The organism is Lapidilactobacillus gannanensis (assembly GCF_003946675.1).
In the GTDB taxonomy this organism is placed as follows: Bacteria; Bacillota; Bacilli; order Lactobacillales; family Lactobacillaceae; genus Lapidilactobacillus; species Lapidilactobacillus gannanensis.
Genome location: NZ_RHOT01000013.1, coordinates 1 through 55,940, shown reverse-complemented (window position 1 = coordinate 55,940; position 55,940 = coordinate 1). Strand labels below are relative to the sequence as shown.

At 40.9% G+C, this 55,940-nt stretch carries 51 protein-coding genes; 15 read left to right on the top strand and 36 right to left on the bottom strand.

The annotated features are described in order from the left end of the window. Window positions 1–280: 280 nt before the first annotated feature. Window positions 281–1,210, bottom strand: coding sequence for a Gfo/Idh/MocA family protein (locus tag EKM81_RS05190; protein WP_125649388.1), 930 nt, complete (start codon window positions 1,208–1,210; stop codon window positions 281–283). A gap of 191 nt (window positions 1,211–1,401) precedes the next feature. Here EKM81_RS05190 and EKM81_RS05185 point away from each other — a divergent pair, with 191 nt between their 5' ends. After that, window positions 1,402–3,942, top strand: a complete 2,541-nt coding sequence (locus EKM81_RS05185) for an excinuclease ABC subunit UvrA (protein ID WP_125649385.1) — start codon at window positions 1,402–1,404, stop codon at window positions 3,940–3,942. 300 nt (window positions 3,943–4,242) lie between these two features. Here the strand turns inward: EKM81_RS05185 and EKM81_RS05180 are convergent, their stop codons facing one another. After that, a complete protein-coding gene (locus EKM81_RS05180; RefSeq protein WP_125649383.1) occupies window positions 4,243–4,794 on the bottom strand; it encodes a TetR/AcrR family transcriptional regulator in 552 nt (183 codons plus the stop codon). 131 nt (window positions 4,795–4,925) lie between these two features. Then, window positions 4,926–5,693, bottom strand: coding sequence for an RlpA-like double-psi beta-barrel domain-containing protein (locus tag EKM81_RS11330; RefSeq protein ID WP_225420183.1), 768 nt, complete (start codon window positions 5,691–5,693; stop codon window positions 4,926–4,928). A gap of 1,099 nt (window positions 5,694–6,792) precedes the next feature. Here EKM81_RS11330 and EKM81_RS05170 point away from each other — a divergent pair. Then, window positions 6,793–8,337, top strand: coding sequence for an ABC-F family ATP-binding cassette domain-containing protein (locus EKM81_RS05170; RefSeq protein WP_125649380.1), 1,545 nt, complete (start codon window positions 6,793–6,795; stop codon window positions 8,335–8,337). 212 nt (window positions 8,338–8,549) lie between these two features. Here the strand turns inward: EKM81_RS05170 and EKM81_RS05165 are convergent, their stop codons facing one another. Continuing rightward, window positions 8,550–9,614 (bottom strand): LCP family glycopolymer transferase, encoded by a 1,065-nt coding sequence (locus EKM81_RS05165; RefSeq protein ID WP_125649391.1) that lies wholly within the window; start codon window positions 9,612–9,614, stop codon window positions 8,550–8,552. Between the two features lie 281 nt (window positions 9,615–9,895). Here EKM81_RS05165 and pepF point away from each other — a divergent pair, with 281 nt between their 5' ends. Next, window positions 9,896–11,707 carry an oligoendopeptidase F gene (gene pepF, locus EKM81_RS05160; RefSeq protein ID WP_125649377.1) on the top strand — a complete coding sequence of 604 codons (1,812 nt, stop codon included), beginning with the start codon at window positions 9,896–9,898 and terminating at the stop codon, window positions 11,705–11,707. Window positions 11,708–12,181: 474 nt separating this feature from the next. Here the strand turns inward: pepF and EKM81_RS05155 are convergent, their stop codons facing one another. From EKM81_RS05155 to EKM81_RS05120, 8 genes are all read right to left on the bottom strand, one after another. Next, the gene (locus EKM81_RS05155; protein WP_125649374.1) at window positions 12,182–12,841 is read right to left on the bottom strand and encodes an NAD(P)H-binding protein; all 660 of its coding nucleotides are present in this window, start codon (window positions 12,839–12,841) and stop codon (window positions 12,182–12,184) included. 12 nt (window positions 12,842–12,853) lie between these two features. After that, window positions 12,854–13,609, bottom strand: coding sequence for an SDR family NAD(P)-dependent oxidoreductase (locus EKM81_RS05150; protein WP_125649371.1), 756 nt, complete (start codon window positions 13,607–13,609; stop codon window positions 12,854–12,856). A 1-nt stretch (window position 13,610) separates the two neighbouring features. Then, entirely contained in the window at window positions 13,611–13,976 is a 366-nt protein-coding gene (locus tag EKM81_RS05145; RefSeq protein WP_125649368.1) for a cyclophilin-like fold protein, read from the bottom strand. Next, complete coding sequence (locus EKM81_RS05140; RefSeq protein WP_125649365.1) at window positions 13,969–14,400, bottom strand: cupin domain-containing protein; 432 nt, start codon at window positions 14,398–14,400, stop codon at window positions 13,969–13,971. The genes EKM81_RS05145 and EKM81_RS05140 overlap by 8 nt, the downstream gene beginning before the upstream one ends. A gap of 116 nt (window positions 14,401–14,516) precedes the next feature. Next, on the bottom strand, window positions 14,517–14,909 hold the full coding sequence (locus EKM81_RS05135) for a YbhB/YbcL family Raf kinase inhibitor-like protein (RefSeq protein ID WP_225420181.1): 393 nt from the start codon (window positions 14,907–14,909) through the stop codon (window positions 14,517–14,519). 15 nt (window positions 14,910–14,924) lie between these two features. Continuing rightward, window positions 14,925–15,563: an NAD(P)H-binding protein gene (locus tag EKM81_RS05130; protein WP_125649363.1), complete on the bottom strand. Its 639-nt coding sequence runs from the start codon at window positions 15,561–15,563 to the stop codon at window positions 14,925–14,927. Between the two features lie 9 nt (window positions 15,564–15,572). Then, window positions 15,573–16,316, bottom strand: coding sequence for an SDR family oxidoreductase (locus EKM81_RS05125; RefSeq protein ID WP_125649360.1), 744 nt, complete (start codon window positions 16,314–16,316; stop codon window positions 15,573–15,575). Window positions 16,317–16,328: 12 nt separating this feature from the next. Continuing rightward, window positions 16,329–16,724, bottom strand: a complete 396-nt coding sequence (locus tag EKM81_RS05120) for a hypothetical protein (protein WP_164509214.1) — start codon at window positions 16,722–16,724, stop codon at window positions 16,329–16,331. 129 nt (window positions 16,725–16,853) lie between these two features. On the opposite strand from EKM81_RS05120, the gene EKM81_RS05115 reads away from it, so the two are divergent. Beyond that, window positions 16,854–17,747: a LysR family transcriptional regulator gene (locus EKM81_RS05115; RefSeq protein WP_125649354.1), complete on the top strand. Its 894-nt coding sequence runs from the start codon at window positions 16,854–16,856 to the stop codon at window positions 17,745–17,747. 138 nt (window positions 17,748–17,885) lie between these two features. On the opposite strand, the gene EKM81_RS05110 is transcribed toward EKM81_RS05115, so the two are convergent. The 11 genes from EKM81_RS05110 to guaB all read right to left on the bottom strand — a co-directional run bounded on the left by EKM81_RS05110 (window position 17,886) and on the right by guaB (window position 30,487). After that, window positions 17,886–18,680: a metal ABC transporter permease gene (locus EKM81_RS05110; protein WP_125649351.1), complete on the bottom strand. Its 795-nt coding sequence runs from the start codon at window positions 18,678–18,680 to the stop codon at window positions 17,886–17,888. Next, the gene (locus EKM81_RS05105) at window positions 18,680–19,378 is read right to left on the bottom strand and encodes a metal ABC transporter ATP-binding protein (protein WP_125649348.1); all 699 of its coding nucleotides are present in this window, start codon (window positions 19,376–19,378) and stop codon (window positions 18,680–18,682) included. The genes EKM81_RS05110 and EKM81_RS05105 overlap by 1 nt, the downstream gene beginning before the upstream one ends. A gap of 8 nt (window positions 19,379–19,386) precedes the next feature. Beyond that, the gene (locus EKM81_RS05100; RefSeq protein ID WP_125649345.1) at window positions 19,387–20,286 is read right to left on the bottom strand and encodes a metal ABC transporter solute-binding protein, Zn/Mn family; all 900 of its coding nucleotides are present in this window, start codon (window positions 20,284–20,286) and stop codon (window positions 19,387–19,389) included. Between the two features lie 578 nt (window positions 20,287–20,864). Then, window positions 20,865–21,620, bottom strand: a complete 756-nt coding sequence (locus tag EKM81_RS05095; RefSeq protein WP_125649342.1) for an amino acid racemase — start codon at window positions 21,618–21,620, stop codon at window positions 20,865–20,867. A 3-nt stretch (window positions 21,621–21,623) separates the two neighbouring features. Then, window positions 21,624–23,171 (bottom strand): UDP-N-acetylmuramoyl-L-alanyl-D-glutamate--2,6-diaminopimelate ligase, encoded by a 1,548-nt coding sequence (locus EKM81_RS05090; RefSeq protein ID WP_125649339.1) that lies wholly within the window; start codon window positions 23,169–23,171, stop codon window positions 21,624–21,626. 129 nt (window positions 23,172–23,300) lie between these two features. Further along, a complete protein-coding gene (locus EKM81_RS05085; protein WP_125649336.1) occupies window positions 23,301–24,596 on the bottom strand; it encodes a serine hydrolase in 1,296 nt (431 codons plus the stop codon). Continuing rightward, window positions 24,593–25,783: a sensor histidine kinase gene (locus EKM81_RS05080; protein ID WP_125649333.1), complete on the bottom strand. Its 1,191-nt coding sequence runs from the start codon at window positions 25,781–25,783 to the stop codon at window positions 24,593–24,595. The genes EKM81_RS05085 and EKM81_RS05080 overlap by 4 nt, the downstream gene beginning before the upstream one ends. Further along, entirely contained in the window at window positions 25,783–26,469 is a 687-nt protein-coding gene (locus EKM81_RS05075) for a response regulator transcription factor (protein ID WP_125649329.1), read from the bottom strand. Before EKM81_RS05075 ends, EKM81_RS05080 begins: the two co-directional genes overlap by 1 nt. A 319-nt stretch (window positions 26,470–26,788) precedes the next feature. Then, window positions 26,789–27,241: a universal stress protein gene (locus EKM81_RS05070; RefSeq protein WP_125649326.1), complete on the bottom strand. Its 453-nt coding sequence runs from the start codon at window positions 27,239–27,241 to the stop codon at window positions 26,789–26,791. Between the two features lie 34 nt (window positions 27,242–27,275). Then, window positions 27,276–28,649 carry an Nramp family divalent metal transporter gene (locus tag EKM81_RS05065; protein WP_125649322.1) on the bottom strand — a complete coding sequence of 458 codons (1,374 nt, stop codon included), beginning with the start codon at window positions 28,647–28,649 and terminating at the stop codon, window positions 27,276–27,278. A gap of 353 nt (window positions 28,650–29,002) precedes the next feature. Then, complete coding sequence (guaB, locus tag EKM81_RS05060; protein WP_125649320.1) at window positions 29,003–30,487, bottom strand: IMP dehydrogenase; 1,485 nt, start codon at window positions 30,485–30,487, stop codon at window positions 29,003–29,005. A gap of 1,018 nt (window positions 30,488–31,505) precedes the next feature. On the opposite strand from guaB, the gene EKM81_RS11155 reads away from it, so the two are divergent. Then, a complete protein-coding gene (locus EKM81_RS11155) occupies window positions 31,506–31,679 on the top strand; it encodes a hypothetical protein (protein WP_164509213.1) in 174 nt (57 codons plus the stop codon). A gap of 236 nt (window positions 31,680–31,915) precedes the next feature. Here EKM81_RS11155 and EKM81_RS05055 read toward each other — a convergent pair whose 3' ends face one another. From EKM81_RS05055 to EKM81_RS05020, 8 genes are all read right to left on the bottom strand, one after another. Beyond that, window positions 31,916–32,824, bottom strand: a complete 909-nt coding sequence (locus EKM81_RS05055; RefSeq protein WP_125649316.1) for a DUF1129 family protein — start codon at window positions 32,822–32,824, stop codon at window positions 31,916–31,918. Between the two features lie 33 nt (window positions 32,825–32,857). Beyond that, window positions 32,858–33,958, bottom strand: a complete 1,101-nt coding sequence (gene ychF, locus EKM81_RS05050; protein WP_125649313.1) for a redox-regulated ATPase YchF — start codon at window positions 33,956–33,958, stop codon at window positions 32,858–32,860. A gap of 15 nt (window positions 33,959–33,973) precedes the next feature. After that, complete coding sequence (locus tag EKM81_RS05045) at window positions 33,974–34,219, bottom strand: DUF951 domain-containing protein (RefSeq protein ID WP_125649310.1); 246 nt, start codon at window positions 34,217–34,219, stop codon at window positions 33,974–33,976. Between the two features lie 14 nt (window positions 34,220–34,233). Beyond that, complete coding sequence (locus EKM81_RS05040; RefSeq protein WP_125649306.1) at window positions 34,234–35,106, bottom strand: ParB/RepB/Spo0J family partition protein; 873 nt, start codon at window positions 35,104–35,106, stop codon at window positions 34,234–34,236. Then, window positions 35,093–35,863, bottom strand: a complete 771-nt coding sequence (locus tag EKM81_RS05035; RefSeq protein WP_125649303.1) for a ParA family protein — start codon at window positions 35,861–35,863, stop codon at window positions 35,093–35,095. The genes EKM81_RS05040 and EKM81_RS05035 overlap by 14 nt, the downstream gene beginning before the upstream one ends. Further along, window positions 35,864–36,814 carry a nucleoid occlusion protein gene (gene noc, locus EKM81_RS05030; protein ID WP_125649300.1) on the bottom strand — a complete coding sequence of 317 codons (951 nt, stop codon included), beginning with the start codon at window positions 36,812–36,814 and terminating at the stop codon, window positions 35,864–35,866. 27 nt (window positions 36,815–36,841) lie between these two features. After that, window positions 36,842–37,576, bottom strand: a complete 735-nt coding sequence (gene rsmG / locus EKM81_RS05025) for a 16S rRNA (guanine(527)-N(7))-methyltransferase RsmG (protein ID WP_125649297.1) — start codon at window positions 37,574–37,576, stop codon at window positions 36,842–36,844. Window positions 37,577–38,315: 739 nt separating this feature from the next. Continuing rightward, window positions 38,316–39,128, bottom strand: coding sequence for a Cof-type HAD-IIB family hydrolase (locus EKM81_RS05020; protein ID WP_125649294.1), 813 nt, complete (start codon window positions 39,126–39,128; stop codon window positions 38,316–38,318). A 182-nt stretch (window positions 39,129–39,310) separates the two neighbouring features. Here EKM81_RS05020 and EKM81_RS05015 point away from each other — a divergent pair, with 182 nt between their 5' ends. The 4 genes from EKM81_RS05015 (at window position 39,311) to EKM81_RS05000 (ending at window position 43,403) form a co-directional block, all read left to right on the top strand. Continuing rightward, window positions 39,311–40,168 (top strand): helix-turn-helix domain-containing protein, encoded by an 858-nt coding sequence (locus EKM81_RS05015; RefSeq protein ID WP_125649289.1) that lies wholly within the window; start codon window positions 39,311–39,313, stop codon window positions 40,166–40,168. 97 nt (window positions 40,169–40,265) lie between these two features. Next, the gene (locus EKM81_RS05010; RefSeq protein WP_125649286.1) at window positions 40,266–41,435 is read left to right on the top strand and encodes an MFS transporter; all 1,170 of its coding nucleotides are present in this window, start codon (window positions 40,266–40,268) and stop codon (window positions 41,433–41,435) included. Window positions 41,436–41,457: 22 nt separating this feature from the next. Next, the gene (locus tag EKM81_RS05005) at window positions 41,458–42,075 is read left to right on the top strand and encodes a sugar O-acetyltransferase (protein ID WP_125649283.1); all 618 of its coding nucleotides are present in this window, start codon (window positions 41,458–41,460) and stop codon (window positions 42,073–42,075) included. A gap of 140 nt (window positions 42,076–42,215) precedes the next feature. Continuing rightward, window positions 42,216–43,403: a VanZ family protein gene (locus EKM81_RS05000; protein WP_125649280.1), complete on the top strand. Its 1,188-nt coding sequence runs from the start codon at window positions 42,216–42,218 to the stop codon at window positions 43,401–43,403. A gap of 167 nt (window positions 43,404–43,570) precedes the next feature. On the opposite strand, the gene EKM81_RS04995 is transcribed toward EKM81_RS05000, so the two are convergent. Then, window positions 43,571–43,951: a YxeA family protein gene (locus EKM81_RS04995; RefSeq protein WP_125649277.1), complete on the bottom strand. Its 381-nt coding sequence runs from the start codon at window positions 43,949–43,951 to the stop codon at window positions 43,571–43,573. Window positions 43,952–44,173: 222 nt separating this feature from the next. Here EKM81_RS04995 and EKM81_RS04990 point away from each other — a divergent pair, with 222 nt between their 5' ends. Beyond that, a complete protein-coding gene (locus EKM81_RS04990; RefSeq protein WP_125649274.1) occupies window positions 44,174–44,506 on the top strand; it encodes a hypothetical protein in 333 nt (110 codons plus the stop codon). Window positions 44,507–44,864: 358 nt separating this feature from the next. Here EKM81_RS04990 and EKM81_RS04985 read toward each other — a convergent pair whose 3' ends face one another. Next, on the bottom strand, window positions 44,865–45,263 hold the full coding sequence (locus EKM81_RS04985) for an iron-sulfur cluster biosynthesis family protein (RefSeq protein WP_125649271.1): 399 nt from the start codon (window positions 45,261–45,263) through the stop codon (window positions 44,865–44,867). Window positions 45,264–45,508: 245 nt separating this feature from the next. Next, window positions 45,509–45,877 (bottom strand): hypothetical protein, encoded by a 369-nt coding sequence (locus EKM81_RS04980; protein ID WP_125649268.1) that lies wholly within the window; start codon window positions 45,875–45,877, stop codon window positions 45,509–45,511. Window positions 45,878–46,164: 287 nt separating this feature from the next. Between EKM81_RS04980 and EKM81_RS04975 the strand changes: the two genes are divergently transcribed. From EKM81_RS04975 to EKM81_RS04965, 3 genes are all read left to right on the top strand, one after another. Next, window positions 46,165–46,806: an SDR family oxidoreductase gene (locus EKM81_RS04975; RefSeq protein ID WP_125649265.1), complete on the top strand. Its 642-nt coding sequence runs from the start codon at window positions 46,165–46,167 to the stop codon at window positions 46,804–46,806. 684 nt (window positions 46,807–47,490) lie between these two features. Beyond that, window positions 47,491–48,996: a ribosomal protection-like ABC-F family protein gene (abc-f, locus tag EKM81_RS04970; RefSeq protein ID WP_125649262.1), complete on the top strand. Its 1,506-nt coding sequence runs from the start codon at window positions 47,491–47,493 to the stop codon at window positions 48,994–48,996. 944 nt (window positions 48,997–49,940) lie between these two features. Beyond that, the gene (locus EKM81_RS04965) at window positions 49,941–51,359 is read left to right on the top strand and encodes an aldehyde dehydrogenase family protein (protein WP_125649259.1); all 1,419 of its coding nucleotides are present in this window, start codon (window positions 49,941–49,943) and stop codon (window positions 51,357–51,359) included. Between the two features lie 327 nt (window positions 51,360–51,686). Here the strand turns inward: EKM81_RS04965 and EKM81_RS04960 are convergent, their stop codons facing one another. Then, entirely contained in the window at window positions 51,687–53,387 is a 1,701-nt protein-coding gene (locus EKM81_RS04960) for an ATP-binding cassette domain-containing protein (protein WP_125649256.1), read from the bottom strand. Between the two features lie 108 nt (window positions 53,388–53,495). Between EKM81_RS04960 and EKM81_RS04955 the strand changes: the two genes are divergently transcribed. Then, window positions 53,496–54,335, top strand: coding sequence for a helix-turn-helix domain-containing protein (locus tag EKM81_RS04955; RefSeq protein ID WP_125649253.1), 840 nt, complete (start codon window positions 53,496–53,498; stop codon window positions 54,333–54,335). 246 nt (window positions 54,336–54,581) lie between these two features. Continuing rightward, window positions 54,582–55,301, top strand: coding sequence for an Rgg family transcriptional regulator (locus EKM81_RS04950; RefSeq protein ID WP_164509211.1), 720 nt, complete (start codon window positions 54,582–54,584; stop codon window positions 55,299–55,301). Window positions 55,302–55,568: 267 nt separating this feature from the next. On the opposite strand, the gene EKM81_RS04945 is transcribed toward EKM81_RS04950, so the two are convergent. Further along, window positions 55,569–55,940: IS30 family transposase (locus EKM81_RS04945; RefSeq protein ID WP_125649248.1), on the bottom strand; the 372-nt coding region annotated here is incomplete at its 5' end.

The window sequence follows — 55,940 nt, the reverse complement described above, 5'->3', positions numbered from 1 at the left end:
TACTTGATCACAACAACCGAAGTTGTCATGAGCCCTGCACATTTTCGAAACTTTGTTCAGTTTTCAAAGATCTACCAAATTGCTGTTGTTGTAACAGCAACTCAATTAGTATAACATGTTTAGCAATCATAAGTCAACAACTAATTTCAATATTTTTCAACCGAGTTAGCAGCGAAAAACTTAATAACTGAAAAACACAACTTTTATAGTTTAGCAAATTTACTGCCTACTGACAAGCATTATTTTAAAAAAATTGGAAATTAATTTCCAATGACTATTACTAGCGGCTTTCCCACCACTTTAATAATTCCGTACATAGCTGATGTGCGGCCAAACTGCTCTCAGGTGAGACAGGATTATCAATGGTTGCTTCAGCTTTAACCGCTGCGACAAATGATCTAATCAACGGGGCAAATCCGCGCTGTTCCAATGTCGGTGTCCAATCCGGCAATCGCGTCATCGTCGTTCCCGCTGCCGTCGCAATTTGAAACTGGCTAAGATCGATCACTTCAGCAATACCAGCAGGGCTTTGTATCTGAGTGACTTCGCGATTTACACCAGCATTCATATTCATCCCCATGCTAATTGTTTGCTGTGCGGTCGCCAACGTTATGCTACAAGTAGCCAGCATGCCTTGAGTAGTTGTCGTTACTGTAAAGTATTTCTTTGCAGTTGTTAAGTCAACTGGTCCGGCCAAGTACAACGCCGTATCCACAACATGAATCAACAGGTCAAAAATAGCAAATGACACTGATTGTGCTGTGGCTAACCGATTCTTTTGAGCCGAAACAACGCTTGGACGTGGTGTTTCAGCCAAGCGCTGGTTCGGCGGTGCAAACCGGCGATTAAAACCACAAGTCAATAATAGATGTTGTTGCGCAGCCAATTGGTATAAAGCCTGAACTTCAGCCCAATCAGTGCTTACTGGTTTATCAACATAAACATGCACCCCAGCTGTCAAAAACTGACGAATCAACTGGCCATGTGTCGCAGTCGGCGTATGTAAGAACACCGCATCAGGCTTTTCCATTAACAAATCAGCAACGCTATTGGCCGTCTGTTGAAAGCCGTATTGCTTTTGCAGGCGCTGCAATTTCTCTGAATCACGTGTACACAAAATCCAGTCAACTTGCTCCTGCATTGCTGCCATCACTGGCAAATAAGCTTTTTGGGCAATATTACCTAACCCAACGACGCCAATTTTTAACATAATTTACTCCGTTTCTTCTATAAATAAATATTTGGATTTGGTGTTTATCGGCCAACATTAACTAATTGACCCATGATAGTTAAGCTCCCATAGATAAAATGTTAGAATGGGCGTAACTTGATTGTTGCTAATATCTCGCCACAATAAATTAAAGTTATATTAATGATTATACCAGAAAGGTCGCCAAAACTATGCCCATTCGCCATCGACAGGACATCCCCGAAAATATTGAAATTCGTGGGGCCCGCGCCAATAATTTAAAAAATCTTGATTTAGATATCCCCTTAAACGCTTTTGTGGCCGTCACCGGAGTTTCTGGATCTGGTAAATCCTCCTTAGCAATGGATACGATTTACGCTGAAGGTACCCGTAAGTATTTAGCGGCGTTATCAACTTACACCCGTCGCCGCATTACTCAGGCCAAGCGTGCTGATGTGCGACAGATTGCCAATTTACCAGCAACAATTGCCTTAAGACAGCGGCCATCCATGCCGAGCGTTCGCTCAACTGTAGGTACGATGACAGAAAGTCTCAATATTCTTCGTTTAATGTTTTCACGATTGGCCTCAGTCGTTTGCCCCAATGGTCATCGCCTAGCTCCCAGCTTAAAAATTGCCCAAGTCATGGATTTACCAACTGACGACACCGCCATGGGCCAATTGACCTGTCCTACCTGCGGCGTTAAGTTCACTGCTTTTAGTGCTGAAGACTTCGCTTTTAACGCCGAAGGGGCCTGTCCAACTTGTCAAGGAACAGGTTTTCTAAAACAAATTGAGCTTCAGAAGATCATTCCCGATAAAAGTCTCAGTATTGATGATGGTGCAATTCGCTCATGGCGTTTACCTGGTCGCACGTTACAGCCAGCCGTTGCTCGCGAGCTAGGTATTCGCACGAACGTCCCTTTTCAAGATTTATCAGCTCACGAACAAGATTTATTAATTCACGGTCCTGGCGTAAAAAAAGGCGTTGTTATCCCCACCTCAACCGGCAAGTCCTTTACCCTTAATGCGCTTTACGAAAATGCCATTGCTGCAGTTGAACATAGTTTGCAAAGCACCAAGAACGAAAACACCTTACAACGACTGAGCCGCTTTTATAGTACTCAGCCTTGTCCTACTTGCCATGGCAGTCGCTTTAATCCAAAACTATTTAGCAATCACCTACTTGGTAAAAACATCGCCGAAGTTTGCCAGCTAACAATTGCTGATCTACAGGTCTTCTGCCAGAAACTGATTCAACAAACCGGCCCCGAAATGGCAGCATTAACTAAAACGCTAACTCAAGAACTTTTGGACTTACTGGCGCCAATTACCGACCTCGGGCTCAACTATCTAACGCTAACTCGTGCTGGCAACAGTCTATCAACTGGTGAACGTCAACGAATTCAACTAGCACGGACCATTCGTAACCAAATGACTGGTATCTTATACGTTCTTGACGAGCCTAGTGTTGGCTTGCATCCCGCCAACGTGACTGGCCTGATTAAAATTTTCCAACAACTGATTCAGCTTGGTAATTCCTTACTAGTTGTGGATCACGATACCCGAATTATTGCTGCCGCTGATGAAATTATCGAGATTGGTCCACAATCTGGGGCTCAAGGTGGGCAATTGCTTGATCAAGGAACACCAGCAACAATTGAACAGGCGCCACAGTCAGTTATTCGACCATATCTAACGGGCACTGCCCAAATCATTCAACATCAACGACAACCAGCATTTACTAAAGGCAAGATTACCATTGATATTAGCCAACATTATAATCTTCAGCACTTCCACGGTGAATTCGGGTTACAACGTCTAAATCTAGTAACTGGTATGTCAGGATCTGGCAAAACCACTTTGGTATTCGATAGTCTAATTCCTGCGCTGGAAGCCCAAGCAGCTAACGAACCCCTACCAAGCTATGTGACTAGTATTAACGCCGCCGGTATTAAAGAAGTGATTACAGTTGACGCCACGCCAATCGGCAAAAACGTTCGTTCAACTGTTGCTACCTATACTAAAATTCTTGACCACATTCGCCATATTTTCGCCGAATTACCAGCAGCCAAGGCGCAACATTTGACGGCTAGTGATTTCTCTTATAATAACGCTAGTGGTGCTTGTCCTAACTGCGGCGGCACTGGCACAATTACTTTAGACATCCAATACTTACCTGATATGGCAGCAGTTTGTCCAGTTTGTCATGGACAACGCTACCGGCCAGAAATTCTCAAGTTAACTTGGCGCGGTAAAAATTTAGCTGAAATTCTTAACTTATCCGTCAGTGAAGCTCGCGACTTCTTCAAGGGAGAAACTAAAATTACCCGAATTTTAAAGAATCTAACTGAAATGGGACTGGGCTACCTTGAACTAGGCGAAAGCACACCGACATTATCCGGTGGTGAAGCGCAACGTCTTAAGCTGGTCACTCAAATCAAACGTAAGCAGACTGGACGGCTGTTCATTTTTGATGAGCCTAGTGTTGGTTTACATCCGAAAGACGTCGCCGTGTTACTACAAGTTTTCCAAAAATTACTTGACCAACAAGCGACAATTATCGTCATTGAACATGATCTTGATATTATTGCCAACGCGGATTACATCAATGACCTTGGGCCTGAAGGCGGACGGTTAGGCGGGCAATTGGTTGCTGCCGGCACACCACAAGAAATTTGCCAAGTACCAGCCAGTCGTACTGGCCAATATTTAAAAACGCATCTCACTCAATTTGGATTACCAACTAAATAACCTTCGTCAGCCTGTGACAAAAATCAGAATCGGTTGCCCTTTGAGAACAGCTTTCAGTGGTTAACGTTCATTTTTATTTTTAGTCAAGGGACATCGGTTTCAGTCACCGGGTCGACTGGAAAGACAGCCTAAATAGTGACATTAAAAATACCAGCTCAATTTTTGGCGCAACGTCAAAATTGAGCTGGTATTTGTATTTTATCCTGGCCGATATTGCTCGTCACATTGCCCTGACATAATTAATTTGAGAACGACTTCCAGTAATCTAGCCCCAAAAGCTGCGTAATCGCAAAAGCCATTTTACAACGAAGGTGAATACTGTTTTAAATCGGCCACAAGTTTAGAAAGTTTTTGTGCAATCTCCTGTGGTGAACTAGTAAAGTTATTACTGATCCAATCGACTAAGACACCACCACAACCATACCCGAAAAACTCGGTATAAAATTGCCGATCATAATCCGACAGCCGATGTTCTGGATCCAATTCCGTTAACATATCCTGCAAACGTCCCTGCACCACCCGCGAGAATGTCAGCAGTAATGTATTTTGGTCACTGGCCGTTGTATTTAAGTAAAAAGACTGATGGTCGGCAATGGAAGTTAACATTTTTTCAACTTGGGTTTGCCAATTGGTGAAAGTCACTTTACCGCTATCTAGGTAATGAAAACTAATGGTTTGGTAGATATAGGCCAGCAATTCATATTTATCATGGAAATGGTAATAGAAGCTTTGGCGATGCATGCCCACTTGGCGAGTAAGCATTGAGACAGTGATTTGACTAAAGTCATGCTTTTCGGTTAATTCCAATAACGCTTGGACAAATGCTCGTTTAGTAATTTCAGTGGTACTCATTACATTGCTCCTTGCCTAATCGTATTTTTGTTAAGAATAGCACCATCAGAACTTGAAAAGCAAGTTGGTCATCAAAAAAAGCACCCTTGATTTGACTTAGCCATCAAGGGTGCTTCGCATTAAATTTAATTTTATAAAACTTCAACTGAAGCTGATAAAATACCAGCTGAAGGAATTTGACTATTTGGCATTGCCACGTCTAATTGATAAGGATTAGCATAAGCAAATGAACCAGTATCATTAACAGTCCGATACAATACCTGACCATTAGACATCGAAATCTTTAGACGAGTTCCTTTAGGAAACATGCTTAAATTAGCAGCAACGCCACCATAACCTAAGCTTGAGCCTAAAACAGCCGGGTCATAGAAACTAATTTTGAAAGTACCTTTAGAGGTACCAGATGTTGAACTTGTAGCAACAGTTGTGGTACTAGCGGCGCTTTGTGCTTGAGCAGCAGCCTGTTGTTGAGCAGCGGCGGCAGCTTTGGCAGCGGCAGCTTGAGCGGCGGCTTTGGCAGCAGCGGCTTGTTCAGCAGCAGCTTTTTCGGCAGCGGCCTTTTCAGCGGCAGCCTTTTCAGCAGCGGCTTTTTCGGCAGCAGCTTTCTCAGCAGCTTGGCGGGCAATTTCATCTTGTTGTTTCTGATCAGCTAATTGTTCAGCTTTATTGGCAGTTTGTTGTGCCATCCGAGTTTGTGCAGCATCCTTAGCATCTAATTCACGAGCTACACGATTAGCGAAAGTAACTTGTTTAACGGCTTGCGTCGACGGATAGATATTTGCATCATCATTTGGCGCCGCAATAACGAGATTTAGATTAGGGAAGAAAATAGCTACTGCAATCGCAAATGTGAAAGCGATTCGAGTAATGTGCTTTTTTTTATGGGTAAAACTTGTCATAAATAGAAGACTCCTTTACGTTTTTCGAGCTATTCATGTTTCCATTTAACAAATACAGAGTATAACGGCCTAGTGTAACAACCAAATACCAACAAGATTACAAGTTAGCAGACTCCCTGCAACACTGTTAATTGATTGACACATTCGGGTACTTTTTGTAATCTCTCTGTAAAAAAGCGGCCTTTTTGGCGGTTTTGCAATAATTTTGGTTGTTTTGTAATATTTCGTAATATTCACGGGCTAATATGACAATGATAGTAAATACTTATGGTTACGGCATCGCACTGAAGCCAACTACAACTACAAGTTCAAAACCGCAATCCTAGTAATCTTTTGAAACAGAATTGGTTCTGACGCCATTGTGGGCTTGCTGGTCGTGGAACGCGGCCGACACTGATTGATGCCAATTACAAACCAAATTGTCATCAATACAGGTCTTATTCTAAGCGATAAATTGCTAAGAATAATTTGGCTGCTACTCGCAAGCTCGGGCACAAATTAAACCCATTGGCTGACAACCACGCCCTCCATTCCGTCTGGAGTTGAGGTGGTTTATTTAACTATTGTTAGTAGTTAAGGCAGCCATTGTGGAGTCCCTCAACTCTGTTAGACTGCAATCAAATTTAAATCGTAGCAACAACACAGTCTGATTGATAATCGATTTCCAATTCTGTAACAGACGGATTTGGTCAATTCCATAAAACTTGTCAATCAATTTACTAGTCCACGCAAATCTGTTTTTCTAAACAGTGATGCTCAGTTCTGTTGGTTTATCCTGGTGGTGGCTGGGCGATTGGCGTCAATGGTGAAATTATTCTTGCCGCTTCAGCGGTTAGAATAAGGCTTGTATCTGAGATTGTTCGCAGAAGGGGCTCAGATCAACGCCCACCATGTTCCACGCCCATTCAATCGCCCAGCCACCACCAACCCCAAATTGAGGAAGTCTTGGCACCATTTTAATCTAAGAGCGTCAAATCACCGTTTTCAACTAGAAAGTGGCCTAATCCAACACGTTCTGTAGAACCGTATTTCACGGCAATTTGGCAATTTCTTCCATGTAATGGTATATTTTTGTAAGTGTCAATGAAGGAGTCGAACCATGAGTTTATTAACTGTTACAGATTTAAACCACACATTTGTGGACAAAACTTTATACGATCATGCCAATTTCAAAGTCGAAAAAGGCGATCATTTAGGGATTGTTGGCCAAAATGGTGTTGGTAAAAGTACCTTGATCAAAATTTTAACTGGCGATATTTTGCCAGATTCCGGTAAAATCACTTGGCAGAAAGGCTTGCAGATTGGTTATTTAGATCAGTATGCCCACATGACCAAAGGATTGACGATTCGCGAATTCTTACGAACTGCTTTTGAGCAAATGTTTGCCCTTGAACAGAAAATGAATCAAATTTACGAGAACTACAGTCAAACTTTAGACGATGATGATTTAGCAAAAGCCGGCCAAATCCAAACCCGTTTGGAAGAAGCCGGTTTTTATGACGTGGAAACTCGCATTGAAACCGTCGCTACTGGGCTAGGTATTACTGACATGGGCCTAGAAACCGACGTCACTGAATTAAGTGGCGGTCAGCGGTCACGAATCATTTTAGCGAAGCTTTTATTACAGCAGCCTGATATTATGTTGTTAGATGAACCAACCAACTATTTAGACACGAAACACATCGATTGGTTGACTGACTTTTTGCAGAATTTCAGCGGTGCTTATTTGGTTATCTCCCATGATTACCAATTCCTTGAAAAAATCACCAACTGCATTCTCGATATAGAGTTTGGCCAAATTACGCGCTACACTGGCGACTTGCAATCAGCTTTCAAACAAAAAGAAGCCAATGCCCTGGCCTATCGCCGTGCTTATACGAAACAGCAGGAACAAATTGCGAAATCAGAAGCTTACATTCGCAAGTTCAAAGCTGGTTCGCGTTCCAAATCAGCACGTTCGCGTGAGAAACAACTCTCGCACATGGACGTTTTAAAAACACCAGACCGTTTAGCACAGCCTGTCATCAACTTTGCTTATGAACCAACTGCTAGTCGGATTTTGATCACCACAACTGACTTAGTGATTGGTTACGATCAACCGTTAAATAAAAAGCTGTTGGAATTCTCGGTTGCTAACGAACAAAAAATCGTGATTGCTGGTTACAATGGTGTCGGTAAATCAACACTTTTGAAAACATTATTAGGCGAATTACCAAGTCTTAGTGGTGAAATTGAAAAAGCACCGACTTTGAAAATTGCCTATTACAGTCAGAGTTTACAATGGCCGCATAAATTGGCCACACCATTACAATACTTGCAAGATCTCTATCCGTTAGAGAAGCCCAAAATTTTACGTCAGGCACTAGCCCGAACGGGATTAACCGCTCAGCAAGCAATGTCGCCAATTAACGAACTATCTGGTGGCGAGCAGTCGAAAATTAAGCTGGCGCAATTGATGTTGACGCCAGCCAATCTACTGATTTTAGATGAACCTACTAATCACTTGGACGATGCCACTAAAGCCGCGTTGCGTTTAGGTATTCAAAAGTTTCCTGGTGCAGCACTATTAGTTACCCATGAAATGGACTTCTACGATGATAGCTGGATTGATAAGGTAATCAATATCGAGGATTATCAGAAATAAATTCTGAAAAAGGACTACTGCGCACTAAAACCTGGTGAAGTTTTTGAAACAGAATTGGGTCTGACTCCATTTCGCCCAAAATCAACTTTAGATTTAACTTGCTAAGTACATCCATAAAATTGCCCAGCAACCACCTTTTTAAATTGAGGAAGACTTGGCACTATTCTGCCCAAAAACAATTAAGTCAGCTTTAGCACCCTTTCCTAGACTCATTAACCCTGCCAAGCCATGGTGTCACTATTCTGATCAAAAATTGTAAAAGTTTGGTCTACTGTCGGATTATCGAAAATAAAACCTTGATTGGCATTCAATTTATTCTGTCGAACTTCTTCATTATCCAACGTCACTGTATCAAGACCTTGGGCTTGATGGATTTTATCAGAAACACGTTGCAATTCGCTGGTTGGCGCAATCTGATAAGAAGCACCGCCAATGGTGGCATTAACACCTTGAATGAAGTCGCTCTTAACATCTTGACCAGCACTACGATAGTTCAGGAATATCTGTACCATATCATCAAAAGTTAAATTAGTGGTCATATTTTTGGTAACGGCTTTTAAGACTTCCTGAAAGTGAGCCAAGGTACCAGTAGAAACTGCGGATTTAATAACTGCTGTAATAATCTGACGCTGACGCTTTTGTCGTCCATAATCATTCTCTGGATCATCATAGCGCATCCGTGAATAATCAAGCGCTTGTTTGCCATTCAAATGCATGGCACCTTTAGTGAAACTAGAACCATTCCAACTGAAGGCAAACGGCACATCAACATCAACCCCACCAACGGCATCAACCACTTTCTGTAAGCCACCCATATTGATAGTCATATAGTAATCAATTGACGTTCCTAACAACTTATTGACCGTCTGTAATGACATTTTCGAACCGCCATACATATAAGCGGCATTAATTTTAGCGACTGTAAAATCTTTAGTCCCAATAATTTCAGCCATCGTATCTCGTGGCACACTGGTCAGTAATACTTGCTTGGTATTAGGATTTACCGTAGCCACAATCATCGTGTCGGAATTACCTTGATCATGACGGCCTTCTGCACCAGTATCAGTTCCCAGTAGCAATAAAGAGAATGGCTTTTTTTGCTTGAAAATGGCCGCTGCTGCTTGGCTTTCACCAATAGACTGGTGGGTACCTTCAATGGCATTGCGTGTCTGACCATAAAGTCGTAATACGTAGGCCCCAATCGCAAAAACGACTAAAACCGCAATCAAAATGACCAGACGGCCCCAATGGCGACCAGCAGACGTCTTCTTATTCATAGCTATTAACTCGTTACGTTGCAATTTTCTTTGTGGTTGCTTCATGTGCCCGTAACCCCCTTGTGATTACTATTAGATTAATACAAGCAACGGCTGATTGTCCATTTTTTACTTTATTTTTAGAGACTTTTAATGAAGTTTACCGAAAATAAATATTTTTTCTAATTAAAGTCGCTGAAAATAAATAATATTTGTAATACACTGAGATTAAGTAATTTCCCGTTTAAGCGGGAGCAATTAAACTCACCACAGACTAATCTATTAAAAAAGGAGTCATTATCATGACCAATGTCCAGCAATTACCAGAACGTGATCAAGTTCCCGAAGATTTAACTTGGGATCTTGCTTTAATTTATCCAGACGATCAAGCTTGGGAAACTGATTTCCAACAAGTTAAGCAGCAAGCCCAAGTAACCGCAGACTTTCAAGGAAAGCTTAGCCAGTCAGCCACTGAACTTTATCAAGGCATTGTTGCCTTACACAATACCTATCGTCATTTAGAAAAAGTCTACGTTTACGCTAGCATGAAAAGCGATCAAGATACTAATAACCAAACTTATTTAGGCTTGGTGGCTCGTGCTAGTTCATTGGCTACTGAAGTTGCTACTAGTTTAGCCTTCGTTGAACCAGAAATCATTGCTTTAAGCGACGATAAATTAGCTGAATTTGTTCAAGCAGAACCGAAATTAAATGAATACCAACATTATTTGGACGACTTGCGCGAACAAAAAGGACACGTACTAGATACCGCTTCCGAAAAATTAGTAACCGCCGCAACTGAAGTTTTTGGCGCTTCCCGAGATACGTTTAATGTTTTAAATAATTCTGATTTAGAATTTCCTTTCGTTGTCAATGAAGACGGTGACCCGGTACAACTTTCTAATGGCGTGTATGGTGCCTTGATTGAATCCACCAATCGTGACGTCCGCAAAGGCGCTTTCGAGGGATTATATAGCATTTATGATCAATTCCAAAACACCTTGGCCCAAACGCTGACTGGTGAAATCAAGAGCCACAATTATTTGGCCAAAGTCCACCATTATCCTAATGCTCGTGCAGCGGCAATGGCGGCCAATCATATTCCAGAAAAGGTCTACGATAATCTGGTGACACAAGTCAATCAACATCTTGATTTATTGCATCGCTACGTCGCGTTGCGCAAGAAATTACTCGGTGTTGATGAACTGCATATGTATGACATGTACGTCCCACTAACTGGTGAACCAAGCTTAACTTATGACTTCACCGCGGCGAAAAAAGAAGCTAAACAAGCACTCGCTATTTTAGGTGACGATTACCTGAGCCACGTTGATGAAATCTTCAATAATCGTTACATTGATGTTGTCGAAAGCAAAGGCAAACGTAGTGGTGCTTATTCTGGCGGTGCCTATGACACTGCGCCTTATGAATTACTGAACTGGCAAGATAATATCAGCAATTTGTATACCTTAGTTCATGAAACAGGTCATAGTGTCCACAGTTGGTACACCCGTCATAATCAACCGTATCAATATGGTGACTATCCAATTTTCTTAGCCGAAATTGCTTCCACAACTAATGAAAACTTATTAACCGAATATCTCTTAAAGACGCAAACCGATCCAACAGTACGGGCTTATTTGCTTAACTATTATTTAGATGGCTTTAAAGGGACTGTTTATCGTCAGACTCAGTTCGCTGAATTCGAACATTTCTTGCATACTGCCGATGACCAAGGAATACCTTTGACTGCAGACACGTTATCTCAACAATATGGTGAGATCAATGCGCGTTACTATGGTGAGGCCGTGATTTCTGACCCTGAAATCAGTCTTGAATGGGCGCGAATTCCGCATTTCTACATGAATTATTATGTTTATCAGTATGCCACTGGCTTTGCGGCTGCTTCAACTTTGGCTAATGGGATTACTCAAGGTCACCCACAAGCAGTTGAGCACTACCTGAACTATTTGAAGTCAGGCAATTCTCAAGATCCAATTGTAACCATGCAACAAGCCGGCGTCGACATGACGCAACCAACTTATTTGACGGATGCTTTCGCTGTCTTTGCCAAGCGCTTGGATGAATTAGAGAATTTATTGAAAAGTAATTAGTTGCGACACTCGGCCTGATTTAAAGCTACTAAAACTTGATGTTTGTGTAAAAACAGAATTGGTTGTGACTGCATTGCGGGCTGCTTGTCGTGGAACGCGGCCGACGTCGATTTGAGCTTATTGCTTCGCAACAATCTCAAATACGAGTCTTATTCTAAACGATAAATCGTTAAGAATAATTTGGCAGCTGACGACAAGATCCCTCCATTCCGTCTGGAGTTAATTTTGAGCAATTCATCTTTGCCAAATATTAAGTCAAAGGTAGTGGGGATTAATCAACTTCATTCGAATTATGATGACAACTAAATATGCATAGATAAGAAGCCTACTTGGCAGTTTCTGATTTTCATTCAGAAATTTGCCAAGTAGGCTTTATTAATTACCGCAAGTTGTTTTAAAAAAAGTGGTATTCAGTTCTGTTGGATTACGCAGATGATAGCTGGCAATAGTTCATTTGAGCATCTCAATTTTTTATCAGCAATCATGTTCCATCTCTTTAATTTTGGCTAACATATTGTCTGTCCCAGGCTTACTGATGCCTAAACTCTCCTGATAATAATCAGTTGGTCTAGTAATTACTTTAACTACTAAATCTGCGATGCTAGCTCGTGATATCATCGTTCCTTTAAAAATCTCGCCTTTATGAGTCAATTCATAATCCACTTCATTATCATTTGTCATATAGGCAGCGCGAATGATGGTATAACTTAAATCGCTTGATTCAATAATTCTGGCGGCCCGGCGAGTATCCTCTTTTGATTCATGGCCAACATAATTCTCAACCCAGCTACCAAATGGATCAGGCGTTTCATGATAAAGTCCGGAACCTGTTATCCAAATCAAATTCTCAACATTATTCTTGCGCATCATTTTGGTGATGTGTCTTGCGTGGTTTTCCATGTTCCCGTTTAAATTGGCGTAAACAATATCTATATCTGACATCACTGCATCCAATAAATTACAGTCATCAATATCACCGTCAATTAAGCTAATATTATCGGCACTTTTGAGCTTTGCTAGTCGTCCAGCATTTCTCAAAACCAATGTTAATCGGTAATCCGGCTTATTTAATAACTTTCTTTCAACAATTCGGGCAATTTTACCATTGGCTCCCAAAATCAATACTTTCTTCATATTTACTCCTGACTAATGAATTGTGTAACCACCGTCAACCGAAATTCCTTGCCCAATGATGTAACTAGCAGCATCACTGCATAAGAACAAGACTACTTGCGCAACTTCTTCTGGACGGGCTAATCTACCAATTGGAACTTCTTTAGTAAGGTCATCCATTTCAGACTTCTCAATTTGATCCATTCTCGCTACCATTGGCGTTTCAATGATTCCTGGACAAACTGCGTTGATACGAATGCCAACTTTGGCATATTCCAAGGCACTACTTTTAGTTAATCCTAGAACGCCATGTTTGGATGCGTGATAAGCACTGCGTCCAGCAATTCCGACTAACCCGCCCATAGATGAGCAATTGACGATAGCACCTTTTGATTCTTGCTTACTCATTTGTTTTAACTCATATTTCATTGAAAGAAAAACGCCCTTCAAGTTAATATTCAAGACATTATCATATTCTTCCAGAGATAGGTCCTCGGTTTTAGTGACTGGACTTTGAATACCAGCATTATTATAAGCAAAGTCTAGGTGGCCAAACCTCTTAACTGTGAAATCAACCATCGCTTTAGTATCTGCTTCTTTGGAAACATCGGCTTCAAAGGAAACTGCTTGGTACCCTTGTTTAACTAAATTTTCAGCCTCTTTTTTTGGCTCGTGCCTTCCGACTAGAACGACGGCCGCACCAGCTTTAGCAAACAAGGTAGCGGCACTCAATCCAATCCCAGTTCTAGCACCTGTTACGATTACTACTTTTCCAGCAAAGTTATTCATATTATTTACCTTCTGTATTTTCTAATTTAAATTCAATCATTGAATCACCAACAGATTTGAAGAAACTAACATCGCCTGTAATATGCCCAATAATCTGTAACTGGTCGATTATTTCACCTGTTTGTTTATAAAAAATCACTAAACTGTGACGCGGTTTCCAATAACCAATATCACCGATTGCATAACCACTTGTTTTGGCCTTTTTAGCTGACAAAACATCAGAAAAGCGATAAGTCATCTCACGAGAATATAAATTCATCATCTTCACTGATAAGGGCATCTGTTTCATTAGTTCACTAGCAGTATCACTATCGTTAAAGTCTGCCGCTAATTCTTGTCCCTGTATGCTTATTTTTATTTTAGTCATTGACGCGATTCTCCTTTGAAAGCTGACTGTAAACTTCATCCGAAACTGACTCTTTCCAAACTGGCGTGCCAGCTGTGATAGCAATGTGGCTGAACCAACTATTCTTAGTAGCACCATGCCAGTGTTTAATACCATCATGGGTTACAACTACATCACCAGGATGCAATAAACGAGCTTTTTCTCCTTCTTCTTGATACCAGCCCTCACCACCAGTTACTAAAAGGATCTGATAACCGTTGTGGTGGATGTGCCAATTATTACGTGATCCTGGTTGAAAAGTGACATTGCTGACCGTGACATTCACCTTAGGATCTTTAACTAGTGAATTATGATAAGTTAGTCCGGTAAAATATTTTTGAAACTTTAAATTTTCAGCACCAATAGAAAACAAACCGTGCTTGACTTCTTTTTCACTTGTATTCAAAATACAACCTCCATTAATCTCTTGCTGTTAATTCGATTTCTGTTTGATCAATGATTTTATTTTGTAATGCTTTACGAAACTCGTTGTAGAAGAAGCCATTCTTTAATTCTGTGACTTCATTCAACGCATAGACCTGTCAAGGTATAGTGATGTGGCTTGTCTGGAGGCGTTGGTCCAGCGTAATGACTTGTGATGTAGTCATCAGCTACATCGTAAAAGCGCGAACTCCAAGTATTTTTACCCTGTGGTCCCTGAAAATGGCGACTAAAATCTTCTGGAATAACATCAACTACTGGAATATTAGCAGCCAACCAATGAATAAAGGGAAAACCAGTTCGTGGAACGGCATCATAATCAATCATTGAAATCGCAAAATACTTTGTCTCCTTCGGTATCTCAGATAACACAATTGGAAAAGAAATAACTGGCTGATTACTTCGTTTAGTGCTTGAATATTTAGTATATTTATCTGGTAAAAAATCTTGCTTCAAATTGACCTTAACGTGCATGTAAACAACTCCTCTTTAATAAAATGAAGGTTTATCCCATTCAGTATTTGGTTCGACCACACCAATACTTTGAGTCGTATACATCTTAGGATTTTTAACTATCGTCGTAATTAACTTGGCAACTGCTTGCCGTGTAACTTGGGTGCCTTTCATTGGTTGCCCCTGAGGAACTACCTCATATTGATAGTTATTATCTTGGTTATATAACCAGCTCATTCTCAAAAAGGTATATTGCAAACCGCTTGCATCAATAATTGCTGCTGCCCGTTTGATTGACGTGTAGTCACCCATCATTCGAGCATTCCATTGACCAAACTTTCCAGCAACTTCGTCGTAAATACCTAATCCACCAGCAACGATTAAACGTTCTACGTGATTGTTCTTCATAGCAGTAACCACATTTTTATTGGCATCGATAAAGTGGCCTGTGGCAAGATAGACAATATCTTGTCCTTTAATGGCAGAATTTAAATCTTTTAAATTATTCCAATCGCCTTCCACAACCGAAATACGGAAATCATTCTGATATTCGGACAATCTTCGTTGAGCCCGTCTAGCAAAAAGTGTGATTTGTGCATCGGTTTCACGCGATAACATTGGAATCAAATACCGAGAAATATTACTGGTTGCTCCTAATAAAATAACTTTTTGCATCATATACTCCTAACCTTGCTTCGTTGGGTAAACAGTGAATTCATTGATATTGACATCTTCTGGCTGATCGATAGCAAAATTGACAACACGTGCAATTGCATCAGGTGTAATCCCAACTGATTGATACAGTTTGTCCATGCCTTGTTTCGAATTTTTATCCGTGATATGTTGCAACAATTCAGTATTGATAGCAGCCGGATAAATAGTTGCCGTTCTAATATTCGTTTGTTCCTGAGCACTTTCCATCCGGATTACTTCCATTAAGTTTCTAACCGCAAATTTTGTGGCACCATAAACACCTGAGCCAATAAAACTCTTCAAACCAGCAACAGATGAAGTTGTAATAATTTGGCCATGTTTTTGGCTAGTAAAATCAGGCATAACAGCAGCCACACCATTCAAGACACCTTTAAGGTTAACGTCAATCATGGCATTCCACTCATTTGTTTTCAAAGCACTGATTGGTGAAGTAGGCATGATACCAGCATTGTTATAAATGACATCAATCGCACCAAACTTTTCTTTGGCTAAAGCAACTAAAGCCTTTAAATCTTCAGGATCTGTTACATCAGTTACGCGATAAGCGACCTTACCTCCATTTTCAATAATATTTTGACTAATTTCTTGTAAACGTGCTTCACGTCTTGCTCCTAAGACAACAGCGGCACCATTTTTGGCTAATAATTTTGCAGTGGCCTCTCCAATTCCTGATGATGCTCCAGTAATGACAACTACTTTGTTTTCTACTGACATATTAATGTCCTCCTATTTTTTCTTGTTTAAAATATGGTGATAATTAACAACATTCATTTGACGATAATTGTTTTTGTTGAAGATAATTTTTTCACCGTAAGGGGCTAATTTGATTGTCCGTTTACCAACTATCTTCCAAGTTCCGGAATAAATATTTTTAACGCCATGTTGGTTTTCTCGCCATTGATGATTCTTCATAAAAATGATTCGTTGCTGAATGTCTTGGTTATGATGATTGACCCACACACCAACGACATCTTTCGTAGTAATCTGTTGAACTGGTAATTTTTGACTACCCCGCATGATTGTTGCCTGATCATTGAGGCTGTATCGATAACTAATAAATAATAAAATTCCCACGAACAATATTGTTTTAATTAAACGATCGACCTTTTTGTTCATTCCCATTTCCTTTCGCTATAACTTTATCTCGATTACAAATACTAGTATAACTGGATTATTACTTATTTGAAGAATCGAAAAGTTGATGTAGTATTAACTAAAGGTTTATACTAACGACAGTTAGGAGGACAAATCATGGACATAACACAATTACAGACCTTTATTAGAGTCAGTGAATATGGCAGTTTTACCAAAGCCGGTGAGCAGAGTTTCATTTCGGGAACAGCAATCATGAAACAAATCAACCGTTTAGAGAGCGAACTAAACTTACAGCTCTTCGTTCGGACTGCTACGGGTACAAAACTCACTATTGAGGGAGAGACTTTCCTACCTTATGCTAAACAGATTTTAAACATGTTGGACACGGCCATCGAAGAAACCAGAAAATCGGCCATAAACCGTCAAAATATCATCACAGTTGGTACCTCGATTTTGCATCCCGCTGACCCTTTGATGGAAATTTGGAAAAAAATAACTACACAAATGTCAGATTTTCAAATCCGCATTGTGCAGTTACAAGAAGACTTACAGTCACAAAACCGTGAATATGCTATGTTGGGGAAAACTTGCGATTTAATAGTTGGAACCTTTGATAATACGACACTAAAACAATCCTTTAAGGCCTTAAAGCTAGGACAGTATGACTTTAGTATCGCTGTTAGGAGTGACAATCCTTTAGCCAAATTAAGTGAAATCTCTTTTGCTGATTTAAACAATCAAGCTTTGTTAAGTGTTCCCTTGGGAATTAGTGATACTAATGACCAGTTACGGAGAGTAATCACTAAAAACTATCCTAAAATACAAATCGTCGAAACTACCGGTCGTTATGATATGGACACCTTTAACCGTGCCGTCGCAGAAAATATCCCGTTAATTACTGTTACCCCTTGGAAAAGAATCCATCCCAATCTGGTTTCAATTCCCTTGAAAACTAATATTCATGTTCCTTATGGCATCTTAACCACTAAATTACCCGGTAGTAATGTCGATAATTTTATGTTGCAACTCAACAAGATTTTGAACAAATAAAAAAGTTGGAATTATTTCTCTTGATCTAGCTCGGAGAAATTAATTTCAACTTTTTTAAATTGCGAAGCTTTTATACGGACCTTATTATCTACTATAATTACTTCTCTACTCAGTGACAGCAAAATGCCTAACATTCAATCAGTCAGCTTGCCGCCGTTGGTAAATTAAGGCCACCACATACGCGACCACTTCAATTAAGGCAATAAAGAAGGTTACTGGCCAATTAGTCACATAAGCCAGCCAGAGACCCAGCCAGACGCCCAGAATAGCCATGACAACTGAAATAATCAACAATTGCTTCATACTATGTCCCAAGGCTTTAGCAATTGCCGCCGGGATGGTCATTAAAATAAACACCAGCATTGAACCAACAATTTGTGCCCCAACGCTGACACTAACAGCCAATAAAATTAAAAAGATAATACTGATTATCCCAGTTTTAACGCCATTAGCACTGGCGCCAACGCTATCGAAGGAATCAAATTGCAGTGGTCGGAAAATCAGCCAAATTGTTAGCAGGACGATTAGCGACAAAATCACTAATTGCCAAACACCATTAATACTGATTCCCACAATACTACCAAATAAAATATCGGTCGCATAACTAGAACTTTGATTAGCTAAGGCTAAAAAGAGAATGCCTGAGCCAATAAACAGTGATGAAACTGCACTAATTGTCGATTCACGTCGAGCACGTTCCACCGAAAGGCCGCTGATCAAGGTACTACTGGCAATCGTGAATAAAAGCATACCTAATAATGGCGAGATTCCTAAGAAAGCCCCAAAAGCAGCACCAGCAAAGCCAATTTCAGATAACATATGTGTTAAAAATGACAGCTGCCGGGCAACAACAAATACGCCAACAACACCACAAGTTAAGGCAATGAAAGTACTCGCTACAAAGGCGTGGCGCATAAATGCAAAAGCAAACATTAAATTCGCACTCCTTTCAAACTATCAGCATTAACTTCTTTGCTTGACCCCGTAGCCAGCGTTTCATCTGTAATCAATAAATAACGATCAGTATAACGTGCTGTTAATTCCAAATCATGACTAACAAATAATAATGCCATATTGCGCTGTGTCACTACTTTGACTACTAAATCCATCATGGCTTTTTTAGCATCAACGTCCATGCTGGCGGTAGCTTCATCTAGAATCAATAATTCTGGATCAGCTAATAAGGCTTGGGCCAAATACGCTCGTTGTCGCTCGCCACCGGAAGTTAACGTGATGGGCCGATCTTTAATGGCTGTTAAATCTGTTAATGCTAAAACATCGGCAACTCTTTTTTTCTCATTAGCGGTTAGCCAAGGTCGCCAACTTAGGCCAACATTTAGTGCAACAAAACTAGCAATTGATAAAGGCGCATCAGCATCAATATTGCGAAATTGTGGCACATAGCCAATTTTTAATTTAGCTTGACCACCTGGTGATTTTTTAGTTACTGTTCCTGCTGTAGGTGCCAGTAATCCTAACAAGATTTTGACTAAAGTTGTTTTGCCGGCACCATTATGCCCAATTAAACTGATTTTTTCACCAGCGTGAATGGTAAAATTTAAATCATTAAAAACTGTTTTACTGCCAAAATCCATCGTTAAATGTGCTGCCGTTAAAATTGGTTCGGTCATAATTACCCCTATTCTTGCCCCAAATGAGCCGTTATTCGTTGTAATTCTGTTAATTCACTTGCCATCCACGTGAGATACGTTTTATGTTTGGGCAATGTTTCAGTCACTTGTAAAACTGGGACGTCATTTTTCTGAGCACGCGTTACTAAGTCCGTCACTAATGCGCTGCTGACTTGTTTATTAACCACTAAGCAGGCCACTTGTTGTTGATCCAGTTGTTGCTGCATTTTTTGCAAGTCAGCCGGTTTGGGATCAGCCCCGTCTTCAATATTCTGAGCAAATTCAGAATTAACCACTTTCATCCCAATACTAGCCAACACGTAATTGAAAACCGGCTCGGTGATCATCACCTTTTTACCTTGCAACCGTTGTTTCAATTCTGCTTCCTGGTGCTGTAACGTTAGCAATTGTTTTAAATAGCGTTGCCCATTTTTTTCAAATATTGCTTTATTCTCTGGTTGGATTTTACTAAAAGTTGTCACTAGTTGGCGCGTCACTTTAGGCATTACTTTAAAGTCGTACCAAAGATGTTCGTTCCCGCCTTCTGGTAATTTGACAATATCACTTGCCACATTAAGTAGCTTTTGTTGGTTATCATCAGCTTTAACCAATTTTTGTAGCCAAGCATCATAGCCCGCACCGTTCATTAACGCCACATCAGCCTGAGCGACTTTTTTGGCATCATTAGTTGTTGGCGTATAGTCATGAGGGTCGACACTAGGCGAATTGATCAAGCTAGTAACCTGACCATGACGTCCTAAGATTGCGCGCGCTGGTTCCCCGTAAAAATCCAGCGAAGTCACAACCTGAATTTTGGTCGCTGATTTAGTTGGTGTTTGTTGTTGGCAAGCCACTAAAATAACAATGCCAACAATTAAGATCAATAAATAGCTAAGTTTCTTCTTCATTACGTCCTCCTTACTATTTAACAGTCTACTAATTGCCAAAAATATGGTCAAATGTTCATAGGTGCATACTTTCTTATGAGACGCTTACATCGCCTCATTTTCTAATACTCAATGCTTATTAATCCCAGTGTAGCGGTCTTATCGTCATTTATAAAAAAATTTGCTCAAAGCGTTGACTTTAGCAATTATTGACCCACTGAACTAGCCCACTGCCCTCAAACACGCCCTTTGCCATTGCAATATCAGCAGTGAAAGTTCATTTCACTGCTGGCAAAAAGACAGCACTCCCAGCCACTAAAAGAGTCTGGAACATAAACCTATTCTCCAAAAGCAATCCGAACTTTCGTTGCTAAAATGTGCTCTCAAAAGGCAACCGGTTGCACTTAACGCAAAAATGCCGAGCAATTCTAACGAATTGTTCGGCATTTTACGTTAATGCTCACCGGCTGACCGACTTTGGTCACACGCTATTTTTAGTGCGATTAAACTCAGGTACTTTGCAAATGAGCATGTCACAACTCAAGTGCCCAAGTTCCGTTAATTTTTAGCGAAAGAGCTGCCATCACAGCCGCCAGAAACTACTTTCCTAAGTAAGTTTCCTTAGCTTGTGCCCAATCAATTGTCTTGCCCGCTCGTAATTGTTGGGCCAAAAACAAGGTTTGATCAGCAATGATACTTTGGGCATCAATCACGTGATAAGGGTGATCAGGTGCTTTCTCCTGAGCTAAGGATAGTTCCGTACAGCCCAGCACAATGACATTAACACCAAAATCATCGTGCATTTTTTTAAGAATCCGATGATACAATTCATGATCAACAATATTTTTCTCTTTAATGTCTTGATAAATCAATTCATTGACCATTGGTTGAATTGTCGCATCTCCAAATTCAACAGCAAAGCCAGCCCGTTTAATTTCATTTTCATAAACATGGTCAGCAATCGTACCAGCTGTCGCAATTAAACCAATTTTTTTCTCAGCCGGATAATGTTGTTGCAAGTAGCTGATTGCAGTACGTGGCATGTGTAATAAAGGAATTTCTGTCAGAGCTTGTAACTCATTGTAAAAATAATGGGCCGTGTTACAAACCATTACAAAAAATTCAGGCTGCAATAAACTTTGTTGCAACAAATCTTCTTTCAACTCTGGGAAGAAATTTGGTTGCGCATGATCCAGGATGTAACTGGTGCGATCAGGAACTGTTGCATGATTAACTAATAGATAATTTAAATAATCTTGGTCACGATGGGCAGGTGTCCGCTGATTTAACAGCCGTAAGTAACTTTCTGTGGCCATCGTGCCCATACCACCAATAATTGTAAAGAAATCTTTCATAACTTAGCCTCGTAATTTAGCGACGACATCTTTAGCCACAACCATATCGGTTGGCCAAGGTGTATTAACGCCCCGTACTTTCTGTTCGGCATCAGAACCCTTACCAGCCAAAACAACAATGTCACCTGGCTGACTTTCTTTGATTGCCAGCTCGATTGCTTTGGCGCGATCCAATTCAACGGTAACTTCAACCTTGTTAGGATCAATGCCGGCAATGATTTGATCAGCAATATCTTGTGGCTCCTCAAATCCAGGATCATCATTAGTAATGAAAGCACGCTGAGCCAATTGGTTTAAGGCCTTTGCAAAGCCCTCGCGTCGAGAAACTCCTTTATCACCAGGGCTCCCAACAACCACAATAATATGCGGCTGATGATATTCTTTTTTAAAGAACGACAGTAACGCGACCATGCTGGCATAGTTATGAGCGTAGTCAACGTAAACGCGGCCATGATTGGGTACATCAAGTTTCTCCATCCGTCCAGGGATTTGCACGTTAGCAATGCCTTTAGCGGTGTCAGGATAAGTTGCGCCTGCCAAACCTGCACCAATAATAGCCGCACACGCGTTACTTTCATTGTAATCACCGATTAATTCCAGTTCATATTCACCAGTAATTTTTAATTGCTCGGCCTTTAAAGTACCCGCCTCTAACTTGAAACGACTCTTCGCCAAATCAGCCTCCTGAGAAGCAAATCGGAAATCAATATCGATGCCAGCAGGTGCTTGATAATCTGCTGAAGCAAATAAATAAATACTATCTGGTGAAGTTGTGGTGGTGGCAGCAGCGTAAACTTCTTGGAAATAATCAGTTTCTGCGTTGATCACACATTTACGTGCATTAACTAATAATTGTAATTTGCAATGTAAATAGTCTGCAAAAGTAGGATGCTCATTGGGGCCAATATGATCAGGCGTAATATTTAAGAAAAAGCCCACATCATAAGTTAAACCAAAAACACGATTCTTCTTGTAAGCTTGCGAAGATACTTCCATCACCAAGTGGGTCATCCCATTATCAACAGCCTGCCGCATATCATGGAATAAGTCCAAAGATTCTGGTGTTGTTAAGTCTGACAAGAATTGTTCTTCCGGCTTAGGTCCCACCACCCGCTCAACAGTTGAGAACATTGCCGTTCGATTATTAGTCACCGGATTTAAAATACCGCGTGTAAAATAAGCTGACGTGGTTTTACCTTTGGTGCCAGTATACGCCACCACAAATAAATCATCTTGGGGATAGTCATAAAAAGCAGCCGCTAACAATGACATCGCCTTGCGAATATTACGAACGATCAAGGCATGCATCCCGTTGCCTTCTGCATAAGGTTGTTCGGACACATAAACAGTTGCGCCATTATTCTTAGCCATTTGTAAATAAATGGGACGGAATTTAGCACCCTTGCAGAAAAAGATCCCATTTTCGGCAACCTTTCGGGAATCATAAGTCGCACTGGTGAATTTCTGTGACAAATTATCTTGAATCGCACTACTTTTCAGCAAGTGGTGCTCTTTTAAAATCAAAATACAAGCTTCTAAGGTTAGCCCCATAATCTAACTCCCTTTTTGGTCAGGTTCTGGATTTGACGACAAAAATTAGCTCGCCAATCAAACAGAATCTGCAATCATTCATTAATTATACCACGAGCATACCGCCACCCGCAGCGGGTAACAAATCAATCATTTGTTAAACAAACCAGTAATATTCTGCCAAACCTTTTCCCACCAAGTCAAAGCTGTTACGCCTGACTTAGCCAGAACATTTACCTTAATACTATTGGCTCCTTGTAAAAAGCCGGCACCAACTTCTGGTAAATTAATCGTTCCTAGCTGGTCATACTTGGCAATTGGTGCTGCCTGACTAGCATCACCTTTAGTTAATTTGAAGTCTAATTGTTTAGCTGTCGTACTCTTAGGTAAGTAAAGCTTAACTGTCTTATCTGGCACGACGGCAACTGTTTTTTGTTTACTATTAGTGACTTTAACCGCCGCTAAATGCGAACTAGTTTTCTTAGCTTGGAAAAGTGCCACTTGATGCCAATTCTGATAAATACTGTTCATCAAGGCAGCTGTTGCAGTAAACCGTTTAGCTTGGTCGTCAGCATTACCGTCAGCATGTAACACGACTGTAATGATTCGGAAACCATCCTTCTTAACAGTTCCGACAAAACAATCGCCGGCTTGATCAGAAGTCCCCGTTTTAATACCATCCACTGGTAAATCTTTTTGCGCAGCAGATTCACCTGGTAATAGTAAATTCCAAGTTGGGTAAGTTGTGCCATGGAAGTCAATGCTGGTTTTACGACTCGTTTCCAAGAATTCTGGGAACTCAGTTAATAAATGTTGCGCCACCATTGCCACATCTCGCGCCGACATTTTGTTTTCAGCATCAGCCGCCGTGCCAGCGTAACGATCATCGCTTAAATATGAATTATTTAAGCCACTCACATTAACGATTTCGTAATTTTTGGCGCCCCATTTTTCTAACTGTGCCCGCATTGCATCAACAAAAGCTGATTGGCTGCCACTAACTGCCTCAGCCAAAGCCATGATGGCAGCATTGGCCGAATAAATCGTGCTGGCCTCATATAATTCCTTGACAGTATAACTTTTATCAGTCTCTAATGGAATATTTGATAAATCCATGTTTTGACTTAATGTCACAATTTTAGCTGAAGGCTTAATTTCTTGCGTCCAGGTCAGCTTGCCATCCTTAACTGCCTGCAGAACCAAATATAGCGACAAGCTTTTCGACATTGAGGCAATTGGTAAAGAAGTATCAATATCCTTCGCTGCCAAAATTTGACCATTATCAGCAGCAACGGCAATCCCTGCTTTGGCAGCAATTGTTGTCGCCGGTGCCTCGATTTTTGTAGTTGCTGCTTGACTATTGCCTCCAGCAACACTGCCAAAACCGACAATAAAACTAACTAACAGGACTAAAACGGCCCCTAATTTCGTACGTTGACCTTTCATTTGTTTCCTCCATTAATTGATTCTTGATCAGTTGCTTTTAATTCAGGGCGTTTCTCTGTCACATCAACTGGCAAAATGATGGTAAAGGTGGTTTCTTCACTAGTAGACGTGGCATAAATCTCGCCGCCATGTAACTTAACAATACTTTGGGCAATTGCCAAGCCCAAACCAGAACCACCAGTTGTCACTGAACGTGATCCCTCAACGCGATAGAAACGTTCAAAGATATTCTGTAGATCTTCCTCAGGAATTGGTGACCCATCATTGCTAACTGTCACAACTACTTCGGATTTTTCTACATGGGCATCTAGCGTGATTCTCGTCGCATTCTTCCCATATTTAAAAGCATTCGTAATTAGATTACTGAACACGCGCACCAGTTTGCTTGAATCAGCAGTCATAATAATCGGACGCTTCGTAACTGCCACTTCAATAAACATTTGCCGCTTCTGGGCCTCTAATTCGAAATCAGCCGACAACTGTTCCAGCATTGAAACTAAATCAAACTGATGTAACTGCAATTGGGCATGAGATTGTTGTACCTTCGTAAATTCAAATAGATCTTCAACCAAAGCCTTCATTTGCTTCGTTTTCTCATAAGCAATATGATTGTAGTGCAGCAAATCAGCTTGATCCTTATACTGCCCATTCTCGATCAGTCCTAGATAACCAATAATCGAGGTTAGCGGGGTACGAATATCATGACTAACATTGGTGATCAGTTCGTCTTTGCTCACTTCGATTTTACGTTCTTCGGCCATTGAACTAACCGTACTATCAACTAATGCATTAATACTATCAATAACATTACTGAGAGAACTATTAACTTGTAAATTAATTCGGTGATCCAAATGGCCATCAGTAATATAATGCAATTCTGCTACAATATGTCGCATTTGCATCTGTCGATAACGCCGATGCAAGCGCCAATACACCACGATCACATTCATGATTCCCAGCAAAGCTAGAAAAATCCATTCCCAACTCCAAAAGTGCCAAGGGCCAATCGTGATGGCCGATTTAATTTGGTAAATACCGTCATTTAGTTCTTGGTTGGAGCTAATGGCTTGATTGATGATGACGACCACGGCAAAGTCCATTAATAATAATAAACCAACCGTGACGACACCCTCAAAAAAGAGCTCCCATTTCTCACTGGTTTTTAAGACAACTGGATGTGGTTCCATTAGGCGTTCACCTTATACCCAACTCCCCAGATTGTCTCAATTACTTTCTCACCACCAGTAGCTTCTTCAATTTTATCCCGCAAATGACTGACATGGACCATCACAGTCTTGGCGGAAACAATACTTTCTTGCTGCCAGACCCGTTCAAAAATCTCATCAGCAGAAAAAACGCGATTGGGGTGACTAGCAAGCAAATAAAGAATGCCAAACTCCAACGCTGTTAATTGAATCTGGACATGATTTAGCGTCGTAACCTCGTGTGAATCTTTATTGATCGTCAAAGGCCCTACTTCCAGACTATCTGGCTCCTCTTTCGTCATTTGAGCATTAGCCCGCCGCAACAATGACTTAACTCGTGCCATAACTTCCAGAGGATTAAACGGCTTCGATACATAATCATCAGCACCCGTAATCAAACCTTGGATTTTATCCATATCGGTAGTTTTAGCAGACACCACAATAATCGGAATGTCTGACTCTTTCCGGACTTCCTTAATGACATCAATTCCCGACATATTTGGCATCATAATATCCAAAATCATTAATTTAACATCAGGATTGGTCACTAACTTAGTCAAAGCCTCTTTACCAGTAAAAGCAGTTAGTGGTTCGTAACCTTCGTTCTTGGCATAGATACTTAATAATTCAACGATTTCTTTATCATCATCAACAATTAAAATTTTCATTATTCATCATCCTCATCCGCAAGAAATTCATTAACGCGGTCAACTGGCACAAACAATCGGTAGCCTCATAGAAACACTTATACAAATAACATTGTATCAAAGCCGCAATTAAATTTCTTTAAAGATTGAAGAAAAACTCAAGTTATCAGCATTGTTGTGTAAATTGCCACGGCCAATTGGCATTTTAATGACTAATTTCAGTGACTAGTCTAAATTGACAAAAATAACCTGTGCGATCATCTCGGTTTTCGCCAGAGAAGTGTCACACAGGTTGACTTGTTAATTCAATTTTTTCTGAATAGCATTGTCCGCCAAAAGACTAGCGAATGACTAAGACCGAAATTGGTGAGTGCTTAACCATATAAGCCGCTTCACTACCTATCTGCGTCATGTCGGCTTCTTTTTTGGACTTGGCACCAATAATCAATAAATCTGGTTTAACTTGTGGGATAACTTCTTTGACAATTGCCGGTCCTGGCTGACCATCAACAATCAGCGTGGCAACCTGCTGAACACCGCGGTCTTCAGCAGCATGGCGATATTCTTCCATACTGATTTCTAAGGCACGATGTTGCGTTTGAACATAGTTATCATCTAAATCCTGATAAACGTTCAGCGCGTCTTCATCCCAAACTGAAACAATCGTCAAACCTAAATGCTGTTCTTGCGCATAATGAACCGCATAGTCAAAAGCTACAGCAGAATACTCAGAGCCATCAACACCAACTAATACTTTCTTGAAGTAAACACCTTTGCTTGCTACTATTGCCATTGTTTTATCCCCCTTGCAGTCATTTCAGACCCAATTAGAACAAACCTCTGATTGATTCCCAGACAATTTGTGCGTTCAGCACCGTTAAGCCGATTGTACAAATCCAAGCCAGAATTGTAACCCACTTATGGTTAACGAAACGTTCACCCATGATTTTCTTAGAGCCGGTGAAAATAGTCAACGGAATCATCGAAATAGGTAATGCAATTGACAAGAAGACCTGTGAATTAACCAGTAATGCATCCAAGGCTGATTCCTTGCCGCGATAAATAATAGCGCAAATCAAAACCGGAATAACTGAAATAATCCGTGTCACCATCCGCCGAGCCCACAATGGCATCTTCATGTGGACGAAGCCTTCCATGACAACTTGACCTGTTAAAGTACCAGTAATTGTTGAGTTCTGCCCAGAAGCTAGCAGTGCCACGGCAAAAAGTACCGACAAAACTGGTGATGCAACTGAACCAGCCATTTTAGGATCTTGCAGCGCGTTGTATAAATTACCAAAAGTGCCTAACTGTGAGGTATCCTTACCAAAGAATAACGCTGCACCAACCAGCAATAACAAACTATTAACGACAAAAGCAGCCGTTAATTGAATATTTGAATCCCAAGTTGTGTACTTAATTGCTTTGGCCACATCAGCTTCATTACTGCGGTCAAATTCACGAGTTTGGGCAATTGATGAGTGCAAGTATAAATTATGTGGCATAACAGTTGCCCCAACAATCCCTAAAGCCATGTGCAACTGTCCTGGTTCAAAAATTTCTTTTCGTGGTACTAAATTAGCAAAAGCCGCCGCCATATCAGGCTGTGCTAATGCAACTTGATAAATAAAGACAACTAAGATAACTAAAATCAAAGTAACAACAATTGCTTCGATCTTACGAAAACCTAATTTGGTTAATAATAAGAGCACGAAAACGTCAAGTACCGTTAAGGCGACACCGACCATTAAAGGAATGCCAAATAATAATTTCAAAGAAATCGCACCACCAATGACCTCAGCAATATCTGTGGCCATGATGGCTAATTCAGTTGTAATCCAAAGAACAAACCCTAATTTCTTACCTGTGTGTGCACGTGTGGCTTGTGCTAAGTCCATGCGCGTCACAATCCCAAGTTTAGCTGCCATGTATTGTAACAACATCGCAATTAAACTTGATATTAAGATGACGGACATTAGCAAGTAGCCATATTCAGCCCCACCACCGATTGATGTTACCCAGTTACCTGGATCCATGTAGCCAACGGCGATTAATGCGCCCGGTCCTGAAAACGCCAGTAAGTTTTTCCAAAAATTACCACCCTTGGGAATTTCGACGGTACCGTTGATCTCTTCTAGACTTGGCCCATTTGCGTATTCAATTAGCTTATGATGCTCCGTGTGTTGATTTGATTCTGACATGCTCTCCAATCCCTTCTTTTCATTAACTCCTGTCCTATATTGTACACTACTTTTAAATAATGTGAGGATAAAATTTAGGACGGCCAAACCTGACATTTTCAGAAAAATATCATTTACTGATTTTTGGATGAAATCTAGCAAGATTAGCCTAATTAGTTGTTCAAAACTGTTGATTTAATTAGTTATTTTTGCCGCGATCATTAATCGCATTATTTTCCCATAAAAAAACTATCCACTGGCATCATAAACCAGCAGATAGTTTTAGTCTTAATAGATTACTTCGACAACGACAATAAGTTGTCTAGTTGCTAAACATTTATTCATTTGAATCAGCACTTATTCTGTAACTACTATTAGTTACCAACACTGTAATTAGGTGCTTCTTTGGTAATTTGAACATCATGCGGATGTGATTCCCGTAAACCAGCACCAGTAATTCTGACAAATTGGGCATTATCATTTAACGCCTTAATTGTTGGTGCACCAACGTAACCCATTCCAGAACGAAGACCACCGACCATTTGATAAATAACATCTGCCAAAGGTCCCTTGTAAGCGACCCGGCCTTCAATTCCTTCAGGTACTAATTTATCAGCTTCATTCACACCAGATTGGAAATAACGATCAGATGAACCATGAGACATAGCTGCCAATGACCCCATCCCACGATAGGTCTTAAAACGACGGCCTTGGAAAATTTCGAATTCACCAGGTGCTTCATCAGTACCAGCTAACATACTCCCCAGCATTACTGCTGAACCACCGGCAGCTAATGCTTTAACAATATCGCCAGAGAACTTGATCCCACCGTCAGCAATGATTGCCTTGCCACGTTTGCGTGCCTCTGAAGCAGCATCATAGATTGCCGTAATCTGCGGTACACCAACACCAGCAACAATTCGGGTGGTACAAATTGAACCAGGGCCAATTCCCACTTTTACAACGTCAACACCGGCATCAAATAACGCTGCTGTTCCTTCAGCAGTCGCAACATTACCAGCAATCAAAGTTTGGTCAGGAAAAGCGGCCCGAATTTCACTGATTTTACGTAGTACCCCAGCTGAATGACCATGAGCAGTATCAATAATGATTGCATCCGCACCAGCATCAAATAACGCTTGTGCTCGTTCAAAAGTATCAGAAGTCACACCAACAGCTGCGGCCACCAATAAACGGCCATGACTATCCTTGGCAGAGTTAGGATATTGTTTAACATTTTCAATATCTTTAATGGTAATTAAGCCACTTAAACGACCAGCCTCATCAACTAACGGTAATTTTTCAATCCGATGTTGTTGTAAAATACGTTCAGCTTCTTCAAGTGAAGTCCCCTTCTTGGCTGTCACTAAAGCATCATCAGTCATGACTTCAGCTACAGGTGAAGCCCAATCAGTTACAAACCGTAAATCACGGTTAGTGACGATACCAATTAACGTCAAATCCGCTTTTGATTTGACCACAGGCACACCACTAATTCGGTAGCGACGCATTAATTTTTCAGCTTCACTAACAGGTTGCTCTGGGGTAATAAAAAACGGATCAGAGATAACGCCACTTTCAGAACGTTTAACCTTACGGACCTCATCAGCTTGCTGCTCAATACTCATATTCTTATGAATAACACCAAGTCCACCTTGGCGAGCCATGGCAATTGCAAGACCAGCTTCAGTAACGGTATCCATGCTAGCACTGAGAATTGGGACGTTTAGGTGTAAGTTTGCGGCTAAATCAACTGATAAATCAACATCATGTGGTAAAACATGACTTTCCGCCGGGATTAATAACACATCATCAAACGTTAAGCCTTCTTTTGCAAATTTTGTTTCCCAATTACTCATTACAACAGCCTCCAGAAATTATTTTTATCTTTTAAGTTAGCATAGTCAGCAAGTCAGGTCAATGGCCTTATGAATAATAAGTTTAAAATGTCGGTCTTAACCGATTAAAAAACAAAGTTTAGCGGCGCTAGAAGCTAAGGCAGAATTGGGTCTGACTGTATTGCGGCTGCTTGTTGTAGAACGGTGCCGGCGTTGATTTTGGTTAACTACAGACCCAAGTTCAAAAACACAAAAACCTAATGAAAGTTTTTAAAATGGAATTGGTTCTGACTGCATTCCGGGCTGCGGGTTGTGGAACGCGGCCGGGATTGATTTGAGCTTATTGCTACGCAACAATCTCAAATACAACCCTTTGCCTAACTGCTAAAGCAGTAAGACAAATTTGGCTGCTACTCGCAAGCTCGGGCGCAAATAAAAACCATTGGCTGACAACCCGGTCTCTCCATTTCGTCTGGAGTTAAGTTAGTGATCTTCACTGTTGTGAGTGTTTAAGGCAGTTCTAGTAAGATTGACCAACTTAGTTCATTCAGCAATAATAGTTGAATAGTTAGACCAAAATAGCCTGTGTGATACCTTTCGATTTTATCTCGAAAGATTGTCACACAAGCTTTGTAGTTCACTGCAATCTGATTTTCTTACAGTGGTGCTCAATTCTGTTAGTTTCATCTGGTGGTTGCTGGGCGATTGGCGTCAGGTAAGGGGCTTTCTTTGCGTACGAGCGATTTTGCGAGAAGCAGTGAAATTATTCTTAACGGTTTACCGTTTAGAATAAGGCTTGTATTTAAGATTTTTCGTAGAAAAAGCTTAAATCAATGCCCACGCCGTTCCACGCCCAAAAAATCGCCCAGCAACCACCTTCTTAAATTGGGAAAGACTTGGCACCAGTCTAAGAACCGTTGCACAATCAGCACTAGGCATATTTTTGGGACTATCGTTTCTTTTAGCGTAAGATGTGCTCATCTTAAATAGTCGCAATGACTAGCTAATCTAGTCAAGTAGAGGAAGGAGCTGTTTTACAATGATGCACATGATGGGGTATTACAGTTGGGGTGGCATGCTTTTCTGGTCAGTTCTACTTTTAGTTGTGATTGTTTTATTAGTTATCGCTGTGATTTACCTACTTTGGAAAATCGATCATTTAAGCAAACAGATTTTTGAGTTGGAACAGCAGCGGCATCATGATGAGCACTGACTTGTTTCATTTCAACGCAAAAACACGAGCGTCTGGGACATCAGCTATTGGGATAAAATAAAACTGAACTTTGATCGCTGAAACGTGTTTGCAGAAGGTAATCGGTTCTGCTTAACGCAAAAATAACGAGCAATTCGCTAGCGAATTGCTCGTTATTTTACGTTAATACTCACCGGCTGATCGCCGTTTGTCACGTTCGTATTTTTAAATTTATTATTGTCAATTAGTTACTAAGTTTACATCAAACGACCTTTGATGTGATAGTGACGTCGGAATAAGTAACGGCCACCATAAGCTAAAACTGCTAATATGAAGTAACCATAAGCTGGTAAAATTGGATTCAATGCTGGGGTAACAACGGTCATAAAGCTAATCAAGACCATGACCGCAAACACACCAACTACTGAGAGTAAAATTACCCGCCAAAGTGGTTGCTTCTTCTTTTTATCGTCAGCTTCTGCAGCTTGATCATCAGCTGCGGTTTTATTCTTGTTACGACGAGCATCCATATTATCAGTAAACCACGTCAATAAGAAACCAAAAGCAATTGACATCACAATCAAAGTACCTAATCCTGAATTAGCCGCAGAATTGGTTTGTTTCTTCATGAATAGCCCCATGACGCCAAAGACAGCCGCCAAAATTACTAAGTACAGCAGGGACCAGTCAACTGAACGCATCCAATATTTTAAAGTAATTGGTTTAGCTGGAGCATGGATAATGTTTTCTACTTTAACTGTTGGTGCACCGTACAATTGATTGGCTGGCTTCCCAGTGCGTTGTGCTTTAATGATTTCTGGTAAAAAGCCATTAATTTTTGCATCAGCATCTTCTGGGGTATACCCAGCCTCGACTAATAATTTATGCATTTTAAAAACGTAATCAACGTTTTTATTAGTCAGTTCAGCACGTAGCTCTTCAGTCGACATCGTTGCTATCTCTTTGAAGGTAACTTGCCGAGCACGACTTTTTGCCTGTTGGGCACTGGCCTTCTTATTACGTTCTGCGTTAGAAACGGCCGTTGCTTCAGTTGACGCTGCATCAGCCGTCTTTGATTCGGATTCAGAAGTTGGCTGTTCATCAGTTACCGCTGACTCGTCAGTTGCAGCTGTTGTTTTTTGTTGTTTTTCTTCGTTAGATTCCACTAAAAAATCGCTCCCTGTTAAATTTTTCTGAGATTAGACATTGAATCGGAATTCAATAATGTCACCATCTTGAACCACATATTCCTTACCTTCAGAACGTAAACGACCAGCTTCGCGAACTGCCTGCATGCTGCCGTAATGATCCAAATCAGCAAAAGAGACTGTTTCGGCACGGATAAAGCCTCGTTCGAAGTCGGAATGAATGATGCCGGCAACTTGTGGCGCCTTCATCCCGCGTTTGAATGTCCAAGCTCGAGTTTCCTTGCCACCAGCGGTGAAGAATGTCGCCAAGCCTAAGAGTGAATATGATGCCTGGATTAAACGATCCAATCCGGATTCACTAACGCCTTCAGCAGCCAAGAAATCTTTTTTGTCGTCATCATCTAACTCGGCAATCTCTTCTTCAGTTTTGGCCGAAATGCCTAATGCTTGTGCGCCTTCTTTTTGAGCGTAGTCGCGAACAACTTGATAATATTGATCACTATCTGGATCAGCCATTGATTCTTCCGCAATATTAGCAACATATAAAACTGGTTTGGCTGTTAATAAGAAAAGTCCCTTAACAATTTTAGCTTGGTCTTCATCAAATTCTAACGACCGTACTGGCTGACCGTCTTCAAGTGCTGGCTTGATCTTATCAAGTACTTCTAACTCAGCAACTGCTTCTTTATCACGGGTTCGGGCAACTTTCTTCACACGTTCATAACGCTTGTTGATACTGTCTAAGTCAGCCAGAACCAATTCCAAATTAATCGTTTCAATGTCATCTAGCGGATCGACCGTTCCAGTCACACTAGTGATTTCGTCATCAGCGAAAGCACGCACCACATGAATAATGGCATCCACTTGGCGAATATTCTCCAAGAATTTATTTCCTAAACCTTCGCCCTTACTTGCGCCTTTAACAATACCGGCGATATCTGTAAATTCAAAAGTTGTATGAATAATTTTCTTAGCGGGAATCAATTCGTCAATTCGTGCTAAACGTTTGTCAGGAACTTCAACCATCCCTACGTTGGGATCAATCGTGGCAAATGGATAATTTGCCATTTCGGCTCCTGCTTTAGTAATCGCGTTGAAAAGAGTTGACTTCCCAACGTTAGGTAATCCAACAATACCAGCTGTTAATGACATGATAAACTTCCTTTGTTAGTTATTTGGGCGCTTAATTTCTGTTAAGGGTAAATATTCTGATTCTTGACTTGCATCAACTTCCGCTGCCAGCTGCAAAACTTTTTTCAGTTTTTTAGTGAAGTCACGCCGCGGTAGCATAACAATATGCCCACAGCCTAAGCAGCGAATCTTGATGTCTGCACCTAAGCGAATAATTTCCCAACGATTAGCCCCACAAGCATGAGGTTTTTTCATTTGTACAATATCACCTAAAGCAAACATTCAATCACCTCATTCTAATCCAAATGCAGATGCATCATTTCTAGAATTCGATTCAAATCATCTGTTGAAGCATAATTGATTTCGATTTTTCCAGCACCTTTTTTATTGCTATCAATTTTGACTTTGGTACCTAACTGATCAACTAAAGCATTTTCTGTGGCCACAATAAACGGTGACTTTGGCTGCCGTTGCTTAGCTGCTTTAGGTTTATCAGTGTTTAACTGCAGCACTAATTGTTCTAACTGCCGCACAGTTAAATTGTCGGCCAAGGCTTTCTTAGCCACTTGATCAATTTGTTCTTTATGTTTCAGGCTCAATAGTGTCCGCGCTTGTCCCATCGATAATTGACCAGCTTGTAAATATTTCTTTGTTTGTTCTGGTAGTGTCAATAATCGCAAATAATTGGCAATATACGGCCGACTTTTACCAATGCGCTCAGAAACTTCTTCCTGAGTTAGCGCTAATTTTTTAATTAACGTCTGATATGCTTCGGCTTCTTCCAAGGGCGTCAAATCTTCCCGTTGTAAGTTCTCCAGCACAGCAATTTCCATCATTTGGGTTTCATCAATTTGCCGCACAATCGCGGGAATTGTTTGCTTGCCTGCTATTTTACTAGCACGAAAACGACGCTCACCAGCAATGATTTCGTAACCATTAATACTTTTACGTAAAATAATTGGCTGGAAGACACCACTTTGCTTAATTGAATTAGCCAATTCTTGCAGTGCTTCTTCGTCAAAAGTTTTGCGTGGTTGATAAGGATTAGGCCGGATTTCATCAAGCGGTAACTCTTCAACGGCCTCTTTATCGGTACTTAAGGCATCATAGTCAGAGAAAATCGCATCAATACCTCGGCCTAAGCCCTTTGAATTTTTATTGGTCGCCATTAGCCTTCATAACCTCCTTTGCTAAGGAAATATAGACTTCTGCTCCTCGTGACTTAGGATCATAATCAATAATTGGCAGGCCATAACTTGGTGCCTCAGCTAGCCGCGTAATTCGGGGAATGACCGTATGATAAACCCGTTCTCGGAAAGTTTTACGAACTTCTTCAATAACTTCAGCACCAAGATTAGTCCGAGCATCATACATTGTCAGTAAGACGCCCTCAATATCTAAATGATCATTAAAATGTTTTTGAACCAAACGGACAGTATTAAGTAATTGACTTAAGCCTTCCAAAGCATAGTACTCACTTTGAACTGGGATAATAATTGAATCACTTGCGGTGAATGCATTGATTGAAAGTTGCCCTAATGATGGTGGGCAATCAATCAAGATATAGTCATACTGATCTTTTACCTCACGCAACCCAGCCTCAAGTCTTTGCTCCCGAGCCATTTGCGAGGTTAACTCAATTTCTGCACCAGCTAATTGAATCGTTGCTGGCACCACATCTAAGTTGACTCTTTTAGTGTGATAAGTGGCCACTTTAACTGGCAATTCATTGATCAACACATCGTAAACATCTTTAGAAACATCTGATTTCTTAATACCCAAGCCACTAGTAGCGTTACCTTGAGGATCAATATCAACAATTAGCACTCGTTTGCCGGCTTGGTTTAAGCAGGCCCCAAGATTGATTGTGGTTGTGGTTTTGCCAACCCCACCTTTTTGATTAGCAATCGAAATAATTTTAACCATTTAGTTCTCCTCTTTAGGTGCCGACGAGGGTTTTGCTGCAGTCGGCGCTTCCGTAACATGGACTGTAATTGAAATTTGATAAACATCATTGGTCAGATGATCTTGCACCTCAACTTGTGCACCACTGGCTTCAATTAACTGAATTGATTTTTTTAATGTATTCTTGGCCAAGCGTAAATCCGGATGACCTGAATGTTGCTGCTTAGTCTGTGGCTTAGTCGGTTTTGCTACTTGCTTAGGAGCGGCTGTGGCCTGACTTAAACGTTTGATTAAATCATCAGTCTGGGTAACTGTCAAATTATCCGTCAAAATTTGTTTTAGCACGATGGCCTGATTAGTAGCATCTAGCTTCAAAAGAGCGCGACCATGACGTGCTGAAATTTTACCATTAACTAAAGCGTTTAAAGCCTCATCAGGCAACTTTAGCAAGCGTAATTTGTTGGCAATATAGGATTGACTTTTTCCAACACGATCAGCCAATTGTCCTTGAGTCAACTCACTATTTTGTAATAAGTTTTGATAAGCTCGTGCCTCATCAACGGGATTCAAATCTTCACGCTGTAAATTTTCGATTACGGCCATTTCTGCAGATTCTTGCTCATCCATTTGATCAATAATTGCTGGAATCTTCCGCCACCCTAAGGCTTGCACTGCCCGAAAGCGACGCTCACCAGCAATAATTTCATAATGATCTGGCTCATATTGCCGTAGAACAATCGGCTGTAACAAGCCATGTGCGGCAATCGTATCTGCTAATTCACTGATTGATTCATTACTGAATTGTTTCCGTGGCTGTTGGCGATTAGGCACGATTTGTTTTAAGTCAACTTCCTGAACTTGCCGAGTAATCTTTGCCGGTTGGTCCGGGTCAGTTTCTGATGACACTGTCGGTGGTACGGTCGCCGCAGCAACGGTCGAATTTGTTTTTTTCTTGCGACTAAAGAACGGCATAGTTTGCTCCCCTAACTTCAATTAACATTAAATACGATCAAGCAACGGCGCCTTACTAATGGTACCTGGCTTCCGTGGATAGGTCTTCGGTGTTTCTTTGGTTTTCTTAATCACCATGATGGTCCGTGGATCTTCAGTAATTGGTAACGTTAATTGTTGCACTGTCTCAACTTTACCACCTAAGGTTTTAATCGCATAATCAGCCTCGGCTAATTCCTGCTCACCTTTACTGCTCTTCATCGCGATAAAGTAGCCGCCCTTTTTCACTAATGGCAAACACAGCTCAGCTAGAACCGGCATACTGGCAACAGCACGCGCAGTTACCACATCATAACTCTGCCGATGTGACGACCGTTTACTACCGAAATCCTCAGCCCGACTATGGTAAAAAGCCACTTGCTCTAAATTAAGTTTAGCAGCTAGGTCTTGCAAAAACCGAATACGCTTATTCAGCGAATCAACAATACTAACTTGTAATTGGGGAAAAGCAAGTTTAACTGGTAATGAAGGAAAACCGGCACCAGCACCTACATCCAATAGCGACAAGGCTTCAGTCTGTAACTGCGGGAACACCATGGCTAAGGTCAATGAGTCATAGAAATGTTTTAAATAAACCTCAGCTTCAGCAGTAATTGCTGTTAAATTAAGATGTTCATTGGTGGCAACTAGAAATTGATAGTAGTCAGCAAACTGTTGCATCTGGGTCGCTGACAAATTGATTTGTTGCTGCGCCAAAACTGCTTGAAATTCATCTGGTAACATTTACTCGCCTCACTTTCCGTGAAACATAGTTTTGTTTCACACACTCCCTTTTACTTTACCGAAAATAGCGTTATTTTGCAATATGTTATAGGAAATAATTGCCTTTACTCTTGGCAAGTGCGACGTTCTAAAACCTAGTGAAGTTTTTAAACAGCATTGCGTCTGACGCCATTACAGGCCTACTGGTTGTGGGACGCTGCGGCCGCAATGGCGTTGGCCGCTATTCGACTAAAAAACCACCGGCCACTATAGCTTAAATAGCATAAATGTGTTGCGTAGCCTAACTCTTTCCGCTTAACGCAAATTAAGTCAAAATTGCTAAAGCAATTATTGCCTTAATTCGGTTAATGCTCAAGAGTTGACCAGGCTACTCCACAACATAATCGTGTTCAAGGTGACAAATGGCTATGCCTAACTTAATTATTTGTTCGATCGGTTGCACCGCTCAAGCAAATAATTGAAGTTAGGCTACGCCAAAAGACCGTCACCTTTCACAACATACAACAAAAACACCACTTCTGGGCGGGAAGTGGTGTGGGTTTCATTTACTTTGGAGGAGTAAAATGAAAAAGTAATGAAGAAAATTAGCAATTTGGGTTTTAGGGTTTTGGAGTAGAAAGTTTTGCAACAAGCAATTAAGTAACTTTCTATACTTAATACTATAACCACTGCCTATGACGAAATCGTGGGTGAATAATGTTTCTTTGCAGAAGGAACTGTGACGAAAGTGTGAAGGTCACTATCTTAAAGCATATTTTTCAATGGCTTGCGCAACACCGTTATCATCATTGCTGGCTGTTACAAAATCGGCATGTTGTTTAGCGAGTTCGCTGCCGTTAGCCATGGCGACGGCAGTCCCGGCAAAAGCAAACATTGGTAAATCATTTCTCTCGTCACCAAGCGCCATTATCTCAGCTGGCTTAATTTGCAATCGCGTCGCCAAATCTTCGAGAGCTTGACCTTTATTGACCCCAGTGGCCATCACCTCTAAGAAATTAGCAGCAGCACGAACGACATAAAGACGTTGCCCGAATTTTTCAGTTACGACGGGTTCAATCTGGTTTAATAATGCTGCTGGGCCGACAAAAAGGCCTTTGGCAATTTCAAAGTTTTCCGGCAATTCATCTGGTCTACGAACCAAAATACCAGCATGGTTTTCCCAAGCTTGAACGACTGTAATTGGATCAATATCACGATCAGCGGTATAAATAGTACTGTCTGGTGCCAAAACATTAAATGGTATTTGTCGTTGCTGCCCAAAAGCTGTCAGTTCGCGGTAGTCTCGGTTAGTAATCACATGGCGGACGATAATTTTACCAGTCAAGCTTTCGGTTACGGCACCATTATAGGTGATGACGTATTGGTCAGCACCAGCTAACTGCAACGCTGCCAAATAATGTTGCAAACCAGCTAAAGGTCGCCCTGAACAAAGGACTACTTTAATGCCTTGAGCCGTTGCTTGTTGAATCGCCTGTTGCGTGGTGGGCGAAATTTCACCATGAGAATTTAATAAGGTGTCATCGACATCGATGGCAATTAAACGAATAGTCATTTTTACCTCCATAGGATTCTGAATTAATTAGTGACGTCACTGCTTACAGGTAACTTAACATGATTTTGGCAACAAAGCGGGACATTTCTGCAACTAAAGACGACTCTTTCTAACTTTTTACCAGTAGAGAAATAAAATATGCTATGCTAAATCTATCGAGCTACTGAATTTGAGGTGAAATAATGACAATTACACATGAAACAGTCCAATTGCTGCCCCGTTTACCATTTAAATATTATGAACATGACCCGCTAACTTCAATTAATGTTGCGCCACATTGGCATGAAGGCATTGAATTAAACTATTTACTGGCTGGTGACGAGTTGCATTTTGTGACTGATGGTCAAACAACCCTCTATCATCCTGGTGATCTTTGGGCCGTTAATCGGCGAGTCGTGCACAGCGCTACTGGCAGCGATACGGCTGACTGGCAAGAATTTGGGATTATTATTGATGATGATTTTCTTCAAAAGCAATTGCCAGCCAGCAGTAATTGGCAAGTCACCTTGGCCGGCGAACATTCGGCTATTGATGCCCCAGCTGCCTATCAAGAAATTCGTCAGCAATTATTAGCAATTCGAACCTTGATTCAGCAAGGACTATCTGATCAACGCCGCTTATTGATCATGAGTCATTTATTCCGAATCTTCGTCGCCCTTGATGAATCTTACACAGTGCCAATCAACACGCAAAAAATCAACCCTAATGCTAATTTGACGGATTCAGTAATGACCTATATCAACCAAAATTTTGCAGAAGAGTTGACTGGTCGTAATTTAGCCAGGCAATTCCACGTGTCACTAACCACCTTGAATCAACAATTCAATAAAAACTTACAAATGTCGATTAGCCATTATATTCGGCTTGTGCGGCTAATGAACGCCCGCCGCTTACTACTCGAGACTAATCAAAAAGTCACTTTTATTGCTAGTAGCAGTGGCTTTGCCAACGATAAAACGTTAAATCGCAATTTTAAGGCTTGGAAGGGACTCACGCCTGGTGAATATCGTCAAGCTTATGCCCGTTACCACCAAAAATAAGCCTGTTAGCTTTCAAAAATGTCGTTTTTATCCAAATTAAACATGCTAATCTACTCCTTGAATCAAATCAATTTTGATTTAAGGAGGTTTTTTTATCATGTTACCGCCAACCAAGTCGACTAAAAGGGCCAGCCTCATTTTAACAACTGTTCTGAGTCTGTCGCTGGTCAGTGGTGTGGCTAGTTTAATCACCGGAATCATTCCCCAATTACGGCAAGCTTTTCCGCAAGTACCTACTATTTGGATTGAGTGGTTGGTGACGATTGCTAATCTTAGCGCGCTGTTGACGCTACTTTTAAATCCTAAACTGACCCGCCGTTTTGGCAATCGCGCGGTGATTATCAGTGGTCTATTATTAAGTGCTTTCGCCGGCAGTTGGCCTTTTCTTCAGCAAGGCTTTGGGAGCATCATGCTAAGTCGCATCATTTTAGGGTTAGGCATTGGCCTATTCTCACCACATGCCATTAGTTTGATTGCCCAGCTCTACCATGGTGATTTTCAGGCGCGGCTGCTCGGCTATCAAACTGGTTTGACTGCGCTCGGCAATGCGGCATTTCTCTTGACTGCCAGTTGGTTAGTGGCCCAGAACTGGCGACGGATTTTCTTATTGTATCTCATCCTGATTGTCAATGCTTTACTAGCCATTTACTGGTTACCAGCAGTTACGACTCCCAGCAAAAAATCGTCTGTAACAATTACACCAACACCTTTACCGCGTGAAAAATGGCAGTTGTTAGGCTTGACCTTCCTGACCTATTTGTTGTTGTGGGGCGTACAATTAAAACTGCCTAATTATTTTGCAGCTCGTCATTGGGGTAATCCCAAATTTATTAACTTAACTTTAGCGTTGATGAATCTAGGTGGTTTAGTTGCCGGTCTCACGTTTGGGCGCGTTCATCGCCGTTTGCAGCGCCGCACGTTAACTGTTGGGTATGCTGGTGCTGGTCTCACTGTACTTGGCCTTTTACTGGCACCCAATGCCTTCAGCGGCTTGATCATGGCAATAAGTTTCAATTACATTTATTCTTATACGGGCCCTTATCTAGTCTTTCACAGTCAAACGGGCCTTGATCCACAACAAATTCAGCAAATGAGCAGTTGGCTGACCATCACCACAATTATTAGTGCTTTCTTCGCACCACCACTTTGGCAGCTATTAGGCCAGTTTGGTTGGGGCCAACCAACTGAAAATACCCTCGGCTGGGTTAGTGCTTGTTTATTACTGATTGTGATCAGCACTGGGCCGATTTTAAAAAATAACAATTAAGCAACCAGAAGGGAATTTAATCATGACTCAAACAAATCAAGAAAAAATGCACAATGGCGGACTTTATCAACCAAGTGATCCGGAAATTGCTAAGCAGCAACAACAATGCTTAGAACTTTTATACGACTATAACCAAAGTCGGCCCACAGAAACAACTAAGCGACAAAAACTATTGGCTAAAATGTTCGCCGAAATTGGTCCCGATTGTTATTTAGAACCACCATTTCATGCTAATTTTGGTGGCTATCATGTTCACTTTGGCGACCATGTTTATGCAAATTTCAATTTAACCCTAGTTGATGATACCCATATTTATGTTGGTTCACGGACGATGTTTGGCCCTAACGTCACAATTGCCACTGCTGGGCATCCCATCTTGCCGGAATTACGGCGGCAGGACTATCAATACAATATGCCCGTCCACATTGGTAACAATTGCTGGTTCGGCGCTGGTGTGATCGTGCTTCCCGGAATCACAATTGGCAATAATGTTGTGATTGGCGCTGGGAGTATTGTCACTAAGGATTTGCCTGATAATGTTGTGGCTGTGGGTAATCCTTGTCACATTCTACGGCCGGTCAATGAGCACGATCGCGAGTATTATTTCAAAAACCGCAAAATCGACTGGGATAATTTGTAATTAACCTGATTAAGACAAATATTTAGCGCAGACTAAATTTAAAATTTCGAGCAAGCATTATTGAAAAAGACCAGCATTTTTATTTAAATCTCCCAAGCGCACTGGCATAATGTAAGTAACACTGACAAAGAAGGGCGCTTATGGCAACTTATTTATTTCCAATTAAAACAGCAATTTTGACTTTTCCATTTTTAGCATTGCTCATTGCACTGCCTTTTTTAATCTGGCAATATCGGCGTTATGGTGGACTTAGCACTTGGCGAGGCATCACCATTTACTCCTTTGTTTTCTATTTACTTTGTGCCTATTTCTTGATCATCCTCCCCTTGCCGAAAATCGCCGACGTTGCAAAACTGACGACGCAACGTTATAACTTAGTGCCATTCACTGCCTGGCGCGAGTTCTGGCTAACGACTGTTTTTAAACCACGCGACCCTGGTACTTGGTCTAGGGCCATTCGCCAACCCGGTTTTATTCAACCAGTTTTTAACGTGGTTCTGACGATTCCCTTCGGCGTATATCTACGTTATTATTTCAAACAATCATTTCCTAAAATTATATTATGGGGATTTGGTCTCAGTTTATTTTTCGAATTAACGCAGCTCTCTGGCCTGTATGGTATTTACCCACGTCCTTATCGACTTTTTGATGTAGACGACCTCATCCTAAATACCACCGGTGCACTAATTGGTGCCGTTATAACGCCGCTACTGGTTATGGCCTTCCCCTCGCGCGAAGAGATGGACGCCAAAAGCATTGCCAAAGGACGACGCGTCACTTTCACCAGACGATTAGTCGCGTGGTTAATTGATTTCGTGATTTGTCAGCCACTGATTTCTGGCTTGTTTGCTGGTTTATTCGCACTTCTGGGCTGGCAGTGGGCTAGCAAAAATCATATTTTACTTTATAGCCTGAGCTGCCTCTTGATTTTCTTAGTTGTGCCAGCTTGGAAGCATGGTGAAACGCTAGGCAAAAAAATCGTCAAAATTGAAATTGTCGCCGCTGATCAACAGCCAGTTAAATTCGGTTGGCTGTTACTCCGACAGCTACTACTTTATGGCATTGCCATTCCTAGCTTCGTTGAAACTAATTATTTGATCGTCCAAATTTTCAGTAAAATGCACCAAAGTCAAGCTAATTTGCTGCTACTTGGCGTCAGTGGCCTGATTTCAGTTTTCATCGGTATTAATTTTGTTTGGGGGTTATTTTTCCGGCAAGGTCGCTTCTTTTATGACGACTGGGCCAAAACCATGCAAATTAGTTTAACCCAACCAGCTACAACTGAAACCACTTCAGCCGCGGAAAAGTCTGAGTCCTCAGCTGATTAAGCAAAAAAATAGCTTGTGTCATCATTCTTAATTTGTAAAGTGATGATGACACAAGCTTTTATATTTATTTCAATTACAGTCGTGCTGTGTACAGCTTGTCGCCACAATGGAATAACCGCTATGCTACCAATAAAAAGCAACCAATTCTTAAACAGCGAATACCATTTTTAATTCATTTCAAGTACTGCTAACGCCGCTTGCGGTACCGCTTCTTTTGGCATAATTTTGTAATTAGAGACATAAGCGCCCTTAGACTTCAGCTTCATGAAATAATTACGCCGAAATTTCTTTAAGCCATCAAATTCAATTGTTCGTGCTTGCCCTTTTTCATCAGCCGCCAATTGTTTGTAATGAGCTGTTCCATAGCCATTCACAGTTTCTGGATCGGTTGTTTTAATATACACTACTTTTTCTGGCACCAGTGGATTGAAGCGGTCAACGACACCGGCCAGTTCGCCCGAACTGTTCCGCGTAGCCAAAGCCAACCCGCCGGCCATGACCCCAACTACTAAAATTAATCCCAAAACCACTTTAATGAATCGTTTCATCACTTAACGCTCCCTTATTTATCGTTAAGTCCATTATAAAAAATATTAACTTGTTCGCCGTCCGTCCCACGTTTGATTTCAAAATCAGACTAACGACGGCTTTTTTATTCGCCAATACCCTGATTGGTTGAACCAACTTAAATAGATTAGTAAAAAATGCGCCACTCAGTAGCAAGTGCGTTACAATAGTGGTGGTTAAAATAAAAGTTAGGAGGACTAAACATGTTAGCAACTACCAAACATTCACAACAAAAAAATCAGCCTCAGGATTTTCAACAATTGGCTCACCGGATTATGATTCTGATCAATACCTTTTTACAACCGGGCGAATTTCATGATCCCTATAATTTCCGCGTTAAACGTTACACGCTGGTTTATAATACTGCCAACCAGCAACTTGACTTAAAAGCAGCCTGGCAAATCGCTGCCGATGAACAAAGGCTAACAACATTGCACGACTTGTTTCAGGGCCACGTCACAACTGATCTTCACGAAACTGAAATTCTCCAGCTATTACAAGCTAAATTAATGCCGCAATTACAAGCCTTACAATAGCTTTTGCTGAATCATTACGCTTTAATGGAAAATCTTCGAATTTTAGCAATCCGCAATTTGATTACTTTCCATTAATCAGCAGTGAAGCAGCTATCACTAAAACAGCGTGTGACAAAAGGTGATCAGCCGGTGATTATTAACGTAAAATGCCGAACAATTCTACGATAGAATTGCTCGGCATTGGCGTTAAGCAGAACCGGTTGCCATTTGAGAACACGTGTCAGCAACGAAAGTTCATATTATTTTTTTGGAGAATAGACTTATGTCTCAGACTCATTTTCGACTGTGACATTGATCTTTTTTAGCAGTATAAAACAAACTATCGGGGGAATAGTTGGTCACTAGTTATAGGGAGTTGTTAACAATTATGAACGCCATCAGTTTTCATTTGTTCTTTCAATTCAGCAGTTGTTGGTGCTTGGTAGTGAGAGATTGTCACTGCACCATCAAGAATACCGCTGTTGTCGCTGAGCGTCATAAAGCCATTTTTATAATCTAAATTCAAGCCAGCGCCTAAATAAGTTAGTTCTGGTTCACCAGTAAATAACTGCCAGTTTAAATTATTGGTCACTGGCACTTGGAAATCAGGGTCGGCTTGATCCACAATTACCAATTGGAATTTACTCCCAATTGTACAAGACCCGCCCATATTTGAGAACTTATTGGAACCATCGTCTAGCGCCAGTAAAACCAAATCATCTGCTTTTACTTTTGCATCAAGATATGTTTGCGCGCCTGCTTTAATTTTTAATTCCATCAGATCACCTCATTTGAATTTCGAAAGTCCAATAATTTAAATTGTGCACAACTTTTACAACTACTATCATAGCGATTTTTCGATTGAAATGCAAAACAAATGCTTGCACCTAACGCATTCATATGCTGGTCAACTGTAATTCTCAGCGACCACGTCCTCCTTTCAAAAAATAAAAAAGTCCAGTCAAAACCTGTTCTGTTTATCAATGCCAGCAACAGTGCTTCTTCTTGGAAAGAACCCCGCGATTAAACATGCCAAGAATCAATTTGTTGGCTTGCTTTAGCGGCTGTTAATTGGCCGTGATCAACTTCTACCAGGATTTCATCCAGATCATGCAGGAAAATAATCACTGCTGTACTATCAGTCACCAAACTAACTACCGTACTAAACTTACGCAAATCCTGATAACTTTCTAATTTATCCATCGCCGTCTCAGGATGATCAGCCTTATCTTGAATAACCCGCTTACCAATCCGAAAGCTAACCTTTAAAACTTGCTCTTCCTGCTTTCTGTTCTGTCGGTGAGCATTATACATTGGCAAGAATAATGCCACAATGACTGCCAGCAATTCCGAAATACCGGCAACCCACTCTGCTAAAGTCCCAATTTCCATTAGAAGTCCCCCCTTTTATCTCGGCTTTATCATAGCGCAGCTGTAATCGCAGGCATACTATCCTGATTGTTATTAAAATCACAGTAATGTTTACTTGCTTCGCCTTTACACTTACTTTATATTAGTGATGTAAAGTGATTAAGGCTTGTTTGGCTATTAAAACTACCAGCAAACGTCAAAACTTTAGGCAATTTTAAAAGATTTTTACAGAGATGTGTTCGGAGTGATCAATCCTTGGGTAACTACAGGTCGCTTCACACCGTTTATCTACTTAAGGAGGAATTTTCGTGGTAAAAGTAACTATTATCGGGGCTCATGGCCAAATCGCCCGCTTAGCTTTGAAAGATTTATTGGCTGATGATCAAGTCCAATTAACCCTGTTTCTTCGCCAAGCATCACGTTTAGCCAACATTGAAACTGGCAATGCGACAATTATTGATGGCGACGCCGCTAATGCTAGTGATTTAACTAAAGCAATTGCTGGTCAAGATATCGTTTATGCCAATTTGGCCGGCGGTAATATCGAAGCACAGGCCAAGCAGGTTGTCGCTGCTATGGATCAGGCTGGTGTTAAGCGCCTGATTTGGATCTCTACTTTAGGTATTTACGATGAGGTCCCTGGTGCTTTCGGTAAATGGAATCATCAAATGCTCGATGACGGCTATTTGCCAACTTATGCCGCTGCCGCCAAATTTATTGAGGATTCTGACCTTGATTACACCATCATTCGGCCAGCTTGGCTTGATAATAAGGCCGAAACTGATTACGAATTAACGCAAAAAGGCGAAGCATTCAAGGGTACTGAAGTTTCTCGTCAAAGTGTTGCAGCTTATGTGCAGCATCTAATCGACCATCCACAAGAACAAATTCGGCATTCAGTGGGTATTAATAAGCCTAATACTGATGGCGACAAACCGGCTTGGTATTAGATTTTAAAAGAAGCAATTGGCAACATTAATTAGAGAAGCAGATTGAAGTAAGCTAATAAGCCTGTTTGACAAGCTTTCTGGATAAAACCAGGAAATTATCAAACAGGCCTTTTTGGGTACTACTGTTCAATTGTGACAACAATTCGAATTAAGATAATTATCCACTGAAATTGACTTAAGTACTAACAAAATTGAAGTGCTCCACCTCAACTCCAGACGGAAGGGAGGGTGTGGTTGTCAGCCGCCAAATTTGTCTTGCCGCTTTAGCGGTTAGACAAAGGCTCGTATTTGAGATTGTTGCGTAGCAATAAGCTCAAATCAATGCCGGCCGCGTTCCACAACCCGCAAGCCCGCAATGCAGTCAAGACCAGCTCTGTTTCAAAACCTTCACTCAAGTTTACATTCTTAATTCAATCTGGTTCCAACTGTCAATCAATTGAGTAGCTTGCATCCATAATTTTTTTATGCTAGAATCACATCAACGAAATTAAAAAAGTGAGGGATCTTTCTGTTGAGAATCTAACTTATTCCACAACCTACAGTCGAATTTTTTAAACCCAGGATAACTGGGCTTTCGCTGTGCGTTTTTGGAATGGTTACTGACTCAATGGGGCGGTCTCTTTTTTGTGGCCAATTTTGAGTTTTTTCCTAAAGACGCACCGATCTTTATGAGGTGATAAATTTATGTCGAAAATAGAAATTAAGAATCTAACCTTTGGCTACGATCAACAGGAGCAACCCTTATTTGACCATGCCAATCTCAATCTAGAATCCACGTGGAAATTAGGTTTAATTGGCCGCAACGGCCGCGGTAAAACCACGTTGCTTAAATTACTGCAGGGACAATTGCCCTACACTGGTGAAATCAATCAACAATTAGCGTTTGTTTATTTTCCACAGACAGTGCCTGATCCAAGCGCCACAACTTATGATGTAATTGACGCCTTAAGTCCCAACGAACTCTGGCAGGTTCAACGAGAAATGAATCTATTGAAATTAAGTGACGATATTTTGTGGCGGCCCTTCCAAGAATTATCAGGTGGCGAGCAGACGAAGGTGTTATTAGCGCTCTTATTCAGTGATGAGGATCATTACCCGTTGTTAGACGAACCCACCAATCATTTGGACATGACTGGTCGTCAACAAGTCGCCGAATATTTACAAGCTAAGCAACAAGGCTTTATCGTGGTTAGTCATGACCGGCATTTTATTGATCAAACAACTGACCATATTCTTGCAATTGAAAAGAATCAGTTGGAGTTACAGCAAGGCAACTATGCCAGCTATCAACAGCAGAAGAACCGTCAAGACAACTATGAACAACAGCAAAACACCAAACTGAAAAAAGATATTTCGCGTTTACAAACGACTGCTCGTGAGAAAGCAACTTGGTCATTCTCACGTGAAAAAGACAAATATGGTGACCCCCGCATCAAAGGCAGCGGTGCAATTGGTGATACAGGCCGGATTGGTGCCCGTGCAGCACGAGTGATGCAAAAAGCTAAAAATTTAAATCGCCGAATGGAAAATGAAATTTCTAGTAAGCAAGACCTGTTGAAAAACATTGAAACCGTTGATCCTTTAGGCATTAATTTTCAGCCCACTTTTCATAAGCAATTGATTACGGCCAAGAACTTCCAACTAAGTTATCAAGACCAACCATTATTTGCCCCACTGACTTGGCAGCTAAACCAGGATGAATGCTTAGCCTTGGTAGGCGCTAATGGGACTGGTAAAACTTCGTTGATCAAAGCGTTGCTTGGTCAGTTTACTGGTGAGACTGTAGGTGAGCTCGAATTACCCCGAAATAGCCAAATCAGCTACCTCCGTCAAAACTACGAAGATAATCATGGGTCCTTAACTGACTTTGCTGAAGAAAATCAATTAGATTTAGAACTATTTCTGAATAACCTCCACAAATTAGGCATGCCCCGCGAAGTCTTTCGCAGTAAAATCGAATCCATGAGTATGGGTCAACGCAAGAAAGTCGAACTTGCTAAATCGTTGGCTACTCCCGCCGAATTATATTTGTGGGATGAGCCCCTGAACTATCTAGACTTGTATAATCAAGACCAGTTGGTGACTTTACTAAAAGAGCAAAGGCCAACGATGATTTTGATTGAGCACGATCAAGATTTCATTCAAGCCGTTGCCCAGCAAACAGTTACGCTACACGCTGAAAAGCAATAGCAATGCAGTTAAAACAGAACTAGTTCTGACTCCATTGCTATTGCTGGTTGTGGAACGCTGCCGGCATCGATTTGAACCAATTGAAAACCACAATTGTTTCAAATACGAGCCTTCTTCTAAGCAATAAATTGCTAAGAAGAATTTGGCGGCTGACAACCACGCCCTTCATTTCGTCTGGAGTTGAGGTGGTACACTTCATCTTTGCTATAGGTTAAGACAATTGTAGTGGGACTGCTCAACTCGATTCAAATTACTGTCACAACTAAATAGTAGTATTGAAAAAGGCTGTCTGGCGGCTTCTGGTTCAATTTTAGAAAGCTTGTCAGGCAGGCTTCTTAATTTACGCCAATCAACTTTTTTAAGAGTGTGCGCAATTCTGTTAATTTATCCAGGTGGTTGCTGGGCGATTGACAATTATCCTTACTAGTATTGCTTTGATATCAACCAAATCTAAAGTGAGCTAAACTAACTCAAAACGTAGTGGAGGCCGCCGGAGTGTCAGTCGCGAAATTATCCTTAGCGCTTTAGCGCTTAGGATAAGGCTTGTATTGAAGATTTTTTGTAGAAAAAGCTTCAATCAACGCCCGCCACGTTCCACACTCCGCCGGCCGCAACGGAGTTGTCCGCCATTCCGCTTAAACCCAATTTGGATTGAATCGCCCAGCAACTATCTTCCTAACCTGGGAAGGTCTGGTACTGTTCCATTACCTGTACTACTAAATATTTTTTGTAATCGAATTCATTAATTGTGATTTCTTTTCAGAAATAGTGATTAATTATTGATGTTATCTATCTTTTAGCGACTGAACAAGCCCGGATGAATTTCAGCATCATTACTGTAATAGCAGCATTTATTAGCATTTTTGTTTCTTTACATCCGTTTTCATTAGAACTAAGATGAAATTGTAAAGAGTTCCATAATAATGAAAAAGAGATGCTTATTTATGGTAACAGCTGCTATAACAGAAGAAGAAAAAAAGAATGAAGAAATTGCCTCATCAATTAATGATTTAGTTAGTAACGCAGTCGTTGCTTTTAAGGCTTATCAAAACTACAGTCAGGAACAAGTCGACAATATTTGTGCGGCTTTAGTGCGAACTGCGACAACTCATGCCAAGGAATTGGCGGTGTTGGCCTACAAGGAAACTGGTCGTGGCAACGCCGAAGATAAAACCATCAAAAACATTTATGCTAGTCAATATATTTGGAATAAAATTAAAAACGATCAAACTGTCGGTGTGATTGACCACGAACCACAAAACGGTCTTGAGAAAATTGCAGAACCTCTAGGCATTATCGCTGGTATCACCCCAGTAACTAATCCCACTTCAACCGTGGTTTTCAAAACACTATTAGCTTTAAAAACGCGGAACGCAATTATTTTCGGCTTGCATCCCCAAGCGCAGGAATGTGGCAGTGCCACTTGTCGGTTGCTGGCTGATGCCGCCGTCAAAGCTGGCGCACCAAAGAATTTGATTCAATGGGTCAAACAGCCAAGTATTGAGGCCACCTCGACTTTGATGAATCATCCGCAGGTTAATTTAGTTTTAGCCACTGGTGGTCCGAGCATGGTCAAAGCTGCCTATTCAACTGGTAAACCTGCCATGGGTGTCGGCCCCGGTAATGCACCAGCTTATATTGAAAAAACAGCCAATGTTGAAAATACGGTTGCCGATATTATGATGTCGAAGACTTTCGATAACGGCATGATTTGTGCTTCTGAGAATAGCATCGTCGTCGACCGTGACATTCTCGATGATGTGAAAGCTGAGTTCGAAAAGCAAGGCGCCTACTTCGTCAAACCAGCCGATGTTGAGAAGTTGACCAATACTGTGATCGACCCTAACCGTCACACTGTTCGCGGCCCAATTGCTGGTCAATCCGCTTTGAAAATTGCTGAAATTGCCGACATTAGAGTGCCTGCTAACACCAAATTATTGATTGCTGAAATTAATGGCATCGGCGTTAACTTCCCACTTTCTGGTGAGAAATTATCACCAGTCTTGTCGATGTACGTCGCCAATAATCAGCAAGCTGCCTTCAGCATTTGCTTAGGCTTGTTGAACTACGGTGGTCTTGGTCATACGGCGGTTATTCATTCAACGGATGATCAAGTCATTGAGCATTTCGGTGAAACGATGCCTGCCTGCCGGATTCTAGTGAACACCCCAGGTTCCCTTGGTGGGATTGGCGGTTTATTCAACAAATTGACACCATCATTAACCTTAGGTACAGGTTCTTATGGCAAAAATTCAATTTCCCATAATTTAACCGATCTGGATTTATTGAACATCAAGACCGTTGCCCGCGCTACCCGGCGGCCCCATGAATTAATTGAAGAAATGCGTGAGTTGATTAAATAAAGCATCTTTAATTAAAAAGTACTATCGAGATATAGATGACATTATCTCGGTAGTACTTTTTTGCTAATCAAGAATTGGGGCCGTCGAATAAATCAACTTAGGCTGAATTGTACTGATAATTAAAAGCGTTAAACTCAGAAAGGCGAATATTGACACACAAGCAATTCGTAAATTTGTCGTGTGTCGATATTCGCCTTTTATAAGTTGACGTTTTTTATATCCAGTTATCAACCAGCATTGGCCGGGCATGTTTAGTGCTGGAAACAACCATGCAAAGTTGCTAGCTTGTCCCCAAGTTATGATTGGCAAACATTATTCCGATATTTGTTATTTTGCACGACTTTTTTCTCGATAATAATCGTCATTGAACCCGTCTTCTTTAATCATTGCTGAATTGTAGTGATTTTTCTGACTAATTACCGAATGATTTTCAAGATGCAAAATCAAATTATAGTAGCTTAAATCCGAATAATGATGAGCGACCTCAACAACAGTCACTGGTAACCTTAGTAATAAATCACGAATCATTTTCGCAGTTGGCCGGTCTAAATTAGCCGTGATTTCATCCGCTAGAATAATCTGCTTGCGAGCAATTAAGGCCCGGGCTATTTCTAGCTTGATTTGTTGACCGCCACTAATATTGGCGCCATTGCCAGTGATTTCAAAATTCAAGGGATCAGGTCCCAACTGGGTATCAAGTTTAACTTTTTTAAGCATACTTAGTACTTCAGAATCAGAATAAATTTTACCTAATAAAACATTATCGCGGACGGTCAAATTAAAGATATGCGGCCGTTGCGAAATCAACGCAATCGCATCATGAAAGTCGGCTATTTTCTGGTCGCCTTGCAACAAATAAATCTTGCCAGAATCCGGGATTCGGTTCTGCATCAATAAAGCCAACAGCGTACTTTTGCCAGTACCACTTTCGCCAGTCAGCAGAACTTTATCATTCGCCTTAATTTGAAAATTAACCGCCGTGAATAGCTGCTGGTTGTCGAATTGCTGACTCACATTAGTGACAACTAACTGATCAAACTGCGTCGTTGGTTCCGAGACTGTTCGGCCCAAATCAATCTTTGGCGTCAAAACACGGCCAAACTTGCGGCGAACTTCTTTCGTTTCCAGTAAATCGCCTGTCAAATAAATAAGCTGTTGAAATTGACCCTTCAAGGTATCAGCTGTGCCCAACATTGCGACTAATAAAATAATTGTCAGTGCTGGATTTAAGTGCATTAAATAAATCCCAATCGCAAAAGGCACCACATCAGCAATTCCTTTCAAGGGGCCTGATAATGAAAACATTAAAGCTTGCCGATTGTGTAACAACTGTTCTGAACTTTCAGTGGCCACAAACTTCTTGGTCAAAAATGACATAAAAAATGGCTGTGCTTGGTTATTATTAATTGTACTGCGACCCTTAGCAACATCAATCGCTGCGGCCAGTGAAACTTCACGCTGATTGGAAAAGCCATTGCCTAATGCTGCAATTTGGTGCGCCATGAAATGTTGGGGAATCATCATCAACAGGGCACCAACAGTAAAACAAAGTCCCACCCAAAAATTTTGCATTAATAGATACCCGATTGGAATGACCGCACGTAATATATAGGTCGGTAACGTTAAGATGGGGCCATAAAAGCTTTCTCGAATCATCCGCACATCCTGGGAAACTAGCGAGACAATTTCATCTTCAGTCATTGTGGTTGAATTGAGATAATGTTGCATGCAATCCAACTCTAAAGAAACACAGGCTTCTTTTAAAATACTATTGGTCACAACTTCAGTTAGATATAAACCCAGATAGACAACCAGATAAAGTACCAACCCCTTCGCACAAAAAAGCAGGACATCACCCACTGTGCTTGTCTTCCCCATCTGGCTGGCCCAAGTCGTAATTAAAGCAAAAGTCAACGAAATAAACGAATTGATCACCGTCACAATCGCTAAGTATATAAATTTAGTTTTATGAACCCGGTTAAATAAATCGCTGATACCAATCGTCGGTAGCTCTGGTTGTGTGGTCACTTTGATCAATCCTCGTTTAGTAAAGTAAATTTATTATATAATGCTCAATGGATAATAATTCTGTTTGGTGATAATATGTACCCAATAAAACTTTAAGGGTGATGTTCAGTGCGGGAAATCAATGATTTAGTTCGGGAATTACGTCAAAATCGCAATTTGTCTCAAAAATCTTTGGCTCAAGGGATTTGTTCTCGTGAGGCCCTGACAAAATTTGAGCAACGGGGGACAAATATTTCAGCCAAAAACCTTTTCCTGATTCTCGATAAAATGAATATTAATCTTGAAGAGTTTGAGTTTTTACTGCAAGATGGTGAATTACCCTTTAAACAGAAAATATATCAACAAGGTATTCGCTGTCTTCATGATCGCGCCGCCCATGAAAGGTATTTAGCCCAATTAGCTGAACTGGCTGCTTCAACCAACGATGAATATTATCAGCTATTAGCTACCATTTTCGACGTTAATCAGGTGGGCGCTTTACCAAAATTATCTGATTCAAGCGCAACGAAACACCTCACCAATTATCTCAACAGTATTGATACCTGGGGTCGGTTTGAACTATCGCTGTTTATCAATGCTATGTCGCTTTTTCCAACAGATTATATTTTGAATACTTACAAAATGAACATCTCAAAAATGTACGCTTATACAAAAAATCCTCACTATCAAGATGGGCTATTATCTTTCTTTAACAACGCAGGAATAACTTTAATCAGAAGACATGATTTTGTTGTACTTGCTAAATTGCTGACGGAATACAACTTGTTAACCCAAAATCCGGACTATGCCAGTGATCGGATTATTTACTTGATTTTTAAGAAAGTCGTCGACGCAGAAAACAATTTTCAAGTTTTAATGATTGATGAAGAATTAAAAATATTAAACTACTTAGGATATAAGGAACTCGCCAAATCACTAAATTCAATGTTCACAAATATCTTCAAGTAATTAACGATTTCCCAGTCACTGCCTTCGCTATTGATTGTAGCTGATAAGTTTCATTAAATAGACAAATTGCAGAATACTGCAACTCTAAAAATTCATTCTCCGGAAAGCGGGTGCTTAATTGGCTGAATTAGGTCCAACCATTAGAAAAATTCGCAAAAATCGTCAGTTGTCGCTCAAAGAGGCCGCTGCCGGAATCTTGTCTTAGCAGCCTTTGAACGAGGTGAATATACCATTAGCTTTCAAAGTTTGCTTAAACTACTAGCGCGGTTAAACTTTTCACTGACCGAACTTAGCTCATTGGTGAATTTGCCTAATGCCCAATATCAAACCAGATTGATTCATCTGCAAGAATTAATTAATTCAAATCAGAAAAATCAATTTATTCAAGAATTGAATGATTACCAATCAGAGCATGCAAATGACAATAATATTCAGTATCGGTTAAATCAGATTATGTTCAAAAGCATTGGTGCCCACGAATTAAACCTGCCAGAACCAAGCACCGCCGAGATTAAATTTCTAGTCACTTACTTTTGGCAATGCGAATATTGGAGTCATTATGATTTAACGATTTTTGGTAATACTGCCTATTTACTTGACCCCGAGCTGCGCGTTCAACTGCTGAAAGAAATCATTAAACTAATCGAAATGCAAGTGCTACACGGCATCAACACGCGTGATCCCATTCGCATCGTGATTAACACAATCTTTGACTTTTTTCACAGCGAGAATTATCGACGTGCCGACATCTTGATTCAAATAATTGCGCCAATCATCCCCAACAATTACGTTTTTGAAAAAGGCTATTTATTGGCTGCAAAGGTCATTCTCGTTAATCATGATCGAAACCGGTTTTCCTACGAAGTTCCTGAACCTGAAGAACTACTTAAGTTAATTAAACTCATTGATTCGCAGGGCCTATCAAAAATTATTAATCAGGAATTTAAAGACCAAGGAATTGGCTAGTACGCTATTAAGCGTGCTAAAAATCTTACTGACTTGAAAAACCCCTGACTCTTCTTACGAATTGTCAGGGGTTTTTAATTTACCCACCACAGAATAATCTTGGCAACAAAAAACAGCATCAATTTCTTGACGCTGCCCACTCGACAACCATTTTAAAAATTAATCGGACTCACTTTAACAAAAATCAAACCAAAAATCAGTTTCAATAAACCCCGAATTGTCAAATCAAGTGCAACACTTTCGACCTATTCTTAGTTATTGGTCTAGTTAATCGAAGTCTGGCAGAACTGCCATTGCCGATTGATAGTTGAGAACCTTTCGTGGTCTTTGGTTCAGAGCGTTTTGGATTGCTTGAATCCCTGTTAAGGTCAAGGCTCTCATTGAATGTCCCTTAGGAATGAACTCGCGGATCAGTTGGTTCTGGTTCTCATTAGTACCACGTTCCCATGGTGAATATGGATGGGCAAAGTAGACTGTCGTGCCGGCTACCTTTGATAAATCCGCAAACTCTGAACCGTTGTCAAAAGTAACTGTCTTAAAGTATTCTGGACCATAGTCATCGATAACATCTTGCAGGGCTTGTCGACAAGTGTCGGCGTGATAGTCCGTAATCTTAACGATGATTTCATAACGACTAAC

Bases quoted from the DNA above. Each gene is read 5' to 3' on its own strand.
- EKM81_RS05190 (WP_125649388.1), bottom strand. From the start codon at position 1,210: ATGTTAAAAATTGGCGTCGTTGGGTTAGGTAATATTGCCCAAAAAGCT.
- EKM81_RS05185 (WP_125649385.1), top strand. From the start codon at position 1,402: ATGCCCATTCGCCATCGACAGGACATCCCCGAAAATATTGAAATTCGT.
- EKM81_RS05180 (WP_125649383.1), bottom strand. From the start codon at position 4,794: ATGAGTACCACTGAAATTACTAAACGAGCATTTGTCCAAGCGTTATTG.
- EKM81_RS11330 (WP_225420183.1), bottom strand. From the start codon at position 5,693: ATGACAAGTTTTACCCATAAAAAAAAGCACATTACTCGAATCGCTTTC.
- EKM81_RS05170 (WP_125649380.1), top strand. From the start codon at position 6,793: ATGAGTTTATTAACTGTTACAGATTTAAACCACACATTTGTGGACAAA.
- EKM81_RS05165 (WP_125649391.1), bottom strand. From the start codon at position 9,614: ATGAATAAGAAGACGTCTGCTGGTCGCCATTGGGGCCGTCTGGTCATT.
- pepF (WP_125649377.1), top strand. From the start codon at position 9,896: ATGACCAATGTCCAGCAATTACCAGAACGTGATCAAGTTCCCGAAGAT.
- EKM81_RS05155 (WP_125649374.1), bottom strand. From the start codon at position 12,841: ATGAAGAAAGTATTGATTTTGGGAGCCAATGGTAAAATTGCCCGAATT.
- EKM81_RS05150 (WP_125649371.1), bottom strand. From the start codon at position 13,609: ATGAATAACTTTGCTGGAAAAGTAGTAATCGTAACAGGTGCTAGAACT.
- EKM81_RS05145 (WP_125649368.1), bottom strand. From the start codon at position 13,976: ATGACTAAAATAAAAATAAGCATACAGGGACAAGAATTAGCGGCAGAC.
- EKM81_RS05135 (WP_225420181.1), bottom strand. From the start codon at position 14,909: ATGCACGTTAAGGTCAATTTGAAGCAAGATTTTTTACCAGATAAATAT.
- EKM81_RS05130 (WP_125649363.1), bottom strand. From the start codon at position 15,563: ATGCAAAAAGTTATTTTATTAGGAGCAACCAGTAATATTTCTCGGTAT.
- EKM81_RS05125 (WP_125649360.1), bottom strand. From the start codon at position 16,316: ATGTCAGTAGAAAACAAAGTAGTTGTCATTACTGGAGCATCATCAGGA.
- EKM81_RS05120 (WP_164509214.1), bottom strand. From the start codon at position 16,724: ATGGGAATGAACAAAAAGGTCGATCGTTTAATTAAAACAATATTGTTC.
- EKM81_RS05115 (WP_125649354.1), top strand. From the start codon at position 16,854: ATGGACATAACACAATTACAGACCTTTATTAGAGTCAGTGAATATGGC.
- EKM81_RS05110 (WP_125649351.1), bottom strand. From the start codon at position 18,680: ATGTTTGCTTTTGCATTTATGCGCCACGCCTTTGTAGCGAGTACTTTC.
- EKM81_RS05105 (WP_125649348.1), bottom strand. From the start codon at position 19,378: ATGACCGAACCAATTTTAACGGCAGCACATTTAACGATGGATTTTGGC.
- EKM81_RS05100 (WP_125649345.1), bottom strand. From the start codon at position 20,286: ATGAAGAAGAAACTTAGCTATTTATTGATCTTAATTGTTGGCATTGTT.
- EKM81_RS05095 (WP_125649342.1), bottom strand. From the start codon at position 21,620: ATGAAAGATTTCTTTACAATTATTGGTGGTATGGGCACGATGGCCACA.
- EKM81_RS05090 (WP_125649339.1), bottom strand. From the start codon at position 23,171: ATGGGGCTAACCTTAGAAGCTTGTATTTTGATTTTAAAAGAGCACCAC.
- EKM81_RS05085 (WP_125649336.1), bottom strand. From the start codon at position 24,596: ATGAAAGGTCAACGTACGAAATTAGGGGCCGTTTTAGTCCTGTTAGTT.
- EKM81_RS05080 (WP_125649333.1), bottom strand. From the start codon at position 25,783: ATGGAACCACATCCAGTTGTCTTAAAAACCAGTGAGAAATGGGAGCTC.
- EKM81_RS05075 (WP_125649329.1), bottom strand. From the start codon at position 26,469: ATGAAAATTTTAATTGTTGATGATGATAAAGAAATCGTTGAATTATTA.
- EKM81_RS05070 (WP_125649326.1), bottom strand. From the start codon at position 27,241: ATGGCAATAGTAGCAAGCAAAGGTGTTTACTTCAAGAAAGTATTAGTT.
- EKM81_RS05065 (WP_125649322.1), bottom strand. From the start codon at position 28,649: ATGTCAGAATCAAATCAACACACGGAGCATCATAAGCTAATTGAATAC.
- guaB (WP_125649320.1), bottom strand. From the start codon at position 30,487: ATGAGTAATTGGGAAACAAAATTTGCAAAAGAAGGCTTAACGTTTGAT.
- EKM81_RS11155 (WP_164509213.1), top strand. From the start codon at position 31,506: ATGATGCACATGATGGGGTATTACAGTTGGGGTGGCATGCTTTTCTGG.
- ychF (WP_125649313.1), bottom strand. From the start codon at position 33,958: ATGTCATTAACAGCTGGTATTGTTGGATTACCTAACGTTGGGAAGTCA.
- EKM81_RS05045 (WP_125649310.1), bottom strand. From the start codon at position 34,219: ATGTTTGCTTTAGGTGATATTGTACAAATGAAAAAACCTCATGCTTGT.
- EKM81_RS05040 (WP_125649306.1), bottom strand. From the start codon at position 35,106: ATGGCGACCAATAAAAATTCAAAGGGCTTAGGCCGAGGTATTGATGCG.
- EKM81_RS05035 (WP_125649303.1), bottom strand. From the start codon at position 35,863: ATGGTTAAAATTATTTCGATTGCTAATCAAAAAGGTGGGGTTGGCAAA.
- noc (WP_125649300.1), bottom strand. From the start codon at position 36,814: ATGCCGTTCTTTAGTCGCAAGAAAAAAACAAATTCGACCGTTGCTGCG.
- rsmG (WP_125649297.1), bottom strand. From the start codon at position 37,576: ATGTTACCAGATGAATTTCAAGCAGTTTTGGCGCAGCAACAAATCAAT.
- EKM81_RS05020 (WP_125649294.1), bottom strand. From the start codon at position 39,128: ATGACTATTCGTTTAATTGCCATCGATGTCGATGACACCTTATTAAAT.
- EKM81_RS05015 (WP_125649289.1), top strand. From the start codon at position 39,311: ATGACAATTACACATGAAACAGTCCAATTGCTGCCCCGTTTACCATTT.
- EKM81_RS05010 (WP_125649286.1), top strand. From the start codon at position 40,266: ATGTTACCGCCAACCAAGTCGACTAAAAGGGCCAGCCTCATTTTAACA.
- EKM81_RS05005 (WP_125649283.1), top strand. From the start codon at position 41,458: ATGACTCAAACAAATCAAGAAAAAATGCACAATGGCGGACTTTATCAA.
- EKM81_RS05000 (WP_125649280.1), top strand. From the start codon at position 42,216: ATGGCAACTTATTTATTTCCAATTAAAACAGCAATTTTGACTTTTCCA.
- EKM81_RS04995 (WP_125649277.1), bottom strand. From the start codon at position 43,951: ATGAAACGATTCATTAAAGTGGTTTTGGGATTAATTTTAGTAGTTGGG.
- EKM81_RS04990 (WP_125649274.1), top strand. From the start codon at position 44,174: ATGTTAGCAACTACCAAACATTCACAACAAAAAAATCAGCCTCAGGAT.
- EKM81_RS04985 (WP_125649271.1), bottom strand. From the start codon at position 45,263: ATGGAATTAAAAATTAAAGCAGGCGCGCAAACATATCTTGATGCAAAA.
- EKM81_RS04980 (WP_125649268.1), bottom strand. From the start codon at position 45,877: ATGGAAATTGGGACTTTAGCAGAGTGGGTTGCCGGTATTTCGGAATTG.
- abc-f (WP_125649262.1), top strand. From the start codon at position 47,491: ATGTCGAAAATAGAAATTAAGAATCTAACCTTTGGCTACGATCAACAG.
- EKM81_RS04965 (WP_125649259.1), top strand. From the start codon at position 49,941: ATGGTAACAGCTGCTATAACAGAAGAAGAAAAAAAGAATGAAGAAATT.